General features: G+C 62.4%; 60 protein-coding genes (1 of these 60 running past the window's edge). 45 read left to right on the top strand and 15 right to left on the bottom strand.

The genetic code is table 11. The features are described from left to right. From O9K64_RS07280 to O9K64_RS07250, 7 genes are all read right to left on the bottom strand, one after another. Positions 1-5,152 carry the 5' portion of an Hpt domain-containing protein gene (locus tag O9K64_RS07280; protein ID WP_275097417.1) on the bottom strand. It extends 728 nt beyond the left edge of the window, so only the first 5,152 of its 5,880 coding nucleotides appear in the window; the start codon lies at positions 5,150-5,152; the stop codon falls past the left edge of the window. A 29-nt stretch (positions 5,153-5,181) separates the two neighbouring features. Next, entirely contained in the window at positions 5,182-7,236 is a 2,055-nt protein-coding gene (locus O9K64_RS07275; RefSeq protein WP_275097416.1) for a methyl-accepting chemotaxis protein, read from the bottom strand. Between the two features lie 97 nt (positions 7,237-7,333). Further along, positions 7,334-7,876: a chemotaxis protein CheW gene (locus O9K64_RS07270; protein WP_275097415.1), complete on the bottom strand. Its 543-nt coding sequence runs from the start codon at positions 7,874-7,876 to the stop codon at positions 7,334-7,336. 10 nt (positions 7,877-7,886) lie between these two features. Continuing rightward, positions 7,887-8,309, bottom strand: a complete 423-nt coding sequence (locus tag O9K64_RS07265) for a response regulator (RefSeq protein ID WP_275097414.1) — start codon at positions 8,307-8,309, stop codon at positions 7,887-7,889. Between the two features lie 49 nt (positions 8,310-8,358). Beyond that, positions 8,359-8,754, bottom strand: a complete 396-nt coding sequence (gene pilG / locus O9K64_RS07260) for a twitching motility response regulator PilG (RefSeq protein WP_275097413.1) — start codon at positions 8,752-8,754, stop codon at positions 8,359-8,361. 364 nt (positions 8,755-9,118) lie between these two features. Continuing rightward, on the bottom strand, positions 9,119-9,847 hold the full coding sequence (locus O9K64_RS07255; RefSeq protein WP_275097412.1) for a rhodanese-like domain-containing protein: 729 nt from the start codon (positions 9,845-9,847) through the stop codon (positions 9,119-9,121). 120 nt (positions 9,848-9,967) lie between these two features. After that, complete coding sequence (locus tag O9K64_RS07250) at positions 9,968-10,267, bottom strand: hypothetical protein (protein WP_275097411.1); 300 nt, start codon at positions 10,265-10,267, stop codon at positions 9,968-9,970. A 358-nt stretch (positions 10,268-10,625) separates the two neighbouring features. On the opposite strand from O9K64_RS07250, the gene gshB reads away from it, so the two are divergent. The 9 genes from gshB to O9K64_RS07205 all read left to right on the top strand — a co-directional run bounded on the left by gshB (position 10,626) and on the right by O9K64_RS07205 (position 18,676). Continuing rightward, a complete protein-coding gene (gshB, locus tag O9K64_RS07245) occupies positions 10,626-11,576 on the top strand; it encodes a glutathione synthase (protein ID WP_275097410.1) in 951 nt (316 codons plus the stop codon). Beyond that, positions 11,573-12,628, top strand: coding sequence for an FAD:protein FMN transferase (locus O9K64_RS07240; protein WP_275097409.1), 1,056 nt, complete (start codon positions 11,573-11,575; stop codon positions 12,626-12,628). Before gshB ends, O9K64_RS07240 begins: the two co-directional genes overlap by 4 nt. A 29-nt stretch (positions 12,629-12,657) precedes the next feature. Then, complete coding sequence (locus O9K64_RS07235; protein ID WP_275097408.1) at positions 12,658-13,545, top strand: energy transducer TonB; 888 nt, start codon at positions 12,658-12,660, stop codon at positions 13,543-13,545. A 50-nt stretch (positions 13,546-13,595) separates the two neighbouring features. Further along, on the top strand, positions 13,596-14,159 hold the full coding sequence (locus O9K64_RS07230) for a YqgE/AlgH family protein (RefSeq protein ID WP_275097407.1): 564 nt from the start codon (positions 13,596-13,598) through the stop codon (positions 14,157-14,159). Positions 14,160-14,285: 126 nt separating this feature from the next. Further along, the gene (gene ruvX / locus O9K64_RS07225; protein WP_275097406.1) at positions 14,286-14,687 is read left to right on the top strand and encodes a Holliday junction resolvase RuvX; all 402 of its coding nucleotides are present in this window, start codon (positions 14,286-14,288) and stop codon (positions 14,685-14,687) included. Between the two features lie 7 nt (positions 14,688-14,694). Next, on the top strand, positions 14,695-15,219 hold the full coding sequence (gene pyrR / locus O9K64_RS07220; RefSeq protein WP_275097505.1) for a bifunctional pyr operon transcriptional regulator/uracil phosphoribosyltransferase PyrR: 525 nt from the start codon (positions 14,695-14,697) through the stop codon (positions 15,217-15,219). After that, the gene (locus O9K64_RS07215; protein WP_275097405.1) at positions 15,216-16,193 is read left to right on the top strand and encodes an aspartate carbamoyltransferase catalytic subunit; all 978 of its coding nucleotides are present in this window, start codon (positions 15,216-15,218) and stop codon (positions 16,191-16,193) included. The genes pyrR and O9K64_RS07215 overlap by 4 nt, the downstream gene beginning before the upstream one ends. Next, positions 16,190-17,515, top strand: coding sequence for a dihydroorotase (locus tag O9K64_RS07210; protein WP_275097404.1), 1,326 nt, complete (start codon positions 16,190-16,192; stop codon positions 17,513-17,515). The genes O9K64_RS07215 and O9K64_RS07210 overlap by 4 nt, the downstream gene beginning before the upstream one ends. Before the next feature lie 255 nt (positions 17,516-17,770). Then, positions 17,771-18,676 carry a dihydroorotate dehydrogenase electron transfer subunit gene (locus O9K64_RS07205; protein WP_275097403.1) on the top strand — a complete coding sequence of 302 codons (906 nt, stop codon included), beginning with the start codon at positions 17,771-17,773 and terminating at the stop codon, positions 18,674-18,676. A 277-nt stretch (positions 18,677-18,953) separates the two neighbouring features. Here O9K64_RS07205 and O9K64_RS07200 read toward each other — a convergent pair whose 3' ends face one another. Continuing rightward, entirely contained in the window at positions 18,954-20,078 is a 1,125-nt protein-coding gene (locus tag O9K64_RS07200) for a PilT/PilU family type 4a pilus ATPase (RefSeq protein ID WP_275097402.1), read from the bottom strand. 48 nt (positions 20,079-20,126) lie between these two features. Further along, positions 20,127-21,167 (bottom strand): type IV pilus twitching motility protein PilT, encoded by a 1,041-nt coding sequence (locus tag O9K64_RS07195; protein ID WP_275097401.1) that lies wholly within the window; start codon positions 21,165-21,167, stop codon positions 20,127-20,129. A 202-nt stretch (positions 21,168-21,369) separates the two neighbouring features. On the opposite strand from O9K64_RS07195, the gene O9K64_RS07190 reads away from it, so the two are divergent. From O9K64_RS07190 to O9K64_RS07090, 21 genes are all read left to right on the top strand, one after another. Continuing rightward, on the top strand, positions 21,370-22,068 hold the full coding sequence (locus tag O9K64_RS07190) for a YggS family pyridoxal phosphate-dependent enzyme (protein ID WP_275097400.1): 699 nt from the start codon (positions 21,370-21,372) through the stop codon (positions 22,066-22,068). A 123-nt stretch (positions 22,069-22,191) separates the two neighbouring features. After that, a complete protein-coding gene (gene proC, locus O9K64_RS07185; RefSeq protein WP_275097399.1) occupies positions 22,192-23,019 on the top strand; it encodes a pyrroline-5-carboxylate reductase in 828 nt (275 codons plus the stop codon). Beyond that, positions 23,019-23,597: a YggT family protein gene (locus O9K64_RS07180; RefSeq protein ID WP_275097398.1), complete on the top strand. Its 579-nt coding sequence runs from the start codon at positions 23,019-23,021 to the stop codon at positions 23,595-23,597. The genes proC and O9K64_RS07180 overlap by 1 nt, the downstream gene beginning before the upstream one ends. An 18-nt stretch (positions 23,598-23,615) precedes the next feature. Beyond that, a complete protein-coding gene (locus O9K64_RS07175) occupies positions 23,616-23,906 on the top strand; it encodes a DUF167 family protein (RefSeq protein WP_275097397.1) in 291 nt (96 codons plus the stop codon). 107 nt (positions 23,907-24,013) lie between these two features. Beyond that, on the top strand, positions 24,014-25,996 hold the full coding sequence (locus tag O9K64_RS07170) for a dynamin family protein (RefSeq protein ID WP_275097396.1): 1,983 nt from the start codon (positions 24,014-24,016) through the stop codon (positions 25,994-25,996). A gap of 162 nt (positions 25,997-26,158) precedes the next feature. Continuing rightward, entirely contained in the window at positions 26,159-26,605 is a 447-nt protein-coding gene (locus tag O9K64_RS07165) for a DUF4426 domain-containing protein (protein ID WP_275097395.1), read from the top strand. 1 nt (position 26,606) lies between these two features. Further along, on the top strand, positions 26,607-26,792 hold the full coding sequence (locus tag O9K64_RS07160) for a hypothetical protein (protein ID WP_275097394.1): 186 nt from the start codon (positions 26,607-26,609) through the stop codon (positions 26,790-26,792). A gap of 387 nt (positions 26,793-27,179) precedes the next feature. Next, positions 27,180-28,250, top strand: coding sequence for a calcium/sodium antiporter (locus tag O9K64_RS07155; protein WP_275097392.1), 1,071 nt, complete (start codon positions 27,180-27,182; stop codon positions 28,248-28,250). Further along, positions 28,213-29,211, top strand: coding sequence for a KpsF/GutQ family sugar-phosphate isomerase (locus O9K64_RS07150; RefSeq protein ID WP_275097391.1), 999 nt, complete (start codon positions 28,213-28,215; stop codon positions 29,209-29,211). The genes O9K64_RS07155 and O9K64_RS07150 overlap by 38 nt, the downstream gene beginning before the upstream one ends. 49 nt (positions 29,212-29,260) lie before the next feature. Then, positions 29,261-29,785: a 3-deoxy-manno-octulosonate-8-phosphatase KdsC gene (gene kdsC / locus O9K64_RS07145; RefSeq protein WP_275097390.1), complete on the top strand. Its 525-nt coding sequence runs from the start codon at positions 29,261-29,263 to the stop codon at positions 29,783-29,785. 54 nt (positions 29,786-29,839) lie between these two features. After that, the gene (gene lptC, locus O9K64_RS07140) at positions 29,840-30,409 is read left to right on the top strand and encodes an LPS export ABC transporter periplasmic protein LptC (RefSeq protein WP_275097389.1); all 570 of its coding nucleotides are present in this window, start codon (positions 29,840-29,842) and stop codon (positions 30,407-30,409) included. Further along, complete coding sequence (gene lptA, locus O9K64_RS07135; RefSeq protein ID WP_275097387.1) at positions 30,393-31,070, top strand: lipopolysaccharide transport periplasmic protein LptA; 678 nt, start codon at positions 30,393-30,395, stop codon at positions 31,068-31,070. The genes lptC and lptA overlap by 17 nt, the downstream gene beginning before the upstream one ends. A gap of 6 nt (positions 31,071-31,076) precedes the next feature. Continuing rightward, entirely contained in the window at positions 31,077-31,802 is a 726-nt protein-coding gene (gene lptB / locus O9K64_RS07130) for an LPS export ABC transporter ATP-binding protein (protein ID WP_275097386.1), read from the top strand. Between the two features lie 115 nt (positions 31,803-31,917). After that, entirely contained in the window at positions 31,918-33,420 is a 1,503-nt protein-coding gene (locus O9K64_RS07125; protein WP_275097385.1) for an RNA polymerase factor sigma-54, read from the top strand. Positions 33,421-33,444: 24 nt separating this feature from the next. Next, the gene (hpf, locus tag O9K64_RS07120; protein WP_260295176.1) at positions 33,445-33,780 is read left to right on the top strand and encodes a ribosome hibernation-promoting factor, HPF/YfiA family; all 336 of its coding nucleotides are present in this window, start codon (positions 33,445-33,447) and stop codon (positions 33,778-33,780) included. A gap of 15 nt (positions 33,781-33,795) precedes the next feature. Continuing rightward, complete coding sequence (locus O9K64_RS07115) at positions 33,796-34,272, top strand: PTS sugar transporter subunit IIA (protein ID WP_275097384.1); 477 nt, start codon at positions 33,796-33,798, stop codon at positions 34,270-34,272. 344 nt (positions 34,273-34,616) lie between these two features. Then, a complete protein-coding gene (gene rapZ, locus O9K64_RS07110; RefSeq protein ID WP_275097383.1) occupies positions 34,617-35,486 on the top strand; it encodes an RNase adapter RapZ in 870 nt (289 codons plus the stop codon). A gap of 116 nt (positions 35,487-35,602) precedes the next feature. Then, complete coding sequence (locus O9K64_RS07105; protein WP_275097382.1) at positions 35,603-35,872, top strand: HPr family phosphocarrier protein; 270 nt, start codon at positions 35,603-35,605, stop codon at positions 35,870-35,872. Further along, positions 35,869-37,590 carry a phosphoenolpyruvate--protein phosphotransferase gene (gene ptsP / locus O9K64_RS07100; protein WP_275097381.1) on the top strand — a complete coding sequence of 574 codons (1,722 nt, stop codon included), beginning with the start codon at positions 35,869-35,871 and terminating at the stop codon, positions 37,588-37,590. Before O9K64_RS07105 ends, ptsP begins: the two co-directional genes overlap by 4 nt. Positions 37,591-37,723: 133 nt before the next feature. Then, positions 37,724-39,082 carry a magnesium transporter gene (gene mgtE / locus O9K64_RS07095; protein WP_275097380.1) on the top strand — a complete coding sequence of 453 codons (1,359 nt, stop codon included), beginning with the start codon at positions 37,724-37,726 and terminating at the stop codon, positions 39,080-39,082. 121 nt (positions 39,083-39,203) lie between these two features. After that, the gene (locus O9K64_RS07090; protein WP_275097379.1) at positions 39,204-39,485 is read left to right on the top strand and encodes a pyrimidine/purine nucleoside phosphorylase; all 282 of its coding nucleotides are present in this window, start codon (positions 39,204-39,206) and stop codon (positions 39,483-39,485) included. 297 nt (positions 39,486-39,782) lie between these two features. On the opposite strand, the gene O9K64_RS07085 is transcribed toward O9K64_RS07090, so the two are convergent. The 3 genes from O9K64_RS07085 to O9K64_RS07075 are packed head-to-tail and all read right to left on the bottom strand — an operon-like array spanning position 39,783 to position 41,371. Beyond that, entirely contained in the window at positions 39,783-40,331 is a 549-nt protein-coding gene (locus O9K64_RS07085) for a DUF924 family protein (RefSeq protein ID WP_275097378.1), read from the bottom strand. Between the two features lie 17 nt (positions 40,332-40,348). Continuing rightward, positions 40,349-40,861, bottom strand: coding sequence for a GNAT family N-acetyltransferase (locus tag O9K64_RS07080; RefSeq protein ID WP_275097377.1), 513 nt, complete (start codon positions 40,859-40,861; stop codon positions 40,349-40,351). 18 nt (positions 40,862-40,879) lie between these two features. Further along, a complete protein-coding gene (locus O9K64_RS07075; RefSeq protein WP_275097376.1) occupies positions 40,880-41,371 on the bottom strand; it encodes an FKBP-type peptidyl-prolyl cis-trans isomerase in 492 nt (163 codons plus the stop codon). Positions 41,372-41,603: 232 nt separating this feature from the next. Between O9K64_RS07075 and O9K64_RS07070 the strand changes: the two genes are divergently transcribed. The 7 genes from O9K64_RS07070 to mutM all read left to right on the top strand — a co-directional run bounded on the left by O9K64_RS07070 (position 41,604) and on the right by mutM (position 49,759). Beyond that, positions 41,604-44,555, top strand: coding sequence for an EAL domain-containing protein (locus O9K64_RS07070; protein ID WP_275097375.1), 2,952 nt, complete (start codon positions 41,604-41,606; stop codon positions 44,553-44,555). Between the two features lie 199 nt (positions 44,556-44,754). Continuing rightward, entirely contained in the window at positions 44,755-44,922 is a 168-nt protein-coding gene (locus tag O9K64_RS07065) for a hypothetical protein (protein WP_275097374.1), read from the top strand. Between the two features lie 133 nt (positions 44,923-45,055). Further along, positions 45,056-46,000: an ABC transporter ATP-binding protein gene (locus O9K64_RS07060; protein ID WP_275097373.1), complete on the top strand. Its 945-nt coding sequence runs from the start codon at positions 45,056-45,058 to the stop codon at positions 45,998-46,000. Continuing rightward, positions 45,997-46,743 carry an ABC transporter permease gene (locus O9K64_RS07055; protein WP_275097372.1) on the top strand — a complete coding sequence of 249 codons (747 nt, stop codon included), beginning with the start codon at positions 45,997-45,999 and terminating at the stop codon, positions 46,741-46,743. The genes O9K64_RS07060 and O9K64_RS07055 overlap by 4 nt, the downstream gene beginning before the upstream one ends. Beyond that, positions 46,733-48,091: a GldG family protein gene (locus tag O9K64_RS07050; protein ID WP_275097371.1), complete on the top strand. Its 1,359-nt coding sequence runs from the start codon at positions 46,733-46,735 to the stop codon at positions 48,089-48,091. The genes O9K64_RS07055 and O9K64_RS07050 overlap by 11 nt, the downstream gene beginning before the upstream one ends. Positions 48,092-48,105: 14 nt before the next feature. Then, the gene (locus tag O9K64_RS07045; RefSeq protein ID WP_275097370.1) at positions 48,106-48,945 is read left to right on the top strand and encodes a DUF4340 domain-containing protein; all 840 of its coding nucleotides are present in this window, start codon (positions 48,106-48,108) and stop codon (positions 48,943-48,945) included. A gap of 1 nt (position 48,946) precedes the next feature. Then, complete coding sequence (gene mutM / locus O9K64_RS07040) at positions 48,947-49,759, top strand: bifunctional DNA-formamidopyrimidine glycosylase/DNA-(apurinic or apyrimidinic site) lyase (protein ID WP_275097369.1); 813 nt, start codon at positions 48,947-48,949, stop codon at positions 49,757-49,759. Between the two features lie 327 nt (positions 49,760-50,086). Here mutM and O9K64_RS07035 read toward each other — a convergent pair whose 3' ends face one another. The 3 genes from O9K64_RS07035 to O9K64_RS07025 all read right to left on the bottom strand — a co-directional run bounded on the left by O9K64_RS07035 (position 50,087) and on the right by O9K64_RS07025 (position 52,411). Continuing rightward, positions 50,087-50,341 (bottom strand): DUF1289 domain-containing protein, encoded by a 255-nt coding sequence (locus O9K64_RS07035; RefSeq protein ID WP_275097368.1) that lies wholly within the window; start codon positions 50,339-50,341, stop codon positions 50,087-50,089. Between the two features lie 131 nt (positions 50,342-50,472). After that, positions 50,473-52,140, bottom strand: coding sequence for a gamma-glutamyltransferase (gene ggt, locus O9K64_RS07030; RefSeq protein WP_275097367.1), 1,668 nt, complete (start codon positions 52,138-52,140; stop codon positions 50,473-50,475). A gap of 25 nt (positions 52,141-52,165) precedes the next feature. Next, complete coding sequence (locus O9K64_RS07025) at positions 52,166-52,411, bottom strand: YfhL family 4Fe-4S dicluster ferredoxin (protein ID WP_260295143.1); 246 nt, start codon at positions 52,409-52,411, stop codon at positions 52,166-52,168. 273 nt (positions 52,412-52,684) lie between these two features. Here O9K64_RS07025 and O9K64_RS07020 point away from each other — a divergent pair, with 273 nt between their 5' ends. From O9K64_RS07020 to O9K64_RS06985, 8 genes are all read left to right on the top strand, one after another. Continuing rightward, complete coding sequence (locus O9K64_RS07020) at positions 52,685-53,554, top strand: formate dehydrogenase accessory sulfurtransferase FdhD (protein ID WP_275097366.1); 870 nt, start codon at positions 52,685-52,687, stop codon at positions 53,552-53,554. After that, on the top strand, positions 53,551-54,141 hold the full coding sequence (gene mobA, locus O9K64_RS07015) for a molybdenum cofactor guanylyltransferase MobA (protein WP_275097365.1): 591 nt from the start codon (positions 53,551-53,553) through the stop codon (positions 54,139-54,141). The genes O9K64_RS07020 and mobA overlap by 4 nt, the downstream gene beginning before the upstream one ends. A gap of 266 nt (positions 54,142-54,407) precedes the next feature. Continuing rightward, a complete protein-coding gene (locus O9K64_RS07010; protein ID WP_275097364.1) occupies positions 54,408-54,782 on the top strand; it encodes a hypothetical protein in 375 nt (124 codons plus the stop codon). Continuing rightward, the gene (locus O9K64_RS07005) at positions 54,779-55,069 is read left to right on the top strand and encodes a hypothetical protein (RefSeq protein ID WP_275097363.1); all 291 of its coding nucleotides are present in this window, start codon (positions 54,779-54,781) and stop codon (positions 55,067-55,069) included. The genes O9K64_RS07010 and O9K64_RS07005 overlap by 4 nt, the downstream gene beginning before the upstream one ends. Before the next feature lie 75 nt (positions 55,070-55,144). Continuing rightward, entirely contained in the window at positions 55,145-55,693 is a 549-nt protein-coding gene (locus O9K64_RS07000) for an REP-associated tyrosine transposase (protein WP_275097362.1), read from the top strand. A gap of 62 nt (positions 55,694-55,755) precedes the next feature. Further along, positions 55,756-56,004: a hypothetical protein gene (locus O9K64_RS06995; RefSeq protein WP_275097361.1), complete on the top strand. Its 249-nt coding sequence runs from the start codon at positions 55,756-55,758 to the stop codon at positions 56,002-56,004. A gap of 255 nt (positions 56,005-56,259) precedes the next feature. Beyond that, on the top strand, positions 56,260-56,412 hold the full coding sequence (locus tag O9K64_RS06990; protein ID WP_335342251.1) for a hypothetical protein: 153 nt from the start codon (positions 56,260-56,262) through the stop codon (positions 56,410-56,412). Between the two features lie 142 nt (positions 56,413-56,554). Then, entirely contained in the window at positions 56,555-57,103 is a 549-nt protein-coding gene (locus O9K64_RS06985; RefSeq protein WP_275097360.1) for an REP-associated tyrosine transposase, read from the top strand. The last annotated feature ends 88 nt before the right edge of the window (positions 57,104-57,191 follow it).

Below are 57,191 nucleotides of genomic sequence, written 5' to 3'. Positions count from 1 at the left end.
AGGCCGTCTGCCGGCCGTTGTAGCAGGCCTCGAGCTCCTGCCGGGAGACCCGCACCACACCCTCGACGCTGGTATGGGGAATGGCGTAGATCTCCCCGCCCAGCTCCACCAGCAGGGCATCGGTAATGGCCAGCGTCAGCGGCAGACGAATAATAAAACTGGCTCCCTGACCCGCCTGCGAGGTGATGTCCAGCGAGCCGCCCAGCTGCTTGACCTCGCTCACCACCACATCCAGCCCGACACCGCGCCCGGAGATCTGGGTCACCTCCTGGGCGGTAGTGAAGCCGTGTTCCAGCACGAACGGCAGCACATCGGCGTCAGCCACGTCTGCCTGGGGATCGAGCAGGCCGCTCTTGATCGCCTGCTCGCGGATGCTGGCCATATCCACTCCGGCCCCATCATCCGAGATGACCAGCTGCACGTCCGAGCCCTCGCGGGAGAGCTGCAGGCGGATCTGGCCGGTCTCGGCCTTGCCCTGCTCGGCGCGCCGCGCGGGGGACTCGATGCCGTGGGCGATGGCGTTGCGCAGGATATGCTCCAGCGGACCGATCATGCGCTCCAGGATGCCGCGGTCGATCTCGCTGCCGGCCCCCTGAATCACCAGTTCGGCGCGCTTGTCCAGTTGGTTGCAGGTCTGCCGTACCACCCGGTGCAGGCGCGGCACAATCTGCGAGAACGGCACCATGCGGGTGCGCATCAGGCCATCCTGCAGATCGGTGGTGATGCGGGACTGCTGCAGCAGCAGGGTATCCGTCTCCGCCTGCAGCTCCTCCAGGAAGCCGTTGATGTTGGCCAGGTCGTTGACCGTCTCCATCAGACTGCGCGAGACCTGCTGCATGGCGGAGAATCGATCCAGTTCCAGGGGGTCGAACGAGGCGTCGTGGGACGGCTCGTCGCCCCGGTCCTGCTCATAGCGGAACAGGATCTGCGCCTCGGTTTCGATCTCCAGCTGGCGCAGCTGATCACGCAGCCGGCTGACCGTCTGTTCCAGCTCGGACAGGTTGAATCCCAGCTGCCCGTTCTGCTGTTCGATACGGGTACGGTAGATACTCACCTCGCCCGCGTAATTGACCAGCCGGTCCAGCAGGTCCGAGCGGACGCGTACCTGCTCGCGCTGACCGCGACCCGGCAACAATCCCGGCTCCTCGGCGGCCATGCCCGTCGCGGTACCGGCGCGCACCGTGGTATCAGCCAGCGCCGCGGCATCATCCAGCGCCGCCGCATCAGGCTCGAACTCGGTTTCAGTTTCGGTATCAGGTTCGGGTTCGGCCTGATCGGCAATCTCCGCCACGGCCTCTCCGGGCTGTTCCGCCGACAGATCGGCCGCTACCGTTTCGGCCGGCTCCAGGGTCGGCCCGGCCAACGGCGCCGCGGAAACGGCTTCGGTGCTCCGAGACTCCGGGGCGACGCCACTCGGGGGGGACGCCGCTGCCGCCTCGCCAATGCTCTCAGTCACGGCCGGCTCGTCGGCGAGCAGCGCGGTGGCCGCCGGTGGTGGCCCACCCGCAATCAGCCACGCCTCCATCTTGTCGACCAGATCATCCGCGACACGCAGCCTGGGGGCGCTGGAGAGATCGTCGATCTGCTCCGCCAGACGGTCCATCACTTCATGGGTCAGGGTGACCAAGGCATCACCGGGGGCCACTCTGGCCTGATCCACGGCCGTCAGCAGTGATTCAAAAGCGTGACTCAGATCGCCAATCGGCATGGCCCCCGCCAGTCGCGCGCCCCCCTTGAGGGTGTGCAGGATACGCTGCAGCTCTTCTGAAACCTGTTTGTCGGAGAGCTCGAAAGCCGCCGCCTGGAGGGTGTTCTCGAGGGCTTCCTGCAGCTCCCTGGCCTCTTCCAGGAAGATATCCACCAGTTCGGGGTCACCCTCCAGATCCACCATCGAGGGAGCGCTGCTCGCCACTGCAGTCCCGCCGCCTACAACGGGCGGCTCCGTGGCGATCTCCGGTTCCGCCTGCAGTGGCTCATCCGCAGGCTCCGCGGAGATCGTCTCAACCGACAACTCGGCTAGCGACCGATCCGTCATACCCGCCGGTCCGACGGACTCGGCTTCGGTTTCGATCTCCGGTTCCACGGCCGCCGGCGCTTCGGTCACCGCCGCCGGGGGCTCGGCGACCGGCTCTTCGGCAACTTGGGCAACTTCGACCACCGTTTCGGCGATCGGGCTGTCCAGGAGCTCCTCGCGGGCGGTTGGTTCCCCGGCGGCCGGGGCAGCCGGCTCGGGCAGTTCGTTCGGCACCACCGCGCCGGTGGACGGGGTGGCTTGTTCGGCCGCGCGCCCATAGGCGTGTATATCCCCCACCAGTGCCTGCCAGTCCGGCAGTTGCGCGCCGGGGACATTGATCACCCCGAGGACAGTGTTGAACAGATCGACACTGCGGCCGATCAGCTCCAGCGCCGCCCCATCGGCATGGCGACCCAGGCTGTTGAGGTCCGCCACCAGGGATTCCAGCGCGGTACTGACCTGGGCGATGGAATCGACCCCGGCCATCTCCGCGCTGCCGTGCAGGGTATGCAGCGCCCGCACCAGTTCCTTGCCGATGCGGCAGGCGAGGGGATTACCGCTGCAGGCTTCACGAAACTGACTCAGGGTCTCGATGTGGGTCCTGGACTCGGCTTCGAAGATCTCCAGCAGCGTCTCGTCCATGTTGATCGGGGCCGGGACGGTCTCGGCGGCGGCTGCCGGGGTTGTCTCATCGACCGCCGCCAGCTCGGAAACCGGCTCCGGGAGCGACTCCAGGACCGGTTCCGCTTCTGGTTCATCGGCCGCTGCATCCGCCGCGGCGAACCCCATCGACTCGTCTTCGGCAATCTGTTCCTCCAGCGCATCCAGTCGCTGTTCCGCCGACAGCGGCGCTTCCGACGCCACGAAAGCCTCGGAGGAGCGCGGGACCGGCGGCGCGGCGCGCCCCGGCTGCGCCAGGGCCTCGGCCCGATCCATCAGCGACTGGGGGTCGACGGTGGCAGCGACACCACGCTTCTGGCACTCGATCAGTTCGGGCAGTATCCCGACCGCCTCATTCAGCAGCTCAATAACACCCGGTGATACCTCGATGGTCTCGTCGATCACCCGGTTGAGCAGGTTCTCAATCGCCCAGGCAAACTCGCCGATGGTCTTGGCCCCCACCAGCCGCCCGCTCCCCTTGAGGGTGTGGAAAGAGCGCCGGAAGGTGGTCAATGCATCCCGGTCGTCGCGGTTCTTGCACCAGCGCGGCAGGTACTCCTGGATGGCCGCCAGCTCCTCTTCCGCCTCCTCGATGAAGATTTCAAGTATCTCGGCGTCGATATCCTCCAGGGCGGGCTTGTCCGCCGATGGGGTGGGCGCCGGCGCGGCTTCCGCCGGCTCGCCGGCGGCGCGGCTTTCTACCGCCTCCTCCAGTGCCGCGCTGTCGGTGACGGGTGCCGTCAAGGGGGCCTGTTCTGGCGTCTCTTCGAGCGCTGGCGGCTCATCGCCGTGCGCGGATTCGGGCACCTTGAGACGCGCCAGGGCATCCCGGGTGACATCGAGAATCTCCGGATGGATACCGCGCCCCTCGCTGACCGCCTCCATGAAGTATTCAATTCCGGTGACGGCATCGGCAAAGGCGTCCAGATCGGCGGCGCTGGGCACTTCGGTCTCACCGAGCAGGGTCTGTTCCACATAACGGTTCAGGCGCCGCATCGAGACCGCCGCATCACTCAGCGACAGCACGCTGAAGGCACCGGCGATGCCGTTGAAGCGGCGCGGCACGTCCGCCAGCAGCGCCCGGTTGTCGGGTGTTTCGATAAAGTTGATGATGGCCTCTTTATTGCGGGCCATGTCGATTCCCGCCTCATGCATCACCGAGTCGACCAGCCGCTCGAACTCGCCTTCAGGCAGCATGGAGCTTACCTGATCGCTCTGCGGCCGGGCATAGCGGCGAACCACCGAGAGGTTGTCCAGCGAGGTTTCGATAAACAGGATGTCGCTGGCCATGGCCATCAGGTCCTGCTCGTCGGGCTGGGTGCCGGCGGCGACGATCTCGGCCAGCTTGTCGGCCTGGCGCATCAGCCGTGACCGCAGCTCGCCCTGGCCGACCATGCCGAGGGTATCGGCCAGTTTCTTCAGCGGCTCCTGTTGCGCCTGCAGCCGACCGAGATCCTCCCGCTTGCCGCGGATGAACAGGTCGAGCTGGTCCTTGATGGCGGTCAGGTCGGCACTGATGGCGCAGCGCAGCGATTCGAGCAGTTCCCGGCCGGGCGCGTGCAGGTCGGCCTGTTCGCCGGCCAGATCCGCCTGGCCGAGCGGACCCTGGGTCAGATCAAACTCCTGCCTGACCTGCGCCACCACCGGATCGGAGGAATCCGCGCAGGCGGTGTAGTAAAGCAGATTTTTCACCAGGTCATTGGAGGGCGCGGCCGCGACGGGCTGTTCACCCGCATCGATGATCCGTTTGATCTCCCGGTCGATCTTGCCCACCAGCAACTTGGTGGCAATGCCGGAGCCGAGGCCGCCGTCACGCAGGGCGTTGACCACCGCCTGACCGACCCGGAACAGGCGCTGCACCTGATCCGTCCAGGCCGCCTGCTCCAGCTCCCGGAATATTCCGCCGATGCGCTCCAGACCACCCGCGCTGTCGCTACCCCGGTACCAGTCCAGCAGCGCCTTGTGATACCGGTAGCGCAGTTTTCTGGTAAGCGCCGGCAACTCGGGATTGGCCTCCTGGGACCCGTCGGCAGGCAACAGCTTGCGCTCCAGATCCGGCGCGAACAGCGCCACCTCGGACAACAGGGAGACATCCCGTGCCGCCCGCAGCTCATTCATCAGCGGCAGCAGCAGGATCGGGTTGTCCGCCGTGCCCGATTCGATCTTTTCCAGATACTCGGGCAGTTGTACCAGACCGACCATGAGGGCCTCGGCCGACTCCTTGCGGCGCTGCTCGCCGAGCGAACCGAGCACCTTGGCCACCAGCTCCATCTCTTCCGCCAGCATCGCCGCACCGTACAGCTGCATCAGCTGCAGGGTGCCGCGTACCTGGTGCAGCTGGGTGATGCAGCGGTCCAGTTCGGTTTCCGGACCGGTCCCCTCCACGTAGGACTCCAGCGCATGCCGGGCCGCGTCCAGGGATGAGTCAAGCTCACCCCTGATCCATTTCAGCACACTATGATCTTGGACATCACTCATACCAGGCCTTCATCCAGGGCAGTGCGCCGTTAGTTGTATTCCGGCAGGCGGAAACCAGCAACCGACCGCTGCAGCTCATCCGCCATATCCGCCAGGGCGCCGATCGCCGCGGCCGTCTGATTGGTACCATCCGATGTCTGGGTGGTAATCTCCTGAATGACGCTCATGGTGTCGTTCACCCGGGAGGCCTCATCGGACTGAGTCTGTGCCGTGTCGGCAACCCGCTGAATACGCTCGGAGATGTGATTGGAAACGCTTTCGATCTCCTTCAGCGCCTCACCGGCATCCTCCGCCAACTGGGCACCGGTCACCACTTCCGTGGTGGTCGCCTCCATGGAGGAGACCGCCTCGTTGGTATCCGCCTGAATGGTCTTCACCAGCGCCTCGATCTGCTTGGTGGCGTTACCGGAACGTTCCGCGAGTCGCTGCACCTCGTCGGCCACCACCGCGAAGCCACGCCCGGCCTCACCCGCCATGGCCGCCTGCATGGCCGCATTCAGTGCCAGGATGTTGGTCTGGTCGGCAATGTCGTCGATCAGCTCCACGATATCGCCGATCTCCTGGGAGCTTTCACCGAGCCGCTTGATGCGCTTGGAGGTCTCCTGGATCTGCTCGCGGATGGTGTCCATGCCCTTGATGGTCCGGCGTACCGTCTCATTGCCCTTGGCGGCGATCTCAACCGAGTGCTGCGCCACCGTGGCGGATTCGGTTGCCTCCTGGGACATCTGATCAACCGCCGAGGCCATCTTGTTGATGGCCGCGGTTGCCGATGTGATCTGATCGGCCTGATGTTCACTCGCTTCCGCCAGGTGCATGGCGGTAGCACGGCTCTCCTGGGCGGAGCTGGATACCTGCTCGGAGATCTCGTTAATGGTGGTCACCAGGCTGCGCAGCGCCTCGATGGCGTAGTTGATGGAGTCGGCGATGGCGCCGGTCACGTCCTCGGTCACCGTGGCGGTTACCGTCAGGTCACCGTCGGCCAGGTCGCCCATCTCGTCGAGCAGGCGCAGAATGGCCTGCTGGTTTCGCTCGTTCAACTGGCTGCTCTCCAGCTCACGACGGCGGGCGGTCTGAATCTGCAGATAACCCAGCGAGAGCATAAGAAGAATGGAGAGACCACCCAGCAGCACGATCAGCACCGGTCCCGCCTTGACGCCCAGGATGCTGATCAGCCCCGGGTTGTCGCCGTAGGCCTCCACCAGCTGCTGCGCCGCGTCGTTCACCCGGTCCGATACGGCGGTCACCTGACTGGCCGCTTCGAGTGCCGGGAGTACCGCCGGAACCGTCTCGATGATCTCGTCGGCGTGATCATTGATGGAGCTGAACAGCATCGCCGCCTCACGCAGTTTCTGCACCACCTCCGGATTGGTGATCTTGGCGATGCCGAGCGATTCGCTGCCCTCCAGCATGCCGTCGAGCACCCGGCCGAGATGGTCGGAGTCACGGCTGAACTGGTCGATGGCCGCCGCCGTGGCCTGTCCGCCCGCCAACACCTTGTTGACGTTTTTATCGATTCGCTCGGACAGCATCAGCTGGCGCGAGGCGATGGCGATCTGCGCCGGGTCCGCCCTGGTTGCCACCAGGTCGCCGACCACCTGTTCCGAGAGCTCCTGCAACTGCGGCATGAACTCGGTAATCACCCCGATAAACTCCTGCACCGAGAGAATGGCATCCCGGTTTGTCAGGATGTCATCGGCATTCTGGCGCAACTCCAGCCAGGCGTTTTCCACCTCGCGCAATTGCGCGGCCACCGGTTCGGGCGACGGCGGCAGGTCGACCGCCGGGTCGCCCTGTTTCAACTCCGACATGAGGCGTTCGAACTTGTCCCGGGACTCGCGCAACTGACCGAATGCCGCCGGGTTACCGGCCGCCGCCGAGAGCGCGCTTTTGGCGATCTCCTGGGAAACCACCCGCTGCTCCTCGGAACGGATAATGTAGATTTCGTCATTCGCCGCCCACTTCGACACATTGGCGAATGCCAGCAAGGTCGCCAGCAGCGTGACCAGCAATCCGATCGACAGCACAATGGCAAGCTTGTTTGAGGCGGTGCCACCACCCGTACGTCTGGTAACCCTGGTATTCATTTAGTCTCTCTCCCGCAAGAGGCTTGTTCTTGTAAGGTTTCCGTTGCCACGAAAGACAAAAGTTCGCACACAGAAATCGCCTGGAAAAAAATCAGAATCATAGTGAAGCCACCCTGAATTCGGTATTCTCCGCCAGCAGATTCATACTGAATACCGGCCTGACGGTGCCCTCATATTCGTACGCTCCCTGCACGAACTGGCGGATATACTCTGGCAGAATGGGAACCCGGGTACGCTGCTCCGCAAGGAAGTGACGCATGCCCTGAACTTCACCGACCAGCAGTCCCGAATAGAGCCCCTGGTGATTGATCACCAGCACCCGGCTGCGTCGCCCGACCACTACCGGCGCCCCACCCAGGAATTGTTGAAGATCGATAATCGGCAGCAGGTTACCGCGGATATTCGCCATGCCGAGCAGCCAGGCCTGGGTCCCCGGCACCTGGGTCAGCCCATCCGGATAGTTGAGGATCTCCCTGACCTCCTGGAGGGGTGCGATCACACCCAGCCCGGTGATGTTGAACAGCACCCCTTCCCAATACTCCTGGACCTTCTGCTTCGGCAGGCCCACCGCATGCTGGTGACTCCGGCGTTCGATTTTCTGCAGCAGCTGCAGCAGGTCGGCTGATGTGGTTTCGCTCATGATATCCCAATCAGCCGGCAAGTACGGCCCTGATCTTGCCGAGCAGCTCTTCCGCCGCCACCGGTTTGACCACATACTCCTTGGCGCCCTGGCGCAATCCCCAGGCACGATCCGTCTCCTGATCCTTGGTGGTGACCACAATGACCGGTATGTCCTGGGTCTCCGGTAACTTGCTCAGCTGGCGTGTCGCCTGAAAACCGTTCAGCCCCGGCATCACCACGTCCATCAGCACCAGATCGGGTTTCGACTCTTTCGCCATGGCGACACCGGTCTCACCGTCGGCAGCGGTGATCACCCGGTAACCCCCACTCTCGACAATTCCCTTAAGAATGTGCGTCTCGGTCGGGGAGTCATCAACGATCAGGATGGTCACATCGACGGCGCTGGCTTCATCGGATTGTCCTGCGCTGTTTTTCTTAAAAAAACTTCTCATAATCACAATCTCTGCGGCTTGGGTAAGGTACGGGTTTAGCGACGGCCGCTCAGGCGGCCTTGACACTGTGCTTGCGTATGGCGCCCAGCAGCTCATCCTTGGTAAACGGCTTGGTGAGATACTCTTCGGAACCGACAATACGTCCCCGGGCGCGATCGAACAGGCCATCCTTGGAGGAGAGCATGATGACCGGGGTCTTCTTGAACTCACTGTTATGCTTGATCAGGGCGCAGGTCTGATAACCGTCCAGACGCGGCATCATGATATCCACGAAGATGATGTCCGGGTGGGTGTCGGCGATGACCGACAGCGCCTCGAAGCCGTCGTTGGCGGTAAACACCTCGCAGCCGGCCTTTTTTAGCAGGCTCTCGGCCGTGCGGCGGATGGTCTTGCTATCATCGATGACCATCACCTTTCGACCGGAGATATCGACGTCTTCATTCATTACTTGTGCTCCGTCAATGTGATAATTGCGAGTTCAGTGAGCATGTCAGCGTTCATGGCAAGGCGCGCCTCGCCGGCAATGGTAGGCTCCCTTGGCAAGAGGCGCAACGCCGCCATGGGCGCTGACAAGCTCACCCTTCGGGCGTCCCTGTGGCGTCCCGCAGCCGCGTTGCAGTGCTTGACAAGGGAACCGCCATTGCCTGCGCACTGCGCCTTGCCGCGAAACGCCACAGGGACGCTGAATCCGTAATTATCACATTGACGGAGCACTAGCTTCCTCTGATTCGCACAGCCCCTGGCGCGGGGATACAGTGACGTCCCTGCCGTTCCACTTTCAACCCCGGCACTTCTGACCAGCGGCCTATTCAGTTCACCGTGGTCAGGCCAAACATCTGCCATACCTGCATCCCGCCCCGGTAATAATGTATCTTCTCCGCCGGATAGCCGACGGCCAGCAGCCCCCGTATCGCTCTTGGTGACTGCCCGCAGGCCGGTCCATTACACCAGAGCACCAGCTCCTTGCACTCGGTGAAGTCCCACTTATCGGTCACCGGCCCGGCATCCATCACGCCCCACTGCTCCAGTGTTCGGGTCAGCCCAGCCGCCGACTCTCTTGGTTTGGCCCCGAACGAGAGCAGCGCCTCTTCCATCTCCAGGTCATCCGGCCCCAGGCTCAGTACCGTGAACGGAATATTGACCGATCCCGGAATGGTGCCCTTGGCGTGCCACTCGGGTGTCCTGGCATCGATCAGCACCCCCAGGCCGTCCCGCAACTGGTTCTCCATGAAGTGGAACAGTTCAATCTCGCCTATGGTCCTGACCGCGGGGTCCACCTCCATCGGCCCGATACAGAAGGGCGGACACTGCCGGCTGGTCTTGGCAAAATAGCCCCGCAGCTCAAAGTCGTGGTCCTGCACCCGTTGTACCTTTACCGAGCGGCCCTGGTGCATCACATGAAGATAGGGCTTGCCCTGATAGAGCGGGATCACGCCGCCCTCGGCACCGACCTTTACTTCATCTTCCGCGCCAACCGCCTGTCCCGCGATAATCGACAGAACAGCAAAAACAGCCGCAAAGGCTATTGACTTCCTCATTATTACCCCCCTAAAGAGACCCGCTATCTGACGTAGCTTATTGTTGAAACTTCACTGTTACTTCCGGGTATATCGTCCGGTCGTCGCCTAACCTGAATATTTTCTGCTGTTTTATTACGGTCAGCGATGCAGGAACCGATCCATGATCTTTTTTCTCAGTTCCGAAATGGAGGCGCCCGACTGGTACTCCTGATAGATCTCTTCCTGGCTGCCGGGTGTCAATTTACCGTAAAACACCGCACTCCCGGCATATTTTTCTTTCAATTCACTCTCGAAGGATTCACGGGAAAGCCGGCTGTCCGCCGCTTCGCCGCCCGCGCCCCGTGGCTTGTCGACACCCCCATCGACCTTGTCGACCTCCTGGTGCAGCGCGCTCAAATAATCATCTTCCCCGGCCGCCATCACTGAGAACGGGGTCACAAAACCAAAAATCGCCAGACAGCATCCGCCCAGACAAAATCTCCCCAGCGCCCGAATACCGCCACCTGCTCCACTCCGATATCGCCACATCCTCATAACTCACACACCTCCCAAACCGCACATATCCAGAGATTCATCATCCCTCATCCGGTGACCTCGGGCCGCTCCGGACGCTCGTCCAATGAGGGTAGTTGTAATAATAGGGTCCCTGTATGAATCTGATTTTTCTAGCTGCGACACTTTATTAGGATCATAACCTGAGAGAAAATAACAACAGATAACCGCCACTGCAACTTTATAGTGGGAAAGTTGCAACAAGGTCACCGACAAGCCGGGCCTCCTCAGGTATGATTGAAAAATGACTATTACTCTCGGTGTCGTGATGGATCCCATCGATTCCATCAAGATAAAAAAGGACAGCACTTTCGCCATGCTGCTGGAGGCCCAGCGGCGCGGCTGGGACCTGCGCTATATGGAGCAGCAGGACCTCTATCTGGATAACGACCGGGCCCACGCCCGGGTGCGCAATCTGCTGGTTGAAGAGAATCCCCAGGAGTGGTTCCGTTTCGTCGGCAAGGAGACCATCCCGCTGGATGAACTGGACGTCATTCTGATGCGCAAGGATCCGCCGTTCGACATGGACTACATCTACACCACCTATCTGCTGGAAAAGGCCGAGGAGCGCGGCGTACTGGTCGTCAACCGCCCCGCCAGCCTGCGCGACTGCAACGAAAAGCTGTTCACCGCCTGGTTCCCGCAGTGCTGCACCCCCACCCTGGTGACCAGTGACCGGGAACGGATCCTCAGCTTTATGGACCGGCACAAGGATATCATCCTCAAGCCGCTGGACGGCATGGGCGGCAGTTCGATCTTCCGGGTACGCCAGGCCGACCCCAACGCCAACGTGATCATCGAAACCCTGACCAGCCACGGCCGGCGACTGACCATGGCGCAGCGCTTCGTACCCGAGATCAGCCAGGGCGACAAACGCATCCTGATGGTGGACGGCGAGCCGGTCCCCTATGCCCTGGCCCGCATCCCCAAACCGGGAGAGACCCGCGGCAACCTGGCGGCCGGCGGCACCGGCCAGGGACTACCGCTGTCCGATCAGGATCGCTGGATCGCCCTGCAGGTCGGCCCCAGCCTGCGCCAGCGCGGCATACTGTTTGCCGGCCTGGATGTGATCGGTGATTTCCTCACCGAGATCAATATCACCAGCCCGACCTGCATCCGGGAACTGGACAGCCAGTTCGGACTCAATATCAGCGCCCAACTGATGGATTGTATAGAAGAGAAACTCGCTCCATGAAGCACCTTGCAAGCGTCGTCTGGCTGCTGGCACTGCTGTTGCTGGCCGGCTGCGACACCCAGCCCCCGGTCTACAAGGGACAATTCCTCGCCTTCGGCACCCTGGTGGATATCTCCATCGCCGGGCTCCCCACCCGAGAGGCCCGGGCGGCGACCGACGTCATCGAGGATGACTTCAAACGCATGCACCGCGCCTGGCACGCCTGGGACCCGGGCCCGCTGGGTCGGATCAACCGGCTGATCCAGACCGGCGAGACCTTTGCCGCCCCGCCATCCGTGCTGCCGCTGATCGTGCGCGGCGCCGAACTGTCGGAAAAAAGCGACGGACTGTTCAATCCGGCCATCGGCCAGCTGATCGATGCCTGGGGCTTCCACAATAACGACCCGAGCGGGCACCGGCCGCCCCCGCAGGAGACCATCGACCGCCTGCTGGCCGCCGCGCCGAAGATGAGCGACCTGCACCTGGACGGCATCCGCATGCGCAGCTCCAATCCCGCGGTCCAGCTCGATTTTGGCGCCTTCGGCAAGGGTTACGGGATCGATCTGGCGGTGGAGCACCTGAAAGAGCTGGGCGTACAAAACACCATTCTCAACGCCGGCGGCGACCTGCGGGCGATCGGCAGCAAGAATGGCGAGCCCTGGCGCATTGCCATACGCCACCCCAGCGGCGAGGGGGTGCTTGGGATCATCCGCACCAGCGGCAGCGAGAGCATCTTCACCTCGGGTGACTACGAACGCAATTTCACCTGGGAAGGCAAGCGTTACCACCACATCATCGACCCCAGGACCGGCTACCCCGCCGTCGGCACCCGCTCGGTGACGGTGATCGACGATAACGCCACCACTGCGGATGCGGCGGCGACCGCGCTGTTTATCGCCGGCCCGTCGCGCTGGTATGAAATCGCCCGGCGTATGGGGGTAGACTATGTCCTGCTGGTGGACACCGACGGCAACCTGCACATGAATCCGGCCATGCAGGAGCGCGTTGAACTGACTGACGCCGGCTACAGCATCCAGCTGAGCCCGCCGCTCAAACCTGAACCCGGGCGTTGATCCATCGAAGAGAGATGAAGCGGACTGGCATGACGACCTCGATAGACCGGCTGGGACTGACGCTGTTTGTGGCGGTCACCCTGCATGCCACCGCCATTCTGGGCGTCAGCTTTACCCTGGAAACACCGGAAAAGCCACCCACCCCGGATCGCACCCTGGAGATCATGGTGGTGCAGAATCCGCAAAAGCACGATCCGAAACAGCCCATCGAAAAGGCCGATTTCCTCGCCCAGTCCAGCCAGGAAGGGGGCGGCGACCAAGCCGAGAAGGTTCGCCCCACAACCGAGATCACGCCGCCGACACCACCCCTGCGGGAGGCTTCGGTGCAGGCGACGGCGCCCACCCCACCGCCGGCACCGAAGCCGAAGGCGGAAAAACCGAAAAAGGTGCTCACCAAACAGCAGCCGGACAGGCAGAAGATCGAGACCGCGCCGGAGAAACAGCCCACTCCGCCGGTGGAGCAAAAGGTGACCGCGGCGCAGCTGCTGGCGAGCACCACCCAGGAGATCAAACGACTCACCGCCGAACTGGACAGGAAAACCCACGCCTATGCCAAGCGCCCCCGGCGCAAGACCCTGTCGGCAAGCACCCAGGAGTACAAGTACGCCAACTATCTGGATGCCTGGCGGCGCAAGGTGGAGCGGGTCGGCAACCTCAACTACCCGGACGAGGCGAAGCGGCGCAGGCTGTACGGCAACCTGGTGCTGCACGTGGAGGTCCGTGCCGACGGCAGTGTCAAGACCATCAATGTGCGCCAATCCTCCGGCCACAAGCTGCTGGATGACGCCGCCATCCGCATCGTCAAGCTCTCCTCCCCGTTCGCCCCGTTTCCGGCCGAGATCCGCAAGGAGACCGATATCCTCGATATCATCCGCACCTGGCAGTTCCGCAATAACGACCAACTTTTTTCAAAATAGCTTTCGCCGATGGTTGCGGAGCGAATCCCCGCATCCGATACTATATAGCTATGAACAGCCCCGTATCCCTGACCAATCAGTTCCTGATCGCCATGCCACGGCTGGATGACGCCAATTTTCACCACACCGTGACCTATCTCTGCCAGCATGGCGAGGAGGGCGCGATGGGCATCGTCATCAACCGCCCCTCCGGGTTGCGCCTCAACGACATACTCGATCAGCTGGACATCAACGACAGCACCCTGCCCAGCGCCGAACAACCCATCTTTATCGGTGGACCGGTGCAGACCGACCGCGGTTTCGTGCTGCACACCAGCGGCGGTACATGGGAATCGACCCTGCGCATCACCTCCAGCATCAGCATCACCACCTCGCGCGACATTCTCGACGCCATCGCCCGGGGCAAGGGACCGGCGAAGAGCCTGATCGCCCTGGGTTATGCCGGTTGGGGGGTAGGCCAGCTGGAGCAGGAGATGAGCGCCAACGCCTGGCTGAACGGGCCGGCCCCGGAGAGCGTGCTGTTCGACCTGCCGGCGGAGGCGCGCTGGGAGGCCGCCGCCCAGGCCATCGGCATCGACCTGAATCTGCTGTCGGGTGATGCCGGACATGCCTGACCCGACCCCCGTCTCACCGCAACGGACCGCCCGCCCCGACTCCACGCCACCCGCAGCGGGACGGCGCGCGGCACCGGCCGGGTACCGGGGCGCCTGCCGCACGCGACGCTGATCTGGCACCGAAAAATGGGTACACTACTGGGCTTTGACTACGGCACCGCCAAGATCGGCATCGCCGTCGGCCAGACGGAGACCGGCACCGCCAACCCGCTGACCACCCTGCGGGCGGTGCGCCAAAAGCCGGACTGGGAGCGCATCGGCCGGTTGATCGACGAGTGGTTGCCGCAAGCACTGGTGGTGGGCCTGCCCTACGACATGGACGACAGCGAAGCCGAGATCGCCCCGCTGGCCCGCCGCTTTGCCCGGCAGCTGGAGGGCCGCTACCGGCTCCCCGTCTACCTGGCCGACGAGCGGCTGACCTCACAGGTGGCCCGGCTGGAGCTGGGGCGCGCCGTGAAAAAATACGATGAACTTGATGCGATTGCCGCAAAACTGATCCTGGAAACCTGGTTAAGTGAACAACGATAAAATCTATATGCAGGCCGAAGCGATTGATGGGCTGATCGGCGAAATGGTACAAGCCATCAAAACCCGCCTGGAGGTGCAGCAGGCCCGGGACCCGGTGATGATCGGCATCCACACCGGCGGAGTCTGGCTGGCGGAGCGCCTGCACAAACTGCTGGGGATCAAACAGCCGCTGGGCACCCTGGACATCTCCTTCTACCGGGACGATTTCACCCGCATCGGCATGAACCCCAAGGTCAAACCGTCACAGATCCCGTTCGAGGTCGAGGACCGTCACATCATCCTGGTGGACGACGTGCTGCAGACCGGCCGCACCATCCGCGCGGCGATGAACGAAATCTTCGACTATGGACGTCCGGCCTCGATCCTGCTTGCCACCCTGGTGGAGCGCAGCGGCCGCGAGCTGCCGATTCAACCCAGCGTGGTGGGCGTGCGGCCACCCCTGACCCATGAACAACAGATAACCTTGACCGGGCCGGACCCGCTCAACCTGATCATCGGCACCTCCAAACAGGAGACCAGGGGAACATCGTGAGCAAGCCCAATATCCAACTCGACAGCCACGGCCGACTCAAGCACTTCCTCACCATCGACGGCCTCAAGCGGGAGATGCTGACCGAGATCCTCGACACCGCCGAATCCTTTACCGGGGTATCGGAACGGGTGGTGAAGAAGGTGCCGCTGCTGCGCGGCAAGACCATCTGCAACCTGTTCTTCGAGAACAGTACCCGCACCCGCACCACCTTCGAGGTGGCGGCGAAAAGACTCTCGGCGGACGTGCTCAACCTCAATGTCGGCACCTCCTCCACCACCAAGGGCGAGACCCTGCTGGACACCCTGCGCAATCTCGAGGCGATGCACGTGGACATGTTCGTGATCCGCCACTCGGACAGCGGTGCCGCGCACTTCTTCGCCAGCTACGCCGCCCCCCATATCAGCGTCATCAACGCCGGTGATGGCCAGCATGCCCACCCCACCCAGGCGATGCTGGACATGTTCACTATCCGCCGCCACAAGGGCGACTTTGCCGGCCTGCGGGTCGCCATCGTCGGCGACATCCTGCACTCACGGGTGGCCCGTTCGCAGATCCTCGCCCTCAACACCCTGGGCACCTCCGAGGTGCGGGTGATTGCGCCGCGCACCCTGCTGCCGGCCGACACCCGCAGCCTGGGGGTGCATGTCTTCCATGATCTCGAGGAGGGCATCCGCGACGTGGACGTGGTGATCATGCTGCGCCTGCAGAAGGAGCGCATGACCGGCGCCCTGCTGCCCAGCGAACATGAATACTTCCAGCTCTACGGGCTCACCGAGAAACGGCTCAGGGCGGCCAAACCGGATGCCATCGTGATGCATCCCGGCCCGATCAACCGGGGCGTGGAGATGGACTCCCAGGTGGCCGACGGCCCCCGCTCGGTGATCCTGCAACAGGTAAGTTTCGGCATCGCCGTGCGCATGGCGGTGATGTCCATGACCATGGGAACCCAGGCCCAGGGAGCGGCGGCACGATGAGCGGCATGAACAGCATCCAGATCCTCGGCGGCCGGCTGATCGACCCGGCCAACGGTATTGACGCCATCCGCGACCTCTATATCCAAAACGGCCGGGTCCTCGCCATCGGCGAACGGCCGGACGACTTTACCGCCCAGCACACCATCGATGCCGACGGACTCATCGTCTGCCCCGGCCTGGTGGACCTGAGCGCGCGAATGCGCGAACCGGGCCAGGAACATATCACCACCATCGCCAGCGAAACCGCGGTGGCCGCCCGCTCCGGCATCACCACCCTCTGCTGCCCGCCGGATACCGACCCGATCATCGACACCCCGGCGGTGGTCACCCTGCTGCTGCGCCGTGCCAAGCGCGCCGCCCGCGCCCGCGTGCTGCCGATCGGCGCCATGACCCAGCAACTGGCCGGTGAACACCTGAGCGAGATGGTGGCGCTGAAGCGGGCCGGCTGTGTCGCCATGAGCAACGCCTATGCGCCGCTGGCCAATACCCTGGTGGAGCGGCGCGCCCTGGAGTATGCCGCCACCTTCGGCATCACCGCGATTCTGCGTCCGGAGGACCGCCACCTGCGCAACAACGGTTACGCCCACGAGGGGCCAGTGAGCGCCCGGCTGGGACTGCCCGGCATCCCGGAAGCGGCCGAATCGGTGGCGGTGGCGCGGGATCTGGCCCTGGCCGAGCACACCGGCTGCCGCATCCATTTCCACCTGCTCTCCAGCGGCACCGCCGCGCGCATGATCGAACAGGCCCAGCAGCAGCGCCTCCAGGTCTCCGCCAACGTGGCCGCCCACCAGTTGCACCTGACCGAGATGGATATCGAGGAGTTCAACAGCAACTGCCACCTGAATCCGCCGCTGCGCAGCCTCGCCGACCGCGACGCCCTGCGCCTGGCCGTGGCCAAGGGGGTGATCGGTGCCATCTGTTCGGATCATCAACCGCTGAAAGCGGACGCCAAGGAGGCGCCCTTTCCCTCCACCGCCACCGGCATGGCCGGGCTGCAGACCCTGCTCCCGTTGACCCTCAAGCTGGTGGACGAGGGGGTGCTCGGCCTGTCCGAGGCGATCGCCCGCATCACCTGTGGACCTGCGGATATCCTCGACCTCCCCTACGGCAGGCTCACTCCCGGCAGCAGCGCGGACCTCTGTCTGTTCGATCCCAACAAACACTGGGAACTCAAGCGCGACGAGCTGCCCAGCGCAGGGCGTAACACCCCGTTCATCGGCTGGGAGTTCCAGGGCCAGGTGACCCATACCCTGTTCGAGGGCCGTATCGTCTACCAATCCGCCAGCTCAACCCAGGCAGTAACCAGTGCTCCGTCAATGTGATAATTACGGATTCAGCGTCCCTGTGGCGTTGCGCAGCAAGGCGCAGTGCGCAGGCAATGGCGGGTTCCCTTGTCAAGCGCTGCAACGCGGCTGCGGGACACCACAGGGACGCCCGAAGGGTGAGCTTGTCAGCGCCCATGGACTGCGTTGCGCCTCTTGCCAAGGGAGCCGACCATTGCCGGCGAGGCGCGCCTTGCCATGAACGCTGACAAGCTCACTGAACTCGCATTTATCACATTGCCGGAGCACTAGCCTATGACCCAGCATACAACCCAACATACAACAGCGCGTAGAAGCCATCGCGAAACCATTTTCCTGGAGGAGGCGGAGATCCTCTCCCACCAGGCCTTCGCGGGTGACCAGTACATCCTGCGCCTGCAGGCGCCGCGCTGCGCCGAGCGGGCACTGCCTGGCAGTTTCGCGCATATTCAGTGCGACACATCCAAGCCGCTGCGCCGCCCCATCTCCATCATGCGCGCCTCGGCCGAACAGGGTTGGATCGAACTCCTCTACAAGGCGGTGGGCGACGGTACCCGCCTGCTGGCCCGGCGCCAGCCGGGCGAGCGGATCAGTCTCCTGGGGCCGATCGGCGTGCCCTTCCGGCTCCATGCGGAGCGCTCGCGGCCGCTGCTGATCGGTGGCGGCGTGGGTATGCCGCCGATGGTCTTCATCGCCCAGACGCTGGCGGGCAATGCCGACTTCCGGCCGCTGGTGATCCTCGGCTCCGAGGTGCCCTTTCCCTTCCAGCCCCAGCCCTCCAGCCTGCTCATGCCGGAGATGCCGGACGGGGTGATCGCCAGCATGCCGCTGCTGGATGACTGGCACATCCCCAGCCGGCTGGCCAGCCAGCAGGGCTTCCCCGGCTGCCACGAAGGCTATGTCACCGACCTGGCACGGCACTGGTTGCGGACACTGCCGCCAGAGGCGCTGGCCCAGGTGGAGATCTTCTCCTGCGGACCCCATCCGATGCTGGAGAGCGTGGCGCGGCTGGCCGACGAGTTTGGCCTGCCCTGCCAGGTGTCGCTGGAGGAGTTCATGGCCTGCGGGGTGGGTGGCTGCGCCGGTTGCGTGGTGGAGGTGCAGACCGACCGGGGCCCGGCCATGAAGCGGGTCTGCGTGGATGGGCCGGTGTTTGACGCACGCGCGGTGTTTCCCGCCTGATCAGCCACACCACCGACGGCGCCCACGGGGCGCCCTATGGATCATGTTCAACGTGTAGGATGGGTGGAGGCGCACATCCTCGGTTGTTGGAGACTCTCCACAGTCGGGACGCGCCGTAACCCATCTTCGGATGAAGCCGGGCGACGGGTGACATGCCGTGAGGGTACCGCTGGACCGATTGATGGGTTACGTCGTTCCTCCTCCACCCATCCTACGCCGTCGTTCAGGGGAAGAGACCCTATACAGGCACGCTTTTCGTGCCTACCCTACACGGCTGCTACATATCTCCCTGATCGAGCAGTGAGACCGTATTCATCCTCGCCGCATGGCGTTCCGCCTCGCCGCCGCCCAGCTTGATCATCAGGCGCACCTCGTTGGCCGAATCGGCGTACAGGATGGCGTCCTCGTAGGTGATCTCGCCCTCGGTGTAGAGCTTGTAGAGCGCCTGATCGAAGGTGATCATGCCCTGCTCCGAGGAGCGCTTCATCAGCTCCTTCAGCTTGTGCACCTCGCCCTTGCGGATCAGGTCGGAGGCCAGTGGGGTATTGATCAGGACCTCCACCACCGGACGCCGGCTCTTGCCATCGGGACGCCGGATCAGCTGCTGGGCGATGACCGCGCGCAGATTCAGCGACAGGTCCATTAACACCTGGTCGCGGCGGTCCTCGGGAAAGAAATTGATAATCCGGTCCAGTGCCTGGTTGGCGTTGTTGGCATGCAAGGTGGAGAGCACCAGATGGCCGGTCTCGGCAAACGCGATGGCGTGTTCCATGGTCTCGCGGGTGCGGATCTCGCCGATCAGGATCACGTCCGGGGCCTGGCGCAGGGTGTTTCTCAGCGCCACCTCGTAGGACTCGGTATCGATCCCCACCTCGCGCTGGGTGATGATGCAGCCGTCATGGTTGTGGATGAACTCGATCGGATCCTCGATGGTGACGATATGTCCGGAACTGTTGCGGTTGCGGTAACCCACCAGGGAGGCCAGCGAGGTGGACTTGCCGGTGCCGGTGGCGCCGACAAAGAAGACGATGCCGCGCTTGGCCAGTGCCAGCTCCTTCAATACCGGGGGCAGCAGCAGGTCCTGGATCTCCGGAATCCGTGTCTCGATACGCCGCAGCACCATGCCCACCGCGTCGCGCTGCACGAAGGCGCTGACCCGGAACCGGCCGGCCCCCTTGGAGCTGACCGCGAAGTTGCACTCGTTGGTCTGGGTAAACTCCTCGCGCTGGGCCGGTGACATGATGCTCATCACCAGCTCCCGCGACTGCTCGTCGTTGAACTTGCCCTTGGCCACCGGCATGATGCGACCGTTCACCTTGATACAGGGCGGCATGCCCGCGGTGACAAAGAGGTCGGAGGCCTTTTTCTGGGCCATCAGATTCAAGATTGCATTAAAGTCCACTTTCTACCTCGCTGCCGATATCCATCGGCTCCATGATTCATGCCTGCCTCAACCGCTGAATATCGCCTTGTTGGCCGCCTTGGCGCGGGCATCCAGCCGGCTGATCATCCCTTTCTTCACCAACTCCTGCAGATGCTGGTCCAGGGTCTGCATGCCGTGGGCCTGCCCGGTCTGGATCGCCGAATACATTTGTGCCACCTTGTCCTCGCGGATCAGGTTGCGGATCGCCGGGGTACCGACCATGATCTCCCAGGCGGCGGTACGGCCGCCCCCCACCTTCTTCAGCAGGGTCTGGGCGATCACCGAACGTAGCGACTCGGACAGCATGGAGCGCACCATCGACTTCTCGCCGGCCGGGAACACGTCGATAATACGGTCGATGGTCTTGGCCGCCGAACTGGTATGCAGGGTGCCGAACACCAGGTGGCCGGTCTCGGCCGCCGTCAATGCCAGACGGATGGTCTCCAGGTCGCGCAGCTCGCCCACCAGGATGATATCCGGATCCTCACGCAGCGCCGAACGCAACGCCTCGGAGAAGCCCAGGGTATCGCGGTGCACCTCGCGCTGATTGATCAGGCACTTCTTGCTGGTATGCACAAACTCGATCGGATCCTCGATAGTGAGGATGTGGGCATACTCGTTGTCGTTCTTGTAATCCATCATCGCCGCCAGGGTGGTGGATTTGCCCGAGCCGGTCGGCCCGGTCACCAGCACCAGTCCGCGGGGGACATTGACGATATCCTTAAAGGTCTCCGGACAGCCCAGGTCTTCCAGGCTCAGCACCTTGGAGGGGATGGTACGGAACACCGCCGAGGCGCCGCGATCCTGGTTGAAGGCATTCACACGGAAGCGGGCCAGCCCCGGAATCTCGAAGGAGAAATCGGTTTCCAGAAACTCCTCGTAATCCTTCCGCTGTTTGTCATTCATGATGTCGTACACCAGACCATGAACGATCTTGTGATCCAGTGCCGGCACGTTGATCCGGCGAATATCCCCATCCACCCGGATCATCGGCGGCAAGCCCGCCGAAATATGCAAGTCGGACGCCTCATGCTTGACGCTGAAGGCAAGCAGCTCAGCAATATCCATACAACCCCTCTGCAATATCCATACAACCCCTCTCCCGTCATTTTGTTATCGGTATGGCACGTCGTGATACCAGCTCACCGGCATTCCCGGTACCGCCCCTGATGGATTAGCGACCATTGTTGGGGAATCTGGCGTTTTTTGTTGTAATATCCTAGCGCGCCCCGCTACCACCCTATTATAGACACACAGGCCCAACAAGATCATGTCCGCCATCCAGTCCCGCCTCAACGCCGTCCGCCAACGCATCCGTCAGGCGGAACAGACCTACCGGCGCGAAGCGGGTTCCGTGCAGCTGCTGGCGGTCAGCAAAACCCGGCCGGCGGAGGATATTCGCCAGGCGGTGGCGGCGGGTCAGCGCTGTTTCGGCGAGAGCTATATCCAGGAGGCCCTCGACAAGATCGGACAGCTCCGGGATCTGGGCCTGGAGTGGCACTTCATCGGCAGGATACAGGGAAACAAGACGCGCGCCATAGCGGAAAATTTCGACTGGGTTCACAGTATCGACACTCTCCGCCAGATCCGCCGCCTCAACGACCAGCGGCCGGCCCGGCTGGCGCCGCTGAAGATCTGCCTGCAGATCAAGATCGATGACGAAGAGAGCAAATCGGGGATCTCCCCGGGCGAAGTCCGGGGGCTGATCGAGGCGATGCCGGAATACCCGCGGCTCGCATTGCAGGGCCTGATGACCCTGCCGGCACCCGCCGCACAACTGGACGCGCAACGCCTGCCGTTCCGGCGACTGCGGCAACTCAGGGATGAACTGGCCACCGCCGGGTTGCCGCTGACCACCCTCTCCATGGGCATGACCGACGACCTGGAGGCGGCCATCGCCGAAGGCGCGACCCTGGTGCGCATCGGCACCGCCATCTTCGGTCCGAGAGATTATTCCGGTCAAACCTGAGCCGGCCAAATGTGATCAGGCCAAATCTGATCAGGGATATATCAGCCGATGCGAATGCGCTAGGATAGGAACTCCAGCCAACCGGGCTGCCATCAACCACCACAAACAATTACTATGAGCGACATGAGCAGCAAGACAATCACATTCATCGGTGCCGGCAATATGGCCTCCAGCCTGATCGGCGGCCTGGTGGCGGACGGTTATGCACCGAAAAAGATCGTTGCCAGCGACCCCGACAACGGCAAGCTGGCCGATCTCTCGGCCCGCTTCGGCATCCAGTCGGCGACGGACAACATCGACGCCGTCCAGCGGGCGGACGTGGTGGTGCTGGCGGTCAAACCGCAGGCCCTGGAGCAGGTATGCGGGGACATCAGGGCCGCCGTGCAACAGCGCCATCCCCTGGTCGTCTCGATCGCCGCCGGTATCCGCGAGGCGGACCTGCAGGCGTGGCTGGGTGGCGACATCACCCTGGTACGCAGCATGCCCAACACTCCGGCGATGCTGCAGGCCGGTGCCACCGTGCTGCATGCCGGCGGCAGCGTATCCGCGGCGCAGCGGGATCTGGCGGAATCGATCCTGCGCGCGGTGGGCCTCACCCGCTGGGTCGATGACGAGGCGCTGATGGACGTCGTCACCGCCCTCTCCGGCAGCGGCCCGGCCTACTTTTTCCTGGTCATGGAGGCCATGGAGGCGGCCGCCATCGCCAACGGCCTGACCGCCGATACGGCCCGCCTGCTCACCATCCAGACCGCCCTCGGCGCCGCACGCATGGCCATCGAGAGCAGCGACGGCCCGGCTGCCCTGCGCCAGAAGGTCACCTCGCCCGGCGGCACCACCGAGCGCGCCCTGTCGATCCTGGAACAGGGCGAACTCCGGGCACTGTTCGAAAAGGCCGTCACCGGGGCCTGCGAACGCTCCCGGGAGCTCTCCGAGATGCTGGGTAACCACTGATGGGGAGCAATTATCTGACCGAGCCACTGGCGTTCCTCATCCAGGTCGTCTTCGACCTGCTGATCCTGGTGGTGATGTTGCGCTTCATCCTGCAGTTGGTACGGGCGAACTTCTACAACCCGATCTCCCAGTTCACGGTCAAGGTGACCACACCGCTGCTGCGCCCGCTACGCCGGGTCATACCGGGAGTGGGCGGCATCGACATCGCCTCCATTGTGCTGATGTTCCTGCTCAAGACCCTGGAGCTGGTGCTGATCATGCTGGTCTCGGCACAGGCGCCCCAGCTCCTGGCCGCCATGGCCATCGCCATACCCGAGCTGATCGGCCTGGCCATCAACTTTTTCCTGTTCGCCATCCTGATCCAGGTGATCCTCAGCTGGGTCAATCCGGACAGCTACAGTCCTCTCACCGACCTGCTGCACAGCGTCACCGCGCCCCTGCTGCGACCGGCCCAGCGCCTGATCCCCCCCATCGGCGGCCTGGACCTCTCGCCCATGGCGGTGCTGGTGGGGCTGCAGCTGCTGAAAATGCTGCTGCTCCCGCCGCTGCAGATGCTCACCGCCGGCCTGCTCCTCTGACGGCGGAACATCGCGTCCGTGAGTGCTGACTGGTACCGCTGGGAGGGGGAGGACCTGCTGCTTTGGCTGCGGGTCCAGCCGCGGGCCGGAAAAGACCAGTTTGTCGGCCCCTATGGCGACCGGTACAAGGTGCGCATCACCGCCCCACCGGTGGAGGGCAAGGCCAACGAACACCTGGTGCGTTTCCTCGCCAAGGCCTTCGGGGTCGGGCGTGACCAGGTCAGCCTGATCAGCGGCGACAGCGGCAAGCACAAGCAATTCCGCATCCAGAGACCACGCAAATTCCCAATCTCCCTCACAAAAGCGTAAGAAAAAGCCGCGGTTTATCTGAAATTTCAATGCAGTAGCCGTGAAACTGCCTATAATTTCTCGAACATCCGGAGTAAGATCGACCAACGTAACAGAAGGAGCATCCTGTGGAGCGATCGCGACTGGAATCACAGCTGAAGGCCTACGAGCAATGGAAGGCGGACATTATCCGTACGGTCAAGCTCTACTACAGCTGGCTCGGCAAGCACCGCCTGGCCACCGACGAGAGTGAAAAACGCATCCGCGAATGTCTCGCAGCGCTCTACAGCGATCGCCTGACCATCGCCTTCGTGGCCGAGTTCTCCCGCGGCAAGACCGAGCTGATCAATGCCATCTTCTTCTCCGACTTCGGCCGCCGCCTGCTCCCCTCCACCGCCGGCCGCACCACCATGTGCCCGACCGAGCTGTTCTACGACCAACAGGCGGGACAAGCCTATGTCAGGCTGCTGCCGATCGAGACCCGGCTGCAGGACACCAGCATCCGCGACCTGAAGCGGAAACCGGCCCTCTGGGTGACCTACCCGCTGAACCTGGAGTCGGCGGACCAGGTCGAAGAGTGCCTGCAGGAGGTGATCAAGACCCGCAAGGTGACCCTGGCGGAGGCGCTGCGCCTGGGCATGTACGACCCCCAGCAGCACCCCAACCAGAGCCGGCCACCCGATTTTGTCGAGATACCCAAGTGGCGTCACGCCATGATCAGTTTCCCCCATCCCCTGCTGAAGCAGGGGCTGACCATCCTCGACACCCCGGGCCTGAACGCCCTCGGCAGCGAGCCCGAGCTGACCCTGAAAATGCTTCCCTCGGCCCAGGCGGTGCTGTTCGTACTGGCCGCTGATGCCGGGGTCACCCGCAGCGACCTGGAGATGTGGCAGAACCATATCAAGGGCTTTCAGCGCAGCCGCCGGCGCGGCCTGATCGTGGTATTGAACAAGATCGATACGCTCTGGGATGAACTGCAGGACGAGACAAGTATCAACGACGCCATCAACCGCCAGTGCAACCACACCGCCCAGATCCTGGGGGTCGGCCGCCAGGCGATATTTCCGGTGTCGGCCCACAAGGGTCTGCTGGGCAAGATCAAGGGCGACCACCAGCTGATGGAGCAGAGCCGCCTGCTGCAGCTGGAGCACTATCTCTCCAACGACATCCTCGACTCACGCCAGGAGATCATCAAGGATACGGTCACCGCCGAGATCAGCCAGATGGTGGAGAACACCCGGGGTATCGTCGCCACCAAGCTGAACGGCATCCAGACGCAACTGGATGAACTGCGCCAGCTCAGCGGCAAGAGCCAGGACATGATCGAGCACATGATGACCAAGACCCGCTCCGAACAAGCGGATTACATGCGCAACGTCAGCAGCTTCCAGGCCAGCCGCAAGATCCTGAAAGAGCAGGCCAACACCCTGCGGGAGGCCCTGGACCTGAAGAAGCTGGAGCGTTCCATCACCACCACCCACAACGCCATGACCGATAACTGGACCACCCTCGGCCTGAAGTCGAGCATGCGCTCCCTGTTTGATGACATGCGCGGCAATATGCAGCTGGTGGTGGAGCAGAGCGAACAGGCACGCAAGCTGATCCGCAGTATCTACCGGCGCTTTCAGAATGAACACGGCTTCTCGGTGGTGCAGCCTAAGATGTTCTCGATCATGCGTTACCGGGTGGAACTGGAGATGCTCTACCAGGAGGCGGAGATCTTCCGCAAGAGCCCGGTCACCGCCATGACCGAAAAGCACTTTGTGGTGAAGCGCTTCTTTGTCGCCATGGTAAGCCGGGCCCGGGATATCTTCTTTCAGGCCCGACAGGAGGTGGACTCCTGGCTCAGCACCGCGCTGGAACCCCTCACTTTCCAGATCCGCGACCATAAGGAGCAGATGGAACGCCGGCTGCTGGACCTGCAGAAGATCAGCCGCTCACGGGATACCCTGGAGTCACGGCTGAGCGAACTGGAGCAGCAGCACAACGCGGTGGCCAAGCAGCTGACCATCTTGCGCAATATCCACCACACCCTGAATGCCAGCTACCCCCTGGCGGAAGAGGCCCGGCCGAAACCCAAACTGGTGGCGGCGAGAAGAACCGCCAGTTGAGCCGGACAGCGCCCGGCCTTGGGGAACAACCGCGGATGGACAGGGATAAGTGTGGGATGCGACCGCGGCGAGCTGTGATTCAATCAATTTAAGGCTATTCTTAAGGCAAGAACACGTCATCCGTCAGACCGATACCGGTTGATCCAGAAGAGAGGCAGTACCATGCAAGTCCGGATTTCCACCATCAGCACTATCCTGTTCCTGTTGTTGACCAGCCCACTGGCGGTCGCCGAGAACAGCACCCGATTCAACGGTTACACCATCCACCACAACGCCATACCGACCGCGATACTGAGCCCCGAAGTCGCCCGCGGTTACCAGATTGTGCGCAGTAAATACCGGGGACTGTTGAATGTCAGCGTGATCAAGGATGTCCCGGGGACCACCGGCCAGCCGGTCACGGCCAAGGTGACGGCCTATGCCCTGAACCTGATCGGCAGACGCCAAGGGATCGAGCTGCGGGAGATTCGCGAGAGCGGCGCCATCTACTATATCGGCGACTTCCCGATTGTCGACCGGGAGTCCCTGAAGTTCATCCTTGAAGTGACGCCGGAAGACACCAATCGCCAGATCGAAGCGACCCTGACCCAGGATTTCTATATCGACTGAAATGGGCCGCATACTCCCGTTCAGAAAGCCCAGCGCCGGTGAACGCCACAAGGGCAACACGCTGTGCCGGCACGGCCACCACAAGTGGGTGCTCGATCAATCCCAGGTATTCGATGTCAAGCAGGGGCGGCTGGTCAACCGCTACCGCTGCAGCCGCTGCGGCGCCACCCGTAACCGGGCCGAATAACGACTCGCCGGGTGGCGCCCCCACCATGTCGACGACCCGCAGCTCTAAACATGGCTTTCACATAGCTGTTTAATTATCCCAAACTGGTTAAAAAGGTTCATTACTCTCGCCAAGACGCCAAGACGCCAAGCAAAACCGATTTCTGCCTTTAAACTTTGCGCTCTTGGCGTCTTGGCGAGAGTTCATTTGCCATCTGTCCGCCAGAGACGCGTGTTCCATGGACAGGTCAAACCTGACGAGTCCCCCGACTGAGTCGGGATTACCCCAGGAATTTAGAATTGCTGGCCGATGGCAACAAACTTGGACAATTCCCGCCAGGTCTGAAACAATGCCTGCGCCGTAAAAGACGGCGGAATATTAACCGACTCATCCCCCTTCATTCTCTCTATGCTGCTAGATATTATCGCCATCGTTGCCGGGGTTTCTCTTCTGGTGTGGGGTGCCGACCGTTTTGTCATCGGCGCCTCCGGCATCGCCAGCAATCTGGGGCTGCCGCCGATGATTATCGGACTGACCATTGTCGGTTTCGGCACCTCGGCACCCGAGATACTGGTCTCAGGCATGGCGGCGTATCAGGGAAACAGCGGACTGGCCATCGGCAACGCCCTGGGTTCGAACATCGCCAATATCGGCCTGATCCTCGGCGTCACCGCGCTGATTGCGCCGCTGAACGTGCGCTCGGAGACCCTGCGCCGCGAATACCCGATCCTGTTGGCGGTCTGTCTCGGCACCCTGCTGCTGATGCTGGACGGCAACCTGGGCAGAATCGACGGCCTGGTACTGCTGGCAGGGTTGGTGGCGATGCTGTTCGCCATGGTGCGCATCGGCATGCGCAGTCTGGTCGGCGACCCGATCACCGCGGAAATTATCGACGAGCTGCCCGGGGAGATGACCACCGGCAAGGCGGTGTTCAATTTCTGCCTGGGGCTGGCCCTGTTGCTGTTCAGCTCCCGGATCCTGGTCTGGGGCGCCGTCAACATCGCCACCACCTTCGGAGTCAGCGACCTGATCATCGGCCTGACCATCGTGGCGTTGGGCACCAGCCTGCCGGAACTGGCCGCCAGTATCGCCAGCGCGGTGAAGAATGAGCACGATATCGCCATCGGCAATATCATCGGCTCCAATATGTACAACCTGCTGGCGGTGCTGGCGGTGCCGGGGCTGATGGCCCCCGGGCCGTTCGACCCGCTGGTGCTGAGCCGGGATATGACCATGATGATCGGCCTGACCCTGGCCCTGTTCGTCATCAGCTACGGCTTCGGCGGCGCCGGGCGAATCAACCGTTTCGAAGGATTGCTCCTGGTGCTGGCCTTTCTCGCCTATCAGGGAGTACTCTTTATGCACACAGATGATGCCCCGGTCTCCGCACCCGCGGCATACCAACCCACGGCATACCAACAGATGCAGAACAACACCTCACATGAACAAGAACTGCAAACCCTCGCCCGAAGAGGCTGAAAAACTCCAGGCCCTGGGTCTGGCCGTCATTCATAACGAGGCCGCCGCGATCCAGGCGCTGTCCGACCGGATCAATGGCGATTTTGCCCATGCCTGCGGCTTCATGCTGAACTGTGACGGCCGCATCATCGTCACCGGGATGGGTAAATCGGGCCACATCGGCAGTAAAATCGCCGCTACCCTGGCCAGTACCGGCAGCCCGGCCTTCTTCGTACACCCCGGCGAGGCCAGCCACGGCGACCTGGGGATGATCACCGCCAAGGACGTGGTGCTGGCGCTCTCCAACTCGGGAGAGACCGCCGAACTGCTCACCATCCTGCCGCTGATCAAGCGCCTGGGTGTGCCGCTGATAGCCCTGACCGGGAATCCCACCTCCAACCTGGCGCGCCAGGCCGATGTGCATCTCGACGTCAGCGTCAAGCAGGAGGCCTGTCCGCTCAATCTGGCGCCCACCTCCAGTACCACCGCCACCCTGGCCATGGGGGATGCCCTGGCCATCGCACTGCTGGAGGCGCGGGGTTTCACCGAGCAGGACTTTGCCCGCTCCCACCCCGGCGGCAGCCTGGGTCGTCGGCTGCTGCTGCTGGTCGGTGACGTGATGGTGACCGGTGAACAAATTCCCCGGGTATCCGAGCAGGCGAGCCTGAAAGACGCTCTGCTGGAGATGACCGATAAGGGGCTGGGGATGACGGCGGTGATCGATGATCAGGGCCGTCTCAAGGGGATCTACACCGATGGTGACCTGCGCCGCACCCTCGACCGGCCGGTCGATATACGCAACTGCCTGGTAGCGGAGGTGATGACCCACGGCAGCACTACGGCCACCGCCGACATGCTGGCGGCCGAGGTGCTGAAGATCATGCAGGAGAAGAAGATCAACTCCCTGTTTGTGGTGGACGAGCGGCAGGTGCCGATCGGCGCCCTGAATATGCACACCCTGCTGCTGGCCGGCATTGTCTGAGCCGCGCGTACCTACCTAACCCACTCATGCAGTTTGAAGGATGGATACGATGCAGGAGACCTTGAACCGGGCGAAGCAGATCCGCCTGATCATCTTTGACGTGGACGGCGTGCTGACCGACAGCCGCCTCTACCTGGGGGATGACGGACAGGAGTACAAGGCGTTCAACTCCAAGGACGGGCTCGGCATGAAACTGCTGCAGAAGAGCGGCGTCGAGATCGGCATCATCACCGGACGCACCTCCAACGTGGTCACCATCCGCATGGAGAGCCTGGGTATCCGCCACGTTTACCAGGGCCAACGCCACAAGGTCCCGGCCTTCGAGGAGCTGCGGGACAAACTGGACCTCCGCAACGAGCAGATCGCCTTTGTCGGAGACGACGTGGTGGACCTGCCCGTCATGCGCCAGGTGGGCCTGGCGATCACCGTGCAGGATGCCCACCCCCTGGTCAGGGCCCATGCCCACTGGCAGAGCCGCGCCGGCGGTGGCCGCGGCGCGGCACGCGAGATCTGCGAGCTGCTGATGGAGGCCCAAGGCACCCTGGGGCAGGCCTATGAGAAATATCTCCGCTAATGCGCCGGCCCCCGACCGCCCCCCGCCGGGCTTGCGCATGGAAGACCCAACCGCATGATTGAACAGAGAAATCTGGTGATCGGCGCGCTCCTGCTGCTGCTCGTTGCCGGCACCCTCTGGCTGGCCCGGCAGAGCGCGCAGGAAGCGCCGCCGCACCGCGTCCGGGAACACCGTGTCGATTACTACCTGGAGGGGGTCGACTCCACCCTGATGGAGCTCTCGGGGAGGCCCGGGAAACGCCTGGTTGCGGAACGCATGACCCATTTCATGGACGATGACAGTACCGAGCTGAAATTGCCACGCCTCACCCTGTACGATCTGGACCGCCCACCCTGGCGGGTCAATTCGGAAACCGGCTGGCTCTCCGGGGATGGGGAGGTGCTTCTTTTGCAGGGTGCGGTTAAAATCGACCGTTCCGCGGCGCCTGGAGTACGACCCATGCATATTCGCACCCGTGACCTGAGGGTACAGCCACGGGACAATTACGTTGAGACCGATGCTGACGTGCACGCGCGCAGCAACCAGGACCGCATCGACGCCAAAGGCATGCAGATCTGGCTCCAGCAGCCGATCCGCATCAAACTACTTGCCAATGTACGAGGACGCTATGAAGTCAACCCTTAAGGGCCCGCGCAAGAATAATTCCGTAGTACCGAGGGCGTTCCTGGGCCACGCTGGCAAGGCACGCTTTGCAGGCAATGGCTGTTCCCTTGCCAAAAAGCGTAACGCCACCAGCGGGGTCCAGGGGCGACCGAATACAGGAACTTATTCTTGTGCGGGTCCTAAGGACCCGCACGCCCGCTGCCGCTGGCTGGCCATCGCCCTGCTGCTGATCCTGCCGGGAGTCGCCGCTGCCCTGCAGTCGGACAAGGACCAGCCCATTTATATAGAGGCGGATGCCGTGGATATTGATGACCGCAGCGGCATCAGCACCTACAAGGGCAATGTCGAGCTGACCCAGGGAAGCATCCTCATCACGGCCGACCAGGTGACCGTCACCCAGCGCCCGGACAAGAACGACCAGATCGAGGCGATCGGCAATCCGGCCACCTTCCGCCAGGAGACCGAGGGCGACAAGGGTACCATCAAGGGTCGCGCCAGGAAGGCGGAATACTCCGCCAACAGCGAAATCATCAACATGACCGGAGACGCCGTCCTCACCCAGGGCCAGGATACCTTCAAGAGCGACCGAATCATCTATGATCGCGCCCGGGCCGTGGTCAAGGCCGGTGCCAGCGCCCAGGGCAAAGAGCGCGTCCGGGTCACCATCGGCGGAAAAAAGTAACCACCCATGACCGTCCTGTCTGCCGACAAGCTGGCGAAACATTATCGCCGCCGGGCCGTGGTGAACGGCGTCTCCCTGCATGTCTCCAGTGGTGAAGTGGTGGGGCTGCTGGGTCCCAATGGCGCCGGCAAAACCACCTGTTTCTACATGATCGCCGGACTGGTCCCCTCGGAAGGCGGGACCATCCGGATCGATGGGCACGACATCACGGCCCTGCCGATGCATGCCCGGGCGCGACTCGGGCTGGGCTATCTGGCCCAGGAGCCCTCGATCTTCCGCAAATTGACCGTATTCAACAATATCTTCGCCATTCTGGAGACCCGCAAGGATCTGAAACGGCCCGAACAGCTCGAGGCGTGCGAGGCGCTGCTGGTGGATTTCCACCTTACCCACCTGCGCAACAACCAGGCGATGAGCCTCTCCGGGGGCGAGCGCCGGCGCCTGGAGATCGCCCGCTCGCTGGCCATGGAGCCCCGTTTCATCCTGCTTGACGAGCCGTTCGCCGGTATCGACCCGATCTCGGTCAAGGACATCCAGAATATTATCCGTACACTCGCTTCCCGTGGCATCGGCGTACTGATCACCGATCACAACGTCCGGGAGACCCTGGGAATCTGTCAGCGCGCCTACATCATCAGTGAGGGTCAGGTGTTGGCGGAGGGGGAACCGGAACACATTCTGGCCCACGACGAGGTGCGCTCGGTCTATCTGGGAAAAGAGTTCAGTTTGTAGCGCATCCGTTGATACACGGCAATAAACCATTTTACCCTTGTGCGCCTGGCCATTTTTTACGCTAAAATGAAATCGTGAAAATCATACAAATTACGTACCAGATCCAGATACCCGCATGAAGCAAACGCTCCAGCTTCGCCTTGGCCAACACCTCACCATGACGCCGCAGCTGCAGCAGGCCATCCGCTTGCTGCAACTGTCGACCCTGGATCTCAAGCAGGAGATCCAGGAAGCGCTCGACTCCAACCTGATGCTGGAGACCGAAGAGGATAACAGTGCCCGCGAAGAGGCCGGCCCGAATGAGCGGCAATCGACCCTGGAACGGCTCAATGGCGAGGGCCTGAAAGGGGAAAAAACCACCAGCAACGACCTCAACAACGAAAAAGAGATCAACGGCGAGGCCAACGCCATGCCGGAAGAGCTGCCGGTGGACAGCGGCTGGGACGATGTCTATGACAGCACACTCCCCCCCTCATCCGGCCTGGCATCCCGGGAATCGGGTGACGGCGACTACCTGGCGCAGCGCCGCAGCGCCCGCACCCTCTACGACTACCTCACCTGGCAGCTCAACCTGACCCCGTTCAGCGACCTGGATCGCGGCATCGCGGTGGCCATCATCGACGGCATCGATGAGGATGGCTACCTGCGGATGGATCTGAACGAGATTCTTGACGGCATGGCCGACGAAGCGGTCGAGCAGGACGAGATCGAGGCGGTGCTGCACCGCATTCAGCAGTTCGATCCGCCCGGCGTGGGCGCCCGCGACCTGCGGGAGTGCCTGCTGATCCAGCTGCGCCAGCTGCCGGAGCCCCATCCGGCGGCGGCCCTGACCACCCGCCTGATCAGCGATCACTTCGACCTGCTGGCCCAGCAGGACCACAATCAGATCAAACGCAAGCTGAAGATCGATGACGACACCCTGAAATCGATCAACCAGCTGATCCGCTCACTGATTCCCCGCCCCGGCAGCCTGGTGGCCGAGACCGAACCCCAGTATGTCATCCCGGATGTGTTCGTGACCCGGCGTGACGGCACCTGGCATGTGGACCTGAATGCCGAGGCCGCCCCCAAACTCAGGGTCAACCCGGAATATTCGCGGCTGATCCGCCGTGCCGACAACAGCGACGACAATAACTATCTGAAGAACCACCTGCAGGAGGCGCGCTGGTTCATCAAAAGCCTGATGAGCCGCAACGAGACCCTGTTGCGGGTGGCGACCAAGATAGTCGAGCTGCAGCGGGGCTACTTCGAACACGGTGCGGAGGCGATGAAGCCGCTGGTGCTGCGGGATATCGCCGAGGCCCTGGAACTGCACGAATCCACCATTTCACGGGTCACCACGCAAAAATACATGCATACCCCCCGGGGTACACTGGAATTCAAGTATTTCTTCTCCAGCCATGTCAGCACGGCTGGGGGCGGAGAGTGTTCCGCCACCGCGATACGCGCACTGATCAAGAAACTGGTCGCTGCGGAGAAGCCGAACAAGCCGCTCAGCGACAACAAACTCGCGAGCATACTCGCGGATCAGGGTATCCAGGTCGCGCGGCGGACAGTAGCAAAATACCGCGAGTCCATGGCGATTCCGCCATCAAACGAGCGCAAGCGCCTCGTCTAGAGGCCTGTAACCAAGGAGCAAACCATGCAAATCAGCATCACCGGTCACCATGTGGACATCACCGAAGCCATGAACAACTATGTCTCGACAAAATTCGAGCGTCTGGAGCGGCACTTCGATCATGTCACCAAGATCCACGTCATTCTGAGCGTTGAGAAGCTGCGCCAGAAGGCCGAAGCCACCCTCCATGTGAATGGCGCCGATGTCTTTGCCGACTGTGTAGAAGAGGATATGTATGCCGCCATCGACGGACTCGTCGACAAGGTGGACCGCCAGGTCAAAAAGCTCAAAGAGAAGAGCACCAACCATCGCAACGGTGTGGGCATGAAGGGTATCGACCCGGCCAACGCCGAAATCTGAATAACAGGCAAAACCATGTTTCCCGCAAACTTTATCAGTGCCGAACGCATCAGTGCCGCGAATCCCGCGGGCAGTAAAAAGCGTATTCTTGAAGAGCTGGCCGGACTGCTGGCAACCGCATCGGAGGAGCTCAACCAAGGCACCGTGTTCGACAAACTACTCGAGCGGGAACGATTGGGCAGCACCGGGCTGGGGCATGGTATCGCCCTGCCTCATGCCCGTGTTGCCGGCGTCACCCAGGCCCGTGGCGCCTTTCTCCAACTCCAGTCCGGGGCCGATTTCGACGCCATGGACGGGCAGCCGGTCGACCTGGTGTTCGGCCTGCTGGTTCCGGAGGCGGCCACCGAAGAGCATCTGCAGCTGCTGGCGAAACTGGCCACCCTGTTCAGTGACGAAGCCTTCTGCCAGCGGCTGCGCAAGGCCGGGGACAGCGCGGCACTGCTGCGGGAGTTCATACAGCAGGAGCCGCTACCGATCAGCGCCAACGGCTGATCGGCTGAGGTATTGCATGAGGGACAGTGCTTTTGTAGGAGTGGCTTTGCCGCGAAAACCTTCGCGCCAGAGGTGCTCCTATCAGATCCACACCCCCGCGTATGGAAACAACCACCTGTAGGAGCGGCGCCCCGCCGCGATATCGGCCCGGGGGCGGGCCTCCTACAGGGGGTATCCCGATCCGCTGGGTGGGGCCTGTAGGAGTGGCTTGACCGCGACAAGCCTTCGCGCCAGAGGCGCTCCTACAAAACCACGGCATTGTTCGCGGCGGAGCCGTTCCTAAGGGTCATTCACCAAAATACATCAACACCAACCAATAATTTGGACAGAGCCAACGGAAACCCATGAAGCTGGCCATCATCAGCGGACTCTCCGGATCCGGCAAGAGCGTTGCACTCCATACCCTGGAAGACGAGGGTTACTACTGCGTCGATAATCTGCCCGTCTTCCTGCTCCCCGCCTTCGCCAGCGAACTGGTCAGCCGACGGGACAAACGCTTCGAGCTGGTCGCCATCAGTATCGATGCGCGCAACGCACCGGATGAGTTCGAAAGCATCGCCAGACTGCTACAGCCGCTGAAGACACGGAACATCCGCTATGAGGTGATCTTTCTCGAGGCCCAGGACGAGACCCTGATCAAACGCTTCAGCGAGACCCGAAGGCGTCACCCCCTGACCGGTGGCGCCCGCCCGCTGGCCGAGGCGATCAGCTATGAGCGGGAGCTGATGGCACCGTTTCTGCGCGTCGCCGACCTGCGCATCGATACCAGCCAGACGACGTTGCACGAACTGCGTCACCTCATCCGCTCGCGGATCACCGAGCGGCTGGGCACCAAGATATCCCTGCTGTTACAGTCCTTCGGCTTCAAGCAGGGGGTGCCGCGGGACGCCGACTTTGTCTATGACGCACGCTGCCTGCCCAACCCGCACTGGCAGCCGGCACTGCGCCAGCTCACGGGAAAGGATGCTCCGGTTCAGGCTTACCTGGAGGAGAACGGCGATGTGCAGCGCTACAAAGAGGACCTGATCCGCTTCCTGGAGCAGTGGATCCCCTGCTTCGAGGCCGAGGGGCGCAGCTACCTGACCATCGCCATCGGCTGCACCGGCGGACAGCACCGCTCGGTCTACTTGGTGGAACAGCTGGCCGCCCATTTCCGCTCCTGTGGTCGGCAGATCCAGACCCGCCACCGCGACCTGCCCCGCGAAACCACCTAATGGCCCGCCCGTCCGAAGTTGTTTATCCGTCGGCAGCGCATGCCGGTAACGGATGTTTTATCAAACGTGCGGATTGTGCGATATTGGTTTCCCATGGCAGGGGATGTGCGCTATTTATGGTCAAGAAACAGATTACAATCATCAATCGGCTGGGACTGCACGCCCGCGCGGCGGCCAAGTTCATAACCGAGGCGGGACAGTACAGCTGCACCATTCAGCTGATCCGCGACGCCAGGCCGGCCAATGGAAAGAGTATTATGGAGGTGATGATGCTGGCGGCCAGTCAGGGAACCGAGTTGACACTCATGACCGAGGGCGAGGATGAGATCGAGGCGGCCAATGCCCTTGAGGCGCTGATCATCGACCGCTTTGGAGAACCTGAATGACCTTCGCCGGCAACGGCATCGGCATTACCCGGGGCATCGCCATCGGCGAGGCCCATATCATGCAGCGCGGCCTGCTGGATATCAGCCCGCGCCTGATCGACAAGGCCAGCATCCCGGCCGAGATCAAACGCTTTCGGCTGGCGGTCAACGGCGCCCGGGAGCGTCTGCAGGAGATCCGCCAGCGGATCCCCGGAAACACCCGCTCCGACATCATCGCCTTCATCGACACCCATCTCCTGATGATGAACGACGCGGCCCTGGTTGAGGTACCGATCGAGCTGATCCGCAAACACGCCTATGCCGCCGAATGGGCGCTGCAGCTGCAGCGCCAATCGCTGGTACAGGTGTTTGACACCATGGACGACCCCTACCTGCGGACCCGCAAGGACGACGTGGAGCACGTGGTAAACCAGATCCAGGTGAGCCTGCTGGAGCTGGACGACGACAACGACGAGGATCTCGACGGCAAGGTGATCCTGGCCCTGGATCTCACCCCGGCCGACACCATCGTGATGCGCCACCAGGGTATCGCCGCCTTCATCACCGAATTCGGCGGCCCCATGTCCCATACCGCGATCCTCGCCCGCAGCCTCGGCATTCCGGCGGTGGTCGGTGTGCACGGCATTACCCGGCTGTTGCGCCACGGTGAACTGGTGGTGGTGGATGGGGAGCAGGGGGTGGTGCTTGCGGGGGCCGATCAGACCATCCTCTCCCACTATCAGGAGCGGATCGACGCCGCGTGGGGACGGGATACCCAGCTGCGCAGCCTGATCGGCAAGGTGGCCACCACCCGTGAAGGGGTTCGGGTACAGCTGATGGCCAATATCGAACTGCCCGAGGATATCCAGACCACCCGTGAACTCCAGGCCGATGCGGTGGGCCTCTACCGTACCGAGTTTCTCTATATGAACCGCCAGGAGATGCCGGATGAAGAGGAGCACTACCAGACCTACCGCGAGGTGGTGGAAGGACTCGACGGCATCCCGATCACCATTCGCACCCTGGATCTGGGCGCCGACAAGCAGGTCGACGGCTGCACCGCCTCCAGCTGCAATCCGGCACTCGGGCTGCGCGCCATCCGCCTCTGCCTGAAGGAACCGAAGATGTTCCAGCCCCAATTGCGGGCGATCCTGCGCGCCGCCGTCCACGGACCGGTACGCATCATGATCCCGATGCTCTCCACCCTCCATGAGGTGCGGAAGCTGAAGGTGCTTATTGCCGAAGCCGAGGCGGCCCTGAGCGCCGATGGCGTGGCGTTCGCCAAGGGTATCCCCCTGGGCGGGATGATCGAGGTGCCGGCCGCCGCCCTGGCCGCCGACGCCTTCAGCCGCGAGCTGGATTTCCTCTCCATCGGTACCAACGACCTGATCCAGTACACCCTGGCGATCGACCGCATCGACGACGAGGTGAACTACCTCTACGATCCGCTGCACCCGGCGATCCTGCGGCTGATCCAGATGGTGATCACGGCCGGCCAGCAGGCCGGCATCCCGGTCAGCATGTGCGGGGAGATGGCCGGCGACCCACGCTACATTCCCCTGTTGATCGGCATGGGACTGCGGGAGTTCAGCATGCAGCCCGGGTCGCTGCTGATCGCCAAGGAGCTGCTGCTGCAACTGGATGCGGCAAAACTGGCCAGACAGACCCGCAAGCTGATGAAGCGCCTGGGCGAGCACGACTTCGAGCAACAGCTGCTCAAGATTTGCACCCGCCGATAAACCCCGCGTTGCATAACGCCGAATATCACCCATCACCGGTTATTCGCGTCCGCTGTCTCCCGCTTGTCATCCGCAACTGCTAGAATCGGCCGCGACCCGATCACCCATTACCCGGCGAGGAACCCTATCGGCCATGTCTGAGCAGGCACCCGTACAAACCAGCACCCGCCTGGACCGGCTGCACACGGCCCTGGAGAGCGGCACCCTGCAACAGGCGCGGCGGATGCTCAACGCCCTCCATCCGGGGGAAATAGCCCACCTGCTGGAGTCGCTGCCACTCGCCCAGCGCGATATCGTCTGGGGGCTGGTCAGCGAGGAGAATGACGGTGAGGTGCTGATCCTGGTGGCCGACGAGGTGCGCGCGGACCTCATCAGCCGCATGGACCGGGAGGAGCTGCTGGCCGCCACCGAGGGGCTGGATACCGACGACCTCGCCGATCTGATCCAGGAACTGCCGCAGGCCATTACCCAGGAGATCCTTGACTCCCTCGATCACCAGCGCCGGGAGCGCCTGGAGGCGGTCCTCCCCTATGCGGAAGATACCGCCGGCGGCCTGATGAACCCGGACACCATCACCGTGCGCCCGGAGGTGACCCTGGACGTGGTGATGCGTTATCTGCGCCACCTGAAGGAGAAGATACCCCCACAGACCGATATCCTGATGGTGGTCAACCGGGACGGCAAGTACCTGGGGGTGCTGCCACTCACGGTGCTGGTGACCCATGCCCTGGATGAGACGGTGGCGGAGGTGATGTCGCTGGATGTGCGCGGTATACCCGCCGGCTGGGACGATGGCAAGGTGGCCAACCGCTTCGAGCAGCACGACCTGATCTCCGCCCCGGTAGTGGATGAGGACGGCAGACTGATCGGCCGCATCACCATCGATGACGTGGTTGACGTGATCCGCGAGGAGGGCGAGCACCAGTTCATGGGCCATGCCGGTCTCTCCGAGGACGAGGATATGTTCGCCCCGGTGCTGATCTCCACCCGGCGGCGGGCGCTGTGGCTCGGCATCAACCTGCTCACCGCCCTGCTCGCCTCCTGGGTGATCGGCAATTTCGAGGCCACGATAGAGAAAGTGGTGGCGCTGGCGGTACTGATGCCGATCGTCGCCAGCATGGGCGGCATCGCCGGCAGCCAGACACTGACCCTGACCATACGCGGCATCGCCCTGGGTCAGCTCTCCAGCAAAAACACCCGCTGGCTGATTCTCAAGGAGCTCGCCGTCGGCAGCCTCAACAGCCTGATCTGGGCCGCGGTGGTGGCGGTGATCGCCGGCTTCTGGTTCCAGGATGTGAATATCGGACTGCTGATCGCCACCGCCATGTGCATCAACCTGATCGTGGCATCCCTGGTCGGCACGGTGCTGCCGATGGCGCTGGAGAAGATCGGCATCGATCCGGCCCTGGCCGGCTCGGTGCTGCTCACCACCGTGACCGATATCGTCGGCTTCCTCTCCTTCCTCGGCCTGGCCACCCTGTTCCTGATCTAAGGGCCCGCGCGTGGGCTCATCGATCACCGCCAATATCATCCTGCCCGCTGAATTAATAGTTGACGCCCGGCCTGAACCGGGGCACCTTTAGCGCCCTTTTTCATCCCCGGGAGTCACCCTGATGTTCAAGATCAACCAGTACTTTGACGGTAACGTCGCCTCAATCGCCTTCCAGACCGCCACCCTGCCGGCCACCGTCGGCGTCATGGCCGTGGGCGAGTACGAATTCGGCACCAGCCAGAAGGAGACCATCACCGTGGTCAGCGGTAGCCTGACGGTGAAGCTTCCCGGTGCCGCCGACTGGCAGGATTTCCCTCAGGGGGAGCAGTTCATCGTCGCGGCGGGAGAGAAATTCCAGCTCAAGGTGGCCGAGGAGAGCGCCTACCTCTGCACCTACGAATAACACCGAATGGTGGGGGTTCGCAGGGTGGGCCATTGACGGGTGGATTAGCGGCGCACAGGCACCACACTTCCGGACCACGACCACCCCCCGGGCGCCGCGTAACCCACCGACTCTCCGAGCGCCAACGGTGGGTTACGGCACGCGCTTGTTACGATACAAACGCCCACCCCCAGCGCAGGGCGCGCCTAACCCACCCTACAAACTACACGTCAGGCTATAGGGCGGGCCGCGCCCGCAGGCACGGCGCCCACGGGGCACCCTATGCCAATCGACATCCGCCGGTGGCGCAGGCGAACATCAGCCGGTGAAGGCCCCATCCGAGACGAGATATTCCAGCTCTTCCGGGCGGCTGGTACGGCCGAGGATGGCGTTGCGGTGGGGAAAGCGTCCGAAACGGCGCACGATCTCCCGGTGGTGCCGGGCAAAGGTGAGATTGTCCTGTAGCCCGGCCTGCGCAAAGAGTTCGACAGAGGTCTCCTGATCCCGCAGTTCCTCGCTGTGCATGTACGGCATGTAGAGGAAGGCGCGCCGGGCGCCGTTCAGGGATTGATCGAAGCCGCGTTTGATGGCGAATCCGGCGATCTCCCGGGCCTGGGCCTCGGTCCGGAAACTCTCGGGCCGACCGCGGAACATGTTCAGCGGAAACTGATCCAGCAGGATGACCAGTGCCAGGCAGCCCTCGGCGCTGGTCATCCATTGATCCAGATGCCCCTCGGCCGCCCGCGCCCAGAGGGGCTGGAAGCAGTCAGCGATGGTCTGGTCCAGCTCCGGCGTGGCGGCGAACCAGTGCCGTGAAACCGGCTCGGTGAACCAGAATTCGATAATATCCCGTGGTTCGACAGCCATCGCACTCCCCCCATGTTTCACCGTTGATGGCGATAGAGACACCACTCCCCGCCGCGGAACGGCAGGACCTTCTCAAAGGTCGCCCCCATGCGTTCCGCCAGGGCGATAGAGGTGCTGTTTTCCGCCTGGATAAAGCTGATCAGATGGAGCCCGGGCAACGACACCCTGGCCATCTCCCGCACCGCCACGGCCGCCTCGAGCGCGTAGCCCCGGCCCCAACAGTCCCGGGCCAGGGCCCACTTGATCTCCGGCTCCGGCCAGTCAACCGGATACCAGAGCCCCACCGGGCCGATCACCCGGCCGGTGCCGCGCTCCTCCACCGCGTAGGGACCATAACCCCGCAGCAGCCAGTGCCCCATCATGCCCGCCATGGTGCGCCAGGTCCCGCCCTCGCTCAGCGGCTTCCCCACCGTGTAGCGGGTGCATTCCGGGTCGGAATAATAGGTGTGCAGATCCCGCCAATCGGCCTCGCGGAAGGTACGCAGTATCAGCCTTTCCGTCTCCAGCCGTTCGGGTATCCGGTAGGGCATGATGCGCGCGCCCCCGGATCAGTGGGTCTGGCAGTGGTCACCATCGTGATGCACATGGCCGTGCTCGATCTCATCCGCGCTGGCCTCGCGCACCTCGATGATCTCCAGATCGAAATTGAGCTCCTTGCCGGCCATCGGATGATTGCCGTCCACGGTGACGGTCGCCTCGTCCACTTCCACCACGGTGACCAGGAACGGAACCCCCTCCTCCATCTCGGTCTGGAACTGCATGCCCACCGCGATCTGCTCGACGCAGGGGAAGTTCTCCCGCGGCACCCCTTCGATCAGGCTCTCGTCCCGCTCGCCATAGGCCTCTTCGCAGGGGATGCTGACCGACAGCTTATCGCCCTGCCGGTGCCCGGTCAGTGCCCGCTCCAGGGCCGGTATCAGGCTCTCGGTGCCGTGGATATAGGTCAGGTAGCCATCGTTGGCGGAGCTGTCGATGATCTCGCCACTCTGATCGCGGGTGACATAGTCGAGGATGACGGCCTTAAAATCGCTGATCTGCATGAAATGTCTCTATATAAAGTAAAAATGGAGGGTTAATACCATAAAAACCCTGAGGTTACTGTAGATTCGATAAAATCTTTTTAAAGAATCACTAGTTGGCGCCGACAAGTAGCCTGTAGGCATCGCGACCACCGCGCTGATTCGCCAATACCACATAACTAAAAGGCTGAACACAGCATAGCCCCATTATTTCACGCCGGGGATGCCGTCGCAAAATAACGAAGGTGATAAGTTGCCCTGGCTTCAGAATCTGATCTGCCACATCAAGATCCGCCGGCTCCTGCTCATGGTGCTGGGCCTGCTCTGTGCGATCGCGGTCTCCGCCATTGCCTGGAACAGTATCGGTGTCATCCGCCAACATCAATCCGCCAGCCACCTGGGGCTGATCAATCTGCTGGCGGACCGGTCGCTGCAACTGACCACCGAGCTGGCCGTGGAACGCGGACTCACCTCAACCCTCCTGGCTATCCCCGGCACGCTGGAGGCGGATCAGCTGATCCGCCTGAATGACCAGCGCAAACGCACCGACCACAGATACCGGGAGTTCGCGCGGATTCTCCAGCAATATCACGCCCCTGAAGGCTTAACCCCGCTCGAGCGCGCCTACACGTCCATGCAGCAGCTCTACGATCAGCTGCAGCAGCTGCGCCGCGAGGTGGACCGGGCCTTTCTTGGTAACAAGGATCCGCGGATCTCCCTGCGCTGGTTTGGTCTGGTGACCGGAAAAATAGAAGATATCGCCAAGCTGCAGCGCGCCATCACGGCGCCGACCGAAGAGATTGGTCATGTCATCTATTATGGGCAGATGCTGCGTGACTCCTTCTATACCATGGCCGAGTATGCCGGTCGCGAACGGGCCGATATCGGCAGGGCTATCGCATTAAACAGATCGCTCAGCGTGGATGAACTGCATCACCTGATACAGTATCGGGAGGCGCTGGAGTTCGGCGAGAAAAAGAGTCTTGAGGTACTGGCCTTCTACCCGGAAACCCCGGAGATCAAGGCCGCAATGGCCCGCTACCGGGCGATATTCAAGGGCAGCTATGAAGAAATCCGCAACCGGGTCCTGGGGGCCAGCCGGGACGGCAAACCCTATCCGGTAACCGAGCTGGTCTGGTTTTCCGAGGCCTCGCGCGCCATCGACACCATCACCGCTCTCTCCGAGGCCGCCAGCATCCACAACGGGCAGGATATCGCGGCCATTCAACAGCAGGCCAACCAGACCGTGGTCGCCCTGATGGCGACCGTGCTGCTGGTGTTTGTGCTGTTCATCGTCACCTATCTGATCACCTATCGACGCATCCTGTTCCCCCTGAATCTGCTGGAGAATGCCGCCAGAACCATCGAGTCGGGCAATCTCAGACAACCGCTCCAGATCAATGCCCGGGACGAATTCGGCCGTCTGGGCCTGAGCTTCGAGTCGATGCGCCTGAGCCTGCTGGCGGACCGGGAACAGCGCGAGCTGGTGGAACAGGAGCTGCGCAAGCTGCACCAGGCCATCGAGCAGAGCGTCAGCTCCCTGGTAATCACCAACGCCGAGGGTGTCACCGAGTATGTGAACCGCCGCTTCGAGATCACCACCGGTTACCGGCAGGAGGAGGTGATCGGGTGCAAGTTCAACAAGACCGGCTCGGATCAGACCCCGCAGGCGGTCTACGAGGCCATGTGGCAGACCATCAAGTCCGGAGAGATCTGGGAGGGTGAACTGCTCAACCGCAAGAAGAGCGGCGAACTGTTCTGGGAGCTGGTGAGTATCTCGCCGGTCAGGAACAAGCAGGGCGAGATCAGCCACTTCATCGGCATGCATCACGACATCAGCCAGCGCAAGGCGATGGAGGAACGGCTCAACTACCTGGCTTATCACGACGAGCTGACCGGCCTGCCCAACCGCAGCATGCTGGCCGAGCGCTTTATCCAACTGATCGGCCACCCCAGGCGGCAGATGAAGCAGACCGCCCTGCTGATGCTGGATCTGAACCGCTTCAAGCTGATCAATGACAGCCTCGGCCACGAAACCGGTGATCAGGTGCTGGTGGAGGTGGGCAACCGGCTGTCGAATCTGGCCCGTGCCAGCGACACCGTCTCACGTTATGGCGGTGACGAATTCGTCATCCTGCTGACCGAAATCGATTCGCCCGACGTGGTGACCGATTTCGCCCGCCGCATCACCCAGAAAATCAGCCAGCCGATAGCGGTGGGTGAACGCCTGCTGCACGTCAGTTGTGCCATCGGGGTGGCGCTCTGGCCCCAGGATGGCAAAAGGCTGGACAATCTGCTGAGCAATGCCGATGCCGCGATGTACCAGGCGAAGAACCGCAACGGTGAGAAGCTGCAGTTCTTCACCGAGGAGCTGAACCACCAGGTTCAGCAGCGCATGGAGATGGAGAACGACTTGCGCAACGCGCTGCGCGACAATGAGCTGGAGCTCTATTACCAACCCCAGTTCAATCAGCGGACCAACCGGATCACCGGCATGGAGGCCCTGTTACGCTGGCACCATCCGCGACGCGGGCTGGTCAGCCCGGACCGTTTCATCCCGCTGGCCGAGGAGACCGGACTGATCCTGCCCATCGGCGAGTGGGTGCTGGAGACCGCCTGCCGGCAGCTGAAGCATTTCCAGCGCAACGGTTACCCGCAGCTGATCGTGGCGGTGAATGTGTCGGTGCGCCAGCTGGAAGGCCAGGACATGGCGGAGATCGTCCAGCAGGTGATCGACCGCACCGGTATCAATCCCGCCTCGCTAGAGATCGAGATCACCGAGAGCACCATGATGGAGGATCCGGAGCACATGATCGAGGCCCTCGGTGCCCTGAAGCGACAGGGTGTGCGGCTGGCCCTGGATGACTTCGGCACCGGTCATTCGTCGCTCTCCTATCTGCAGCGTTTCCCGTTCGACAAGATCAAGATCGACCGCGCGTTCATCCGCAACATCATCCAGTCCGAGGATGACGCCGCCATCGCCATGACCATCGGCGCCATGGCCAAAAGCCTGAAACTGGAGGTGATCGCCGAGGGGGTGGAGAGCGAGGCGCAGATGGCGTTTCTCAAACGCTGCGGCTGCGACAACATCCAGGGCTACCTGATCAGCAAACCGGTTCCCGCCATGGAGCTCGGCCAACTCCTGGCACAGTACGCCATCGCGCCCTACGCGCGGCAACACTCCCCAAACCCCGAGTCGACATAACCCGCGCCGGCGCGGCGCCCCGAGGGGTTATTGCGACTCGGGTTCAAGTTCCTCACTGGCAACCACTGACCCGTAAGCGTCATCAAACGGAAACCAACGCCGTTCACACTATCAATGCCAGCGTAATCTGTAGGCTTGATAATAACCGAGTAAATCAGTATGGTATTCACCAGCAGATCATTATCCAGGAGGATTCGTCATGGAACATCAGAACATCAAATGCCAGGAGCGGGAGCGGATCGCCGAGTTTATCGCCATCTCGGCCACTTACATCGGCGTGGAGCCCCCTTCCGAGCACACCTTTTCCCGCTGGACCAGCAGCTGTGTCTGCCAGGATGGCGGCGTACCGGAGCAGGCATCCCACTAGAAATCCACGGAGTCTGTCGGACTTGACCGACAGACTCACGGACTAAGGGCCCGCACGCCCCATACCCGACTTCGCCAACCGATGCCGGGGCATCTTGATCTTACGACCCGATCTCCTGTACCTTGCTGGCCCAATGGCCGCATTAATCCACATTGAAAATCTCTCCCGGCGCTATGGTGATCACTGCGCCGTGGAGGATCTCAGCTTCGAGCTGCAACCGGGCGAAGTGCTGGGATTTCTCGGCCCCAACGGGGCCGGAAAATCCACCACCATGCAGATCATCAGCGGCGTGCTGGCACCCAGCAGCGGCCGCGTGCGGCTGGACGGTATCGATCTGCGCCAAGACCCCATCCAGGCCAAAAGCGCCCTTGGCTATCTGCCTGAGACCCCGCCACTCTACCCGGAGATGCGGGTGGATGAATACCTCCGCTTCTGCGCCCGGATACACCGGATCAGCGCGGCAGACAGTGAGCGTGCCGTGGCGCGGGCCAAGACGCGTTGCGGTCTGAGCCCGATGGGCTCGCGGGTGATCGGCAACCTCTCCAAGGGCTATCAGCAGCGGGTCGGCATCGCCCAGGCGATCATCCACAATCCGCGCATCATCATCCTCGACGAACCCACCAGCGGCCTGGACCCGAACCAGGTCCGGGAGATTCGCAGCCTGATCCGCGACCTGGCGGAGGCCTGCGGCGTGCTGCTCTCCACCCATATCCTGCCCGAGGTGCAATCGCTCTGCGATCGGGTGCTGATCCTGCACCAGGGCCGGCTGGTCTATTCCGGACCGGTCAGTCAACGGCAGCAGAACCGGTTGCTGGTGACGTTGGGGACGGATGGCGACGGCGCTTTGCTGGCCGATCTGCCGGGGGTGAGCGCGGTTGAACCGCTGGATCCGCGGCAATTCCGCCTCACCCTTGCCGGGAGCCACGGCCCGGCGGACATTGCCGAGGCGATCGTGCGCCAGGGCGGGCGGCTGTGCGAACTGCGTGACGATCAGGACGACCTGGAACGGATTTTCAGCCAAGTCACGCTCGGCCAGATTGCATTCGATCAAGCCACACTCGCGGAGCGGGTCCAGTGATCCGCGCCGTGGCCGGTCGAGAGCTGCGAGCCCTGTTCCTCTCCCCACTCGCCTGGAGCCTGCTGGGTGTCGCCATGATCATCCTCGCCTGGCTGTTCCTGGTGCAGATCGAGAGCTTCATGCAGCTGCAACCGAAGCTGATCGCCGGCGCCTCGGAGCTGGGGGTCACCGATCTGGTGGTCGCACCGCTGTTCGATTCCGGCGCCATGGTCCTGCTGCTGCTGACCCCGCTGCTGACCATGCGCCTGCTGAGTGAAGAGCAGCGCAGCGGCACCATCCGGCTGCTCTTCTCGGCGCCGATCTCCACCGCCCAGATCGTATTGGGCAAATACCTGGCCATGCTGGGGGTGTTCGGGCTGCTGCTGTTGCTGATCGCGCTGCTGCCGCTGTCGCTGCTGCTGGGCGGCACCCTGGACCTGGGTCGTCTGGCCGCCACCCTGCTGGGAATGGGACTGCTGCTGGCCTGCTACAGCGCCATCGGCCTGTTTCTCTCCAGCCTGACCGAGCAACCGGCGGTGGCCGCCATCAGCAGCTACGGACTGCTGCTGTTTCTCTGGATCGTCAACCTGTCGGGTTCCGACGATCGCAGCGGCCTGTTCGAGTGGCTCTCCCTGACCAGCCACTACCGGCCCTTTCTCGACGGTGTGGTACGCAGCGGCGATCTGGCTTACTTCCTGCTGCTGATCATCGCCAGCCTGCTGATGGCCATTCATCACCTGGAGAGTCGACGCCGTGGGGGCTGAATTGTCCGCCGCCAACCGCCACCGTTTCCGGCAGCGCCTGGAGGGCCTGCTCTTCTATCTTTTGCTGCTCCTCGCCATCGGCCTGGCCGGCTGGCTCAGCCAACGCTACCAGGGCGTGTACGACTGGACCGACCGGGCCCGGAACAGTCTCACCGGCGCCAGTCGGCAGCTATTGGAGAGACTGGAAGCACCGCTGCTGATCCGCTCCTTTGCCCCGGCCAATCCGCAACTGCGGCAACAGATCCGCGCCGTCATCGAACCCTACCAGCGACACCGACTCGACATCACCCTGGAATTCATCGACCCGGCGCTGCAGCCCGAACTGACCCGTGAAACCGGCATCCGCCGCGCCGGTGAGCTGCAGCTCAGCTACCAGGAGCGCAGCGAGAACCTGGACACCCTGACGGAGCAGCAGATCAGCAACAGCATCCAGCGGCTGATCCAGCGGGGTCAGCGCTGGATCGCCGGCATCGAGGGGCATGGCGAACGCCGACTCATCGGCAAGGCCAACCACGACCTGGGCGAGTTCGGCGCCGAACTGCAGCGCAAGGGCTACCGGATTCAGGCCCTGCAGCTGAGCGAGCAGCCGCTGATACCGCGCAATATCGCGCTGCTGGTGCTGGCCGGTCCCCAGGTTGCCCTGCTGCCGGCGGAGCGGCAGGTGATCAGGGACTACCTCGACCGCGGCGGCAACCTGTTGTGGCTGACCGATCCCGGCCCGCAACACGCCCTGCCGGAACTGTTCCCGGGGCTCGACCTGGAGATACTGCCGGGCACGGTGGTGGATGCCAACGCCGCCGGAATGGGCCTGGACAATCCCGCCATCGCGCTGGTGACCCGTTTTCCCGACCACCCCGCCACGCAGCGCCTGGAGCGGGTGACGCTCTACCCCTTCGCCGCCGCGCTGAAGGCCAGCCCGGGCGCCGGCTGGCAGGCCATCTCCCTGTTGCAGACCCAGCCGGGCAGTTGGAACGAGACCAGCACGCTGAGCGGCGAACTGCGGCGTAATGCCGCGCTGGGCGAGGAGCCCGGCCCCCTGACCCTGGGATACGCCTTCAGCCGTCAGTTGGAAGGGACATCGCAGCGGCTGATGGTGGTGGGTGACGGCGATTTTCTCTCCAACAGCTACCTGGGCAACGGCGGCAACCTCGACCTGGGCCTCAACCTGATCCGCTGGCTCAGCGGTGATGACAACCTGCTGGACATTCCGGCCCGGACCGCGCCCGACACCCGGCTCGAACTGAGCCGCACCGCCGGGGCCGCCATCGGGCTCGGCTTCCTGTTTATACTACCGCTACTGCTGATCGCCACCGGCCTGTTCATCTGGTGGCGACGCCGCAGGGCATGATGGAGACACCGCGTATGCGCAGACAGCGCCTGGTCAATCTGTTCCTGTTACTACTGGTGGTGCTGTTGGGCCTGTGGGTCTGGCTCACCCCGGAAGAACCATCCGGCGCGCCGAGCGAGCCGCTCACCCGGCTCGACCCGGCGGCCATCCAGCGGATCGAGATCCGCAACAACAACGGTCCCCGGTTCGTCATGCAACGGGACGGCCGGGAGTGGCGGATGACCGAGCCCCACCAGGTGCGCGCCAATGCGCCGCGCATCGACATCCTGCTGGATCTGCTCTCCACCCCGCAGATCGAATCCTTCCCGCTGCCGGCGGAGCGGCTGGCCGAGTTCGGCCTGGACCGGCCGCTGGCCGAGCTCACCTTCAACCAGACGCGCATCACATTCGGCGGCACCCACCCCTACAACTACCGCCGCTACCTGCGCATCGACGACCGGCTCTACCTGACCAACGACATCTTCCCGCACCACGCGTTGGCACGCGCCGAGGAGTTCATCAGCCACGCCCTGTTCGCCGAGGATGCGGAGATCCGCGAGATCAGCACCCCAGACTGGCGCCTCTACAACGACCAGGGCGACTGGAACCTGGAGCCCGCCAATCCAGCGGTCGGGCGCGAACTACTGCAAGACAAGGCCTCCGCCTGGCAGCACACCTGGGTGGCCCGGGTGATCAAGGCGCCCGCCACCCCGGGGGATACGACCGTGAGCGTGCGCTTGGCGGACCAGGTGGAGCCGCTGGTTCTGGAGGTGATCAAACAGAAATCCCAGACCCTGCTGGTCAACCGGACGCTGGGGCTGGCCTACGGGCTCAACAGCGACGCCCTGCTGCGGCCGCCGGGAGACAACGAATAGGATGCCGGAACTGCCCGAAGTCGAGACCACCCGCAGCGGCATCGCCCCGCATATCCAGGGGCGGCGGATCAGCGGTGTGGCGGTACGCCAGCCCAACCTGCGTTGGCCGGTGGTGGACAACCTGGCCGGGCTGGTGACCGGCCGCACCGTGCGCTCGGTGGAGCGGCGCGCCAAGTACCTGCTGCTCAACCTCGCCAACGGCACCCTGATCCTGCACCTGGGGATGTCCGGCAGTCTGCGCATCCTGCCGCGCGACAGCGAACCGGGCAAGCATGACCACTTCGACCTGCAGTTCCGCGACTGCTGCCTGCGGCTGCGCGACCCGCGCCGCTTCGGCGCCGTGCTCTGGACCGACCGGCCGGTGGCCGAGCACCCACTGATCGCCCACCTGGGGCCGGAACCCCTGTCGGAAGCGTTCGATGGCGACTACCTGCACCGGCAGGCACAAAAGCGCCGGGTGGCGGTGAAGAGCCTGATCATGGACGGCCGGGTGGTGGTGGGGGTGGGGAATATCTATGCCAACGAGGCGCTGTACCGGGCCGGCATATTGCCGACCCGTGCCGCCAACCGAATCTCGGCCGCCCGCTACGCCCGGCTCAGCGGGGAGATAAAAGAGGTGCTTGCCGCGGCCATCGCCCGGGGCGGCACCACCCTGCGGGATTTCCAGCAGGAGGATGGCAAGCCCGGCTATTTCGCCCAGGAGCTGCAGGTCTACGGCCGGGCGGGGGCGCCCTGCCCGGGCTGCGGAACGCCGGTCAGGCAGCAGCGCATCGGCCAGCGCTCCAGTTTCTTCTGCGGTCGCTGCCAGCGGTGAGTGGGATTTGTATTTAGCCGCGAATGAACATGAATGACGATATTGTGACTCGTTGGAAACGTAGGATGCGGTGAGTAAAACGAACCGCATCATGGAGGATGCTTCTTATCCAGGATGGTGCGGTTCGTACCTCACCGGCACCCTACAATTTGGCATCAGTAAAAAGCCTCAACGACTTGATTTGCGTTTATTCCATCCTTAGGTCCGTAAACGGTGCATTGCATCCTCGGCTCCGTAAACGGTACATCCCTGTACCACTCCTCCTGCACCACTTCTCGCGTGCATTCGCGGATAAATATCCACCCTCCGGTCAAGACCGGGGCAATGTCACTTGCCGATCGGGATACCGATACCGCCCGGCTGGCTCATCTGCTGCTGTTTGCGCACGTTCTTGGCGGCCTTGTCGCCGACAAAGGCGGTGAAATCCTCGACGTTCTCATAGCCCATCTCGATGGCGAAACGGGTGACGGCGAACACCAGGTCACGGGTCTTGGCGATCTCTTCGTGGCTGCGGCCACAACCGGAGCAGTGGGTACCCTCCTGACTGCAGAAATCACCACCCTTGCAAGGACTGAATTGCATAAAACGCTCTCCTGATACTGTGACTGTTACCACCACGGGGCGGGCGGCGTAGCGACGACACCCGGGCCTGACCGGGCATTGAACCCGGATATGCCGGATTTATCAACCCAAAGTCATCAGGGACGTCCCGGTCACTCCACCCGGGCACTGCCCATGCCGCGCGGGTCACTGGCGCCGCTCAGGCGGTCCGCCTGGCGGTCCCAGTACAGCGCCTGCATATTGCCGTAGGTGGAGTCCAGGGGCTTCAGCTGGTGTCCCAGGGCCTGCAGTTGCTGCTGTTCACCGGCACTCAGCGCGCCGGGCTCGAACTGGATCGCATCGGGCAGGTACTGGTGGTGGTAGCGCGGCCGGGCGACCCAGGCATCGGGACCTTCACCTTCCGCCATCGCCAGGATACCGTGCAGCAGCATGCTGATGATGCGGCTGCCGCCGGGGGTGCCCAACACGGCCACGCCCCGCCCGGTCTCGACGAAGGTGGGGGTCATGCTGGAGAGCATGCGTTTGCCCGGGGCTATGGCGTTGGCCTCGCCCCCCACCAGACCATAGACATTGGGCGTGCCGGGACGGGCGGAAAAGTCATCCATCTCGTCGTTCAGCAGCACACCGGTGCCGGGAGCCACAAAGCAGGAGCCGAACGGGTAGTTGATGCTCAGAGTGGCGGAGACCCGGTTGCCCTCGGCATCGATGATCGAGTAGTGGGTGGTGTCCTGCCCCTCGCCATGCTCTCCGGCCGGGGTGTGGCGGCTGGGGGTGGCGGCATCCAGCTGGATATCCCGCACCAGCCCGGCCGCGTAATCGGGGTCGATCAGCCGCACCACCGGCATGTCGACAAAATCGGGGTCACCCAGGTACTCGGCCCGGTCCCGATAGGCGCGGCGCATCACCTCCACCAGCAGGTGCTTGCGCTGCAGCGGGGAGTAGATCTCCAGGTCGAAACGGGCCAGCTGGTTGAGCATGCTGATGAGCACGATACCGCCGGACGAGGGTGGCGCCGCGCTGGTGATCTTCATGCCGCGATATTCACCGCGCACCGGTTTCCGTTCCACCACCTGGTAGTCGGCCAGGTCCTGCGCCTTCCAGATACCGCCGGCGGCCTGCACGCCGGCCACCAGCCGCTCCGCCAGCGTCCCGCGATAGAAGCCGTCGTGTCCCTGCTCCGCCAGCCGTTCCAGGGTCTCGGCCAGATCGTGCTGTTTGATGATGGCGCCTGGCAGGGGCACCTCCCCCGCCGCCAGGAACTGGGCGCTGACGGCCGGCCAGCGGCGCAGCTGCTCCAGCCGCCATTCCGCCATGCGCCGGTAGTGGGCGTCCACCGGGAAACCCTCCCGGGCCAGGCGGATCGCCGGTGCCAGGGTTTGGGCCAGCGGCAGACGGCCATAGCGGGTGGCCAGATGGGCCAGCGCCGCCGGTTGCCCGGGAATCCCCGCCGACAGCGGCCCATTGACCGACAGGCCGGGGACCACCTCGCCCGAGTCATCGAGATAGAGATCGCGATGCGCCGCCAGCGGTGCCCGCTCGCGGCCATCCAGCATCACCTCGTAACCGTCACTGGCCCGGTGCAGCAGCCAGAAACCGCCGCCGCCCATGCCGGAGCTGTAGGGCTCCACCACCGCCAGCACCGCCGCCACCGTGACGGCGGCGTCGAAGGCGTTGCCCCCCGCGGCCAGGATGTCGAGGCCCGCTTCGGTGGCCAGGGGATGGGCCGAGGCGATCGCCCCCTGCCCCTGGGCCGCCGGCAGCCCGGGCAGCAGGAACAGGAGCAGCAGGAACAGCCAGGGAAAAGGGCGCGGACGCGTCATGGCGGACTATCCGATGCGCCGCCGGTTAGCCGGTGATCCGATTATACTTCTCCATCAACTCCTCTTTGCTCTCCACATGGTCCGGATCCTTGGGGATACAGTCCACCGGGCAGACCTCAACGCATTGGGGTTCATCATAATGGCCGACACACTCGGTGCAGAGATTCGGGTCGATCACGTAGATCTCATCCCCCTGGCTGATGGCGCCATTGGGGCATTCGGGTTCACAGACATCGCAGTTGATGCATTCATCGGTAATGATCAGAGCCATTTTGATACTCCAGCTAGAATTGGCCTCGTGGGTGGAATTATATCCTGTATCCATTATGACAGGATAAAAGAGTTGGTTGTTTAACCAGACCATACGGTTATGCTGCCGCGATGCTTTTAAAATCACCCTGCTAAGTGCCCGGATTAAGCCTTAACCGGGTGGGCTAATATTGTCTATAGACGGTTAACCATCATGACTGGAACAAAACGGATCTGTGGCATAATGCCGTCGATCCCGGCCGGGCAGATAGATAACACCAGGATACCGAGCTTCATGAATGTTGAATCAATACACGCCACCCCATCCGCCCGTCTGATCCTGAGCGATGCCGGCCTCGACTCCACCCTGGCGGTCACCTCGCTGGACGAGTACGGCGAGCCGCGCGAGGGCCACGTGGCGGCCGAGCGCGCCCTCACCCTGTACCTCAACAAGCGCGAACTCGTCACCCTGATGACCCTCGGCTCCCAGCCCGAGATGCTGGTGCTCGGCTGGCTGCGCAACCAGCGGCTGGTGCAGCGGATCGAGCAGATCGCCGCCATCCAGGTGGACTGGGAGACCGAGGCCGCCGCCATCCAGACTCACGAGGAGATCCCCGATCTCGAGGCCCGCCTCGGCCGCAAGACCGTCACCACCGGCTGCGGCCAAGGCACGATGTTCGGCGACCTGATGGAGGATCTGGAGAAGATCACCCTGCCGAAAACCGAACTCCGGCAGTCGCTCGTCTATGGCTTGCTCAAGGCCCTGGACCAGCATAACCAGATCTACCGGCGCGCCGGCGCCGTGCACGGCTGCGCCCTCTGCCGGGGCACCGAGATCCTCCATTTCGTCGAGGAGGTGGGCCGCCACAACGCCGTCGACACCATCGCAGGTCACATGTGGATGAACGAGACCGCCGGCCACGACAAGATCTTCTACACCACCGGCCGGCTCACCTCGGAGATGGTGATCAAGGTGGCGCAGATGGGCATCCCCATCCTGCTCTCCCGCTCCGGTGTCACCCAGATGGGCCTGGAACTGGCCCAGCGCCTCGGCGTCACCCTGGTGGCCCGCGCCAAGGGTCAGCACTTCCTGCTCTACCACGGTCAGGAGCAGTTCGTGTACGATCAACCCCCAAAACGGACACCCGTGAGCAGCAAGGCATGAGCGAACCGAAAATCACCGCCGTGATCCTCGCCGGCGGCAAGGCCCGGCGCATGGGCGGAGAGGACAAGGGGCTGATCGACCTGGACGGCCGGCCGCTGATCGCCCACGTGCTGGAGCGCATCCGGCCCCAGGTGGCCCAGGTGGTGATCAACGCCAACCGCAACCTGGAACGCTACGCCGCCTTCGGCCACCCGGTGATCAGCGACACCCTGAGCGACTTCCAGGGCCCGCTGGCCGGCTTCCTCGCCGTCATGCAACAGGTGGACAGCGATTTCATCGTCACCCTGCCCTGCGATGGCCCCTGCCTGCCGGACAACCTGGTGGAACGCCTGCGCCAGGCGCAACAGGCTGCCGGCGCCGACATCGCCGTAGCCCACGACGGCAACCGCATGCAACCGGTCTACGCCCTCATCGCCACCCACCTGCAACCGAGCCTGGAAGCCTACCTGCAGGCGGGCGAACGCAAGATCGACTGGTGGTACGCCAAGCACCACACCGTCAACGTCGACTTCTCCGACGCCCCCGAGACCTTTCTCAACATCAACACCCCCGAGGACCGGGCACGGTTCCTGGCCGAGAGCGGCTAGCCCGTCCCTTCACCGCCCAGTGACGATCAGCGTAGCCCCGCCGCGAAAGAGGCTACCAGCACGAACCGGAGTCTGGTAGCCTTGGGTTCCATAGGGAATACGGTTTGCCGGCGATACGCTTTCATATTCGAATCGCCCCCCTGCAGGCAAAATTCAATCAACACGACCAAGTCGTATAACTTACTTAACCGAGCGGGCTTACTGTGATATTTACTTATGCAGGCGAGGAAGACGCATAATCCGCGTAGATTGCCAAGAGACAATATATGGATATGAAAGAATCGCTCGCGGCAAAAGTCGTCGATGCTGGCGGAAAATTAACGGTAAAGAGTGCATTGAACCCGATATTGTGGTTATGCGCTATTGTCTCTATTCCATGTCTTATCCTCGTGCCTTTTTTTGAGTCTCTTCAAACCTGGCTATTCGCACTAGCAGCGATGCCAGTTGTAACTGCAATTTTCGGTTTCTTCTTCTTGCTTGTAGTCGATCGAGACAAACTCCAATCGGAAGAATATCAATTAAGAAAACAAACTCTCGAATTTATGCAACAAAAAGGTCAGGCGTTACCAAGCCCAATAAATGAAGATGAATTAATTCCACCTCCTATCCAAGGAAAGCTCCTTGAAGGAGGTGCAAAATGAAGTCTTTTGTCTTTGTGTATACAGGCGGCGCTCAAGAAAGAGAAAAACTTGTTGAGGTTCTGAACAAAATTCCAGAAGTGTATTCATGGCGTTATGATACGGCCGTTTGCTTCTACATTTTGTCTAATAGCACCGCTAGATTCTTGGCTGAGGCAATTAAGCGACATCATCCCACAATCGGAAAGCACATAATTACAAAACTTGGTGATGAATATTGGGGAGAGCTAACTGGGGATAGCTGGCACATGCTCGAAAAAAAGGAAGCTCCACCACAATCCAGCCATTAGCTGCAGCCAGGTAGGGTGGGCACGCCTTTTGTGCCCACGCGGATGTAATCAAATCAACCAAATGGACAAAAAAGGATGTCCCGATACCGACGCGCCAACACGGAAGGTGCCAGCTATTTTTTCACCGTGGTGACTTACCGCCGCCAAACCCTGCTTTGTAATGAAAAAATCCGCCGGGCATTGCGACAAGCGATAGAGGCGGTGCGTGTGGATCGGCCCTTCGAAATCGATGCCTGGGTATTGCTGCCGGATCACTTGCATTGTATCTGGACACTGCCACTGGGTGATGCAGATTACGCGACGCGATGGGGCATGATCAAGCGAACCGTGAGCCTGGCATGTGGCGCAGATTATGGACGTCCCGAATGGATCAATGCGTCGAAACGCAAACATCGTGAATCAACTCTATGGCAGCGGCGCTATTGGGAACACCGTATCCGGGATGATAGGGATTTTTCGCGGCATATGGATTACATTCATTACAATCCGGTCAAGCATGGTCTGTGCGTACGGGCGGTTGATTGGCCCTATTCCACCTTTCATCGGCATGTTAGGAACGGCGTTTACACGATGGATTGGGGCTATGTCAAAATTGATATTGCAGCCGAGGGTTATGGCGAATAACCGCGTGGGCACAAACAACGTGCCCACCCTACCGGTCTATCTTAGCGAAGCGGAGTCAAAAAGTGGAAAAATGCATTGTCGAATGGCATGACGAGTATATTCATTACAAAGTAGTTCAAAGTGAAGAAAGAGATAGTAAGACAGGACAGCCTAATTTTAGAATTCTCCAGAAAATCACAGGTGAACAATGGGAAGAGTTCAAATCCTTACCATATGTTGTCGGCTACGGATTGCTTTCCATCAAAAACAATGATCCTGGTAATGATTGGCTAGTTCGTAATGCATTACACAATTACCTTGATAGCCTTTAATTTTTTACGGCATGTGGATTACATTCATTACAATCCGATCAAGCATGACCTGTGCGAACGGGCAGTTGATTGGCCCTATACCACCTTTCATCGGCAGGTTAGGGATGGTGTTTATATGATTGATTGGGATGGGATGGGATGGGATGGGATGGAAAACGATATTACAGCCGAGGGTTATGGCGAATGACCGCGTGGGCACAAAAGACGTGCCCACCCTACCCTACTTGCGCAGCCCCATACACTTCAGGAGAACTTATGTTTGACCACGTCAAATTCGGAGTCAGCAACTATGCAGCGAGCAAAGTGTTCTTCCTCAAGGCTCTCGAGCCGCTCGGCGTAGCTGTTGTCTCAGAGGGGCTGCCGACGTACGGTGTCGAGCTTAGCACAAAGGGTAATGATATTTGGTGATATTTGGGGTCAGATGAAAAACTCTTGGACGCTGCCACTGGGTGATGCAGATTACGCGACGCGATGGAGAAAGCCAGGTAGGGTGGGCACGCCTTTTGTGCCCACGCGGATGTAATCAAATCAACCAAATGGACAAAAAAGGATGTCCCGATATCGACGCGCCAACACGGAAGGCGCCAGCTATTTTTTCACCCAGGTGACTTACCGTCGTCAAGCCCTGCTTTGTAATGAAAATATCCGCCGAGCATTACGCCAAGCGATCGAGGCGGTGCGTGTGGACCGGCCCTTCAAAATCGACGCCTGCGTATTGTTGCCAGATCACTTGCATTGCATCTGGACACTGCCGCCAGGTGACTCAGACTATTCGACGCGATGGAACATGATCAAACGGGCCGTGAGTCTGGCGTACGGCACGGATTATAGACGTCCCGAATGGATCAATACTTCGAAACGCAAGCACCGGGAATCGACTCTTTGGCAGCGGCGTTATTGGGAACACCGTATCCGGGATGATCGGGATTTTTCGCGGCATGTGGATTACATTCATTACAACCCGATCAAGCATGGTCTGTGCGCACGGGCGGTTGATTGGCCCTATTCCACCTTTCATCGGCATGTTAGAGGTGGTGTTTATACAATGGATTGGGGCGGGATCGGAAATGATATTACAGCCGAGGGTTATGGCGAATGACCGCGTGGGCACAAAAGACGTACCCACCCTACTAGCTACAATGCTTTTTTGACTGGGTGTATAAATCATGAAAGTCGGCTACTTTGAA

It is taken from the genome of Sedimenticola hydrogenitrophicus (assembly GCF_029017505.1).
GTDB lineage: Bacteria > Pseudomonadota > Gammaproteobacteria > Chromatiales > Chromatiaceae > Sedimenticola > Sedimenticola hydrogenitrophicus_A.
Note: the sequence above shows the minus strand (reverse complement) of the source record. Positions and strands in the feature narration are given on the sequence as shown.

Coding starts and splice junctions, on each gene's coding strand:
- mgtE (WP_275097380.1), top strand. CDS start 37,724: ATGTCTGAGCAGGCACCCGTACAAACCAGCACCCGCCTGGACCGGCTG.
- O9K64_RS07205 (WP_275097403.1), top strand. CDS start 17,771: ATGACCCAGCATACAACCCAACATACAACAGCGCGTAGAAGCCATCGC.
- O9K64_RS07090 (WP_275097379.1), top strand. CDS start 39,204: ATGTTCAAGATCAACCAGTACTTTGACGGTAACGTCGCCTCAATCGCC.
- O9K64_RS07025 (WP_260295143.1), bottom strand. CDS start 52,411: ATGGCTCTGATCATTACCGATGAATGCATCAACTGCGATGTCTGTGAA.
- kdsC (WP_275097390.1), top strand. CDS start 29,261: ATGCAGGAGACCTTGAACCGGGCGAAGCAGATCCGCCTGATCATCTTT.
- O9K64_RS07060 (WP_275097373.1), top strand. CDS start 45,056: ATGGCCGCATTAATCCACATTGAAAATCTCTCCCGGCGCTATGGTGAT.
- O9K64_RS07165 (WP_275097395.1), top strand. CDS start 26,159: ATGCAAGTCCGGATTTCCACCATCAGCACTATCCTGTTCCTGTTGTTG.
- O9K64_RS07190 (WP_275097400.1), top strand. CDS start 21,370: ATGTCCGCCATCCAGTCCCGCCTCAACGCCGTCCGCCAACGCATCCGT.
- O9K64_RS07020 (WP_275097366.1), top strand. CDS start 52,685: ATGAATGTTGAATCAATACACGCCACCCCATCCGCCCGTCTGATCCTG.
- lptA (WP_275097387.1), top strand. CDS start 30,393: ATGAAGTCAACCCTTAAGGGCCCGCGCAAGAATAATTCCGTAGTACCG.
- O9K64_RS07160 (WP_275097394.1), top strand. CDS start 26,607: ATGGGCCGCATACTCCCGTTCAGAAAGCCCAGCGCCGGTGAACGCCAC.
- O9K64_RS07010 (WP_275097364.1), top strand. CDS start 54,408: ATGGATATGAAAGAATCGCTCGCGGCAAAAGTCGTCGATGCTGGCGGA.
- O9K64_RS07000 (WP_275097362.1), top strand. CDS start 55,145: ATGTCCCGATACCGACGCGCCAACACGGAAGGTGCCAGCTATTTTTTC.
- O9K64_RS06985 (WP_275097360.1), top strand. CDS start 56,555: ATGTCCCGATATCGACGCGCCAACACGGAAGGCGCCAGCTATTTTTTC.
- mobA (WP_275097365.1), top strand. CDS start 53,551: ATGAGCGAACCGAAAATCACCGCCGTGATCCTCGCCGGCGGCAAGGCC.
- ptsP (WP_275097381.1), top strand. CDS start 35,869: ATGACCTTCGCCGGCAACGGCATCGGCATTACCCGGGGCATCGCCATC.
- O9K64_RS07270 (WP_275097415.1), bottom strand. CDS start 7,876: ATGAGCGAAACCACATCAGCCGACCTGCTGCAGCTGCTGCAGAAAATC.
- O9K64_RS07075 (WP_275097376.1), bottom strand. CDS start 41,371: ATGCAGATCAGCGATTTTAAGGCCGTCATCCTCGACTATGTCACCCGC.
- O9K64_RS07230 (WP_275097407.1), top strand. CDS start 13,596: ATGAACAGCCCCGTATCCCTGACCAATCAGTTCCTGATCGCCATGCCA.
- lptB (WP_275097386.1), top strand. CDS start 31,077: ATGACCGTCCTGTCTGCCGACAAGCTGGCGAAACATTATCGCCGCCGG.
- O9K64_RS07240 (WP_275097409.1), top strand. CDS start 11,573: ATGAAGCACCTTGCAAGCGTCGTCTGGCTGCTGGCACTGCTGTTGCTG.
- O9K64_RS07115 (WP_275097384.1), top strand. CDS start 33,796: ATGTTTCCCGCAAACTTTATCAGTGCCGAACGCATCAGTGCCGCGAAT.
- O9K64_RS07125 (WP_275097385.1), top strand. CDS start 31,918: ATGAAGCAAACGCTCCAGCTTCGCCTTGGCCAACACCTCACCATGACG.
- O9K64_RS07080 (WP_275097377.1), bottom strand. CDS start 40,861: ATGCCCTACCGGATACCCGAACGGCTGGAGACGGAAAGGCTGATACTG.
- ggt (WP_275097367.1), bottom strand. CDS start 52,140: ATGACGCGTCCGCGCCCTTTTCCCTGGCTGTTCCTGCTGCTCCTGTTC.
- O9K64_RS07255 (WP_275097412.1), bottom strand. CDS start 9,847: ATGAGGAAGTCAATAGCCTTTGCGGCTGTTTTTGCTGTTCTGTCGATT.
- O9K64_RS06990 (WP_335342251.1), top strand. CDS start 56,260: ATGTTTGACCACGTCAAATTCGGAGTCAGCAACTATGCAGCGAGCAAA.
- pilG (WP_275097413.1), bottom strand. CDS start 8,754: ATGAATGAAGACGTCGATATCTCCGGTCGAAAGGTGATGGTCATCGAT.
- O9K64_RS07265 (WP_275097414.1), bottom strand. CDS start 8,309: ATGAGAAGTTTTTTTAAGAAAAACAGCGCAGGACAATCCGATGAAGCC.
- O9K64_RS07155 (WP_275097392.1), top strand. CDS start 27,180: ATGCTGCTAGATATTATCGCCATCGTTGCCGGGGTTTCTCTTCTGGTG.
- pyrR (WP_275097505.1), top strand. CDS start 14,695: ATGCAGGCCGAAGCGATTGATGGGCTGATCGGCGAAATGGTACAAGCC.
- hpf (WP_260295176.1), top strand. CDS start 33,445: ATGCAAATCAGCATCACCGGTCACCATGTGGACATCACCGAAGCCATG.
- gshB (WP_275097410.1), top strand. CDS start 10,626: ATGACTATTACTCTCGGTGTCGTGATGGATCCCATCGATTCCATCAAG.
- O9K64_RS07045 (WP_275097370.1), top strand. CDS start 48,106: ATGCGCAGACAGCGCCTGGTCAATCTGTTCCTGTTACTACTGGTGGTG.
- O9K64_RS07150 (WP_275097391.1), top strand. CDS start 28,213: ATGAACAAGAACTGCAAACCCTCGCCCGAAGAGGCTGAAAAACTCCAG.
- rapZ (WP_275097383.1), top strand. CDS start 34,617: ATGAAGCTGGCCATCATCAGCGGACTCTCCGGATCCGGCAAGAGCGTT.
- lptC (WP_275097389.1), top strand. CDS start 29,840: ATGATTGAACAGAGAAATCTGGTGATCGGCGCGCTCCTGCTGCTGCTC.
- O9K64_RS07235 (WP_275097408.1), top strand. CDS start 12,658: ATGACGACCTCGATAGACCGGCTGGGACTGACGCTGTTTGTGGCGGTC.
- O9K64_RS07195 (WP_275097401.1), bottom strand. CDS start 21,167: ATGGATATTGCTGAGCTGCTTGCCTTCAGCGTCAAGCATGAGGCGTCC.
- O9K64_RS07085 (WP_275097378.1), bottom strand. CDS start 40,331: ATGGCTGTCGAACCACGGGATATTATCGAATTCTGGTTCACCGAGCCG.
- O9K64_RS07180 (WP_275097398.1), top strand. CDS start 23,019: ATGGGGAGCAATTATCTGACCGAGCCACTGGCGTTCCTCATCCAGGTC.
- proC (WP_275097399.1), top strand. CDS start 22,192: ATGAGCAGCAAGACAATCACATTCATCGGTGCCGGCAATATGGCCTCC.
- O9K64_RS07210 (WP_275097404.1), top strand. CDS start 16,190: ATGAGCGGCATGAACAGCATCCAGATCCTCGGCGGCCGGCTGATCGAC.
- O9K64_RS07105 (WP_275097382.1), top strand. CDS start 35,603: ATGGTCAAGAAACAGATTACAATCATCAATCGGCTGGGACTGCACGCC.
- mutM (WP_275097369.1), top strand. CDS start 48,947: ATGCCGGAACTGCCCGAAGTCGAGACCACCCGCAGCGGCATCGCCCCG.
- O9K64_RS07005 (WP_275097363.1), top strand. CDS start 54,779: ATGAAGTCTTTTGTCTTTGTGTATACAGGCGGCGCTCAAGAAAGAGAA.
- O9K64_RS07065 (WP_275097374.1), top strand. CDS start 44,755: ATGGAACATCAGAACATCAAATGCCAGGAGCGGGAGCGGATCGCCGAG.
- ruvX (WP_275097406.1), top strand. CDS start 14,286: ATGGGTACACTACTGGGCTTTGACTACGGCACCGCCAAGATCGGCATC.
- O9K64_RS07035 (WP_275097368.1), bottom strand. CDS start 50,341: ATGCAATTCAGTCCTTGCAAGGGTGGTGATTTCTGCAGTCAGGAGGGT.
- O9K64_RS07275 (WP_275097416.1), bottom strand. CDS start 7,236: ATGAATACCAGGGTTACCAGACGTACGGGTGGTGGCACCGCCTCAAAC.